The sequence below is a fragment of the Actinosynnema sp. NPDC023794 genome (assembly GCF_040639675.1).
In the GTDB taxonomy this organism is placed as follows: Bacteria; Actinomycetota; Actinomycetes; order Mycobacteriales; family Pseudonocardiaceae; genus Actinosynnema; species Actinosynnema luteola.
Genome location: NZ_JBFAFR010000021.1, coordinates 1 through 57,671, shown reverse-complemented (window position 1 = coordinate 57,671; position 57,671 = coordinate 1). Strand labels below are relative to the sequence as shown.

The window sequence follows — 57,671 nt, the reverse complement described above, 5'->3', positions numbered from 1 at the left end:
CCTGGCCGACGCGGTCTACGGGATCCCCTACCCACCCGACTCGCCCCGGTTCATGCAGGGCGACCTGGCGTCCCTGCTCGTGCGGGGACGTCGGGTCGCCGAACGGTGGCCGCACCTGGTGGTGGCGTTGCTGGACGGCGACCGGCCCGTGGCGCGGGGGATCGTGGTCGGTTACCGGGCGGACCGCGACTCGCGGCCCCGGTTCCCCGACGGCGGGTGGGACCAGGTGGCGGTGTGGGCGGCCGAGGACGTGATGGACGGCGTCGAGGCCGACACCGCGTGTGCGCTGGAGATCACCGTGGACCCCGGCTACGTGGGTCGCGGGCTGTCCGGCGCGGTGTTGGCGGCGATGCGCTCGGCGGTCGCGGCGGCGGGGTTGACCAGGCTCCTGGTGCCGCTCAGGCCGCCGGACAAGGCGATGGCGCCGGAGGTGCCGATGGACGAGTACGCGGCGCGGACCCGTGCCGACGGGTTGCCGGAGGACCGGTGGCTGCGGACCCACGTGCGGGCCGGGGGACGGGTCGAGGGCGTCGCGTGGTGCTCGTCGACCGTGCAGGCGACGCTTGCGCGGTGGCGGGAGTGGACCGGGCTGCCGTTCGACCGGGACGGGCCGGTGGTCGTGCCCGGCGCGCTCGCCCCGGTGTTCGTGTCGACGTCGCAGAACGTGGCCGTGTACGTCGAGCCGAACATCTGGGTGTCCCACCGGGCCTGAAACCGGAGTGCGAGCGGTCGGCGCGGTGGTGTGTGATTCGGGGCATGGCGATCGAGTTGGGAAGGCCGGGGGTCGACGGGCTCGGCGAGGCGGTCGACGCGCTGCGGGAGTGGCAGCACGACGGCGCGCCGATGCAGCTGCACCCCGGCGACCTGGGCTGGTTCTGGCGGTACGGCGCGGAGGCGACGGCGGCGGCCGTCCGGACCTGGAGCAGGGACGGGCGGATCCTCGCGGTCGGGCTGCTGGACGAGCCCGACCTGTTGCGGATGACCATCGCGCCGGACGCCCACCAGGACGAGGAGCTGGCCCGGCGGGTGGTCGAGGACGTGACCGCGCCGGAGCGCGGGGTGCTGGTCCCGGGCAAGGTGTACGTCGAAGCGCCGAAGGGCGTGCTGCTGCAGGACCTGCTGGCCGAGGCCGGCTGGGACACCGACGACCCGTGGACGCCCCTGCGCCGTGACCTGGCGGAGCCGGTGGAGGACCCGGGCGTGCGGGTCGAGGTGATCGGGCCGGAGGGGGCGCACGTGCGGGCGGCCGTGCAGCGGGCGTCGTTCGGCAGTTCCACGTTCACCGAAGAGCGCTGGCACGCGATGGCCGCCGGAACGCCTTACGCCGACGCCCGGTGCCTGCTCGCGTACGACGGGGACAACGCGGTGGCGGCCGTGACCGTGTGGTCGGCCGGTGCCGGCAGGCCGGGGCTGATCGAGCCGATGGGCGTGCACTCGGACCACCGCGGCCACGGCTACGGCAAGGCGATCACGGTCGCCGCCGCGGCGGCGCTCCGCGAGCTGGGCTCGTCGAGCGTGCTGGTCTGCACCCCGAGCTCCAACGTCGGCGCGGTCGCCACCTACCGGTCCGCGGGCTTCCAGGCGCTCCCCGAGGTGAGGGACCGGCGCCGGGACGCTTAAGCGGCCTGCCAGGTGACGCCTTCGGGGCGGTTGGCGGTGGCCAGGAACTCCTTCAGCGCGGTCGCCAGGACGTCCACCGGGACACCCGCGCCGGCCGGGTAGTCGACGTACTCCGAGCGGTACTCGGGGGAGGCCGGGTCGCCGGCCAGGGTCGAGTAGTCGTGCTCCGGGTCGGCGTAGGTGAGGTAGCCGTAGCCCTGGTGGATGGCGGCGGCCACGTCGTGGTCCGGGATCTTGGTGGTGCCGGGCGCGCCGAGCAGGCCCTCGGTGTCGGTGATCAGCTCGCGGTCCTGGTGCTCGATCACGGCGGGGCCCGCGCCGGGTTCCGCCAGGCGGGTCAGGAGGGTGTCGACGTCCTCCGGCGTGCCGACGGTCATCTCGTCGGCGGCGTCGGCGTCCTGCTCTTTCACGATCGGCCACACAGCCGTGAAGCTCATGGCCGGCATCATCGCAGTGGACGCGCTGAGTGACCACCGGAGGGGTCCGTTGGGCCGTTGGGGTGGAGTAGGTTTATCGCACTGGTTTTGCGCTCAACCGGTGCGAGAACCTTTCCGCCATGTCCGCGCTCGGGCGATCCCCTGAAGCGACCGCGCCTCGTCCTGACGGCGAGCGGCAGCGGTTCTTGCGTCGCGTCTGTGCCGTGACCGGCTCACGGCAGATCTCGTGGAGCGTCCTCAAGCCCGCCCAGGCCGACCGGCAACCCGGACACTCGTAGCGAGGAACGCCACCCAGGCGGAACCGGGCACGGTGAGGGTGCCGGTGTCCGGCGACTTGCTGTCCCTGATCCCGACGACGGTCGGGGAGTGCGCCACCTCGACGCAATCCGAGTTGCCGCCGCTGAACGTGGATTTACGCCAAGGTCCGAAGTTCAGCTCAGACGCTCCCATTCGCTGTGCTCCTCCTTGATGTACTTCCGCAGCAGGGCCAGCGACTCCGGCGCGCTCAGTGCGGTGCCGCACAAGTGCTGGAACGCCAGCCTATACCGCTCCACCTCGGCTTCTTCCTCCAAGAAGAGTGTGCCGGTGAGGTGGTCGATCGCGACCGTGCCGTAGCCGTCATCGAAGCGGAAGCAAGAGAAAGGCACACCCATCGCGATGTGCTCACCCGCACGAGTGGGGATGATCTGGAACTGGATGTTCGGCAGAGCCGCCAACTCCAGCAGGCGGGAGAGCTGGGCGAGGTGGACGTCGCTGCCGCCGACCGCTCGCAGGATCGCCTCCTCGGTGATCACCGCCCAGACGTCGAGGCTGCCGTCGAGTACACGGTCCTGGCGTTTGACGCGCAGCTCGACACGCTGCTCGAGGATGATGTCGGCCATACCGGGATTGGCCGCGCGGATCACCGTGCGGGCGTAGTCCTCGGTCTGGAGCAGACCCGGCACCAGGTCGATCTGGTAGTTCGACACGCTGACCGCATCGGTCTCCAGCTCCACGAAGTCGATGTTCTCGGGATTGGCCGACTCGTCGTAGACCTGGTACCAGCCACGGGTCTTGGCGGTCCGGGCCAGGTTGACCATGCTCTCGACGGTGGCCCGGCCCGCGCCGTACAGCTCGCAGAGCATCCGCACCTCGTCGGGCTTCGCGCCCAACTGGCAGATCTCGATCTTGGTGATCTTGGGCTGCTTGCACCCGAGGTGGTTGGCGGCCTCCTCGAGCGACGTGCCCGAGTTGACCCGGAGCTGGCGGAGGCGGCGAGCCAGGCGACGCTGCCTGGGAGTCATCGGAGTCCCTCGATCGAGCGAAGATTGGAATTTGATTCCAGTCATGCTTGCATCCGGATCAGGGTGCGAGCAACCTAGCAGAACCTTTTTCCGCACGATCGAGGAGGGGTGTTGTGGCTGATCAAGTGGCCGTGGCCCATATCCGGGGTGACACGCCGCTGCGCGCGTGGGTGGACGACGAGACCGGGACCGTGTGCCTCTCCGCCGGCCCGCCGCCGGGCCAAGTCGTGCTCGGCCTCACCGCGAACGGCGCGGACCGGCTACTGGACGCCGTCCGGCGCGAGCTGGAGATCCTCGAACCGACCGGCTACGAGTGCGACGACTGCCTCGACACCGGTCAGCGGTGGACCCCCGTCGCACGTGGCGCGGTCCGCCTCAGCGGTTGTCACTGCGCGGCCGTCGCTGCTCCGCCTGTCACCGCTCCGCGGCACGCCGATAAGCCGTCAGCGTCTTCTCGGCCGTCCGCCGCCACGTGAACTCCGCCGCGTGCGTTCGCCGTGCCGCCTGGTCGGCGGGCGTGGGCGGGGCCTCGACGGCGTCGACCATGGCCGTGGCCAACGCCTCCACGTCACCCACCGGCACGTGCGTCGCGTGCCCGCCGGCGACCTCGCGCAACGCCGCGACGTCCGTGCACACCACGGGCACGTTGCACGCCAACGCCTCCAGCACGGGCAGCCCGAAGCCCTCGTCGCGCGACGGCAGCACCAACGCCGCCGCACCCGCCACGACGCTCCTCAGGTCGACGTCGTTCAGGTACCCGGTCCGCAGCACCCGGTCGTCGGAGCTGACCACGTGCGGCCCGGCCAGCACCAACGGCGGCAACGACGGCCGGGCGGCGTGCGCGGTCAGCAACGTCCCCAGGCCCTTGCGCGGCCCACCGGCGCCCACGAACAGCAGGTACTCCGACGGCAACCCCAGCCGGGCGCGCAGCGCGGGCGACGGCGGACGGGCCGCGAACCACGCCGGGTCGACGCCCAGCGGCGTCACCACGATCTTCGACTCGGGCACGCCGAGCCGTTCCATCACCACCTCGGCCACCGCACGGGTCGGCGTGCACACCACGTCTGCCCGCGTGGCCGACTTGTGCACCAGTTCGGGCAACCGGCGGTCCGAGGGCGGCAGGTCGCCGGGCGTGTCCAGGAACGCCAGGTCGTGGATGGTCGTCACGCCACCCGCCCGCAGCGCCGGCGGCAGGACGAAGTTCGTCGCGTGCATGACGTCCGTAGGCCCGGCCAGGAACTCCACCGGCGGGAACGGCATCCGCAGCCAGAACTGCCGCAGCAGCCGCGCCGACACCGGCAGCCCGCGTGCCACCACGTCGTGCGGCAGCACGGTCCGCAGCGCGCGCCACCCGCGCAACGTGAACGCGACCGCGCGCACGTCGACCTCGTCCAGCATCGACGCCAGCTCCTCGGCCAACGCCGCGGTGTAGCGACCGATCCCGGTCCGCTGCCCGAGCAGCGGGGTGCCGTCGATCAGCACCCGCAACGGCCTAGCCACGGCCGCGCAACTTCTTCAGCACCCGGCCGGTCGCCCTGCGGGCCACCTCGCCGGCGCCGCCGGCGGTCATGTACTCCTTGACCAGCGCGACGTCCCGCTGCACCTTCTCCAGCCGCCCGAGCGCCCGGTTGGGCACCATGAACGACGTGCCGGTCAGCCGGTCGGCGGCGGGCCGCGGGTTGCGGCAGAACTCGGTCAGCGGCGCGAGCACGTTCTCCCAGGTGTACCGCTCCCGCACGGCGGCGATCCGCTCCGCGCACCCGGCGGCGAAAGCGGTGTCGTACATGACCTTCTCCAACGCGTCGGCCAACGCGTCCGGGTCCTCCGACGGCACCACCACGCCCAGGTCCTCGCGGCGCACCAGGTCGGCGAACGAGTCGCCGTCCGTGGTCACGATCGGCAGCCCCGCCCACAGGTAGTCCAGCACCCGCGTGCGGAACGCGAACGTCGTCTCCACGTGCTCGTAGTGCGTGGTCACGCCGGCGTTCGCGTCGAGCAGCCAGTTCTGCCGGTCGTGGTAGGGCACCCAGGTCTCGTTGAAGAACACGTGCGAGCCCACGAGGTCCAGCCGCCCGGCCAACGCGCGGGTCTGCCCGGCGATGTCCATGTCCGGCACCTCGGGGTTGGGGTGCTTCATGCCCAGGAACACCAGCCGCGCGTCCGACCGGCGCGTCCGCAGCCGGTCCATCGCGTGCAGCAGGGTCAGCGGGTCGAACCAGCTGTAGACGCCGCCCGCCCACAGCACGACCTTGTCCGACTCGCCGATGCCCAACGTCGAGCGCAGCCCCGGCCCGGTGCGCTGCGGCGGCTTGCCCGGCAGCCCGAACGGCGCCTCGGCCAGCAGCGAGCGCACGGTGGGGTCGTCGTCGTACAGGGCGGGGGTGAGCCGGCCGATCGCGGTCAGGTGGCCGAGCCAGAAGTGCCGCTGCCGCTCGGAGGCGCACAGGAAGAAGTCGCCGCGCCGCAGCTGGTTGTCGATGATCCTGGTGACGCCGACCAGGTCGAGCGAGCGCTGCTCGTCGGTCGAGTCCTTGCCCTGCTCCAGCAGCTCCAGGTGCATCGGGTCGTAGATGTCGCAGACGACGATCTTGGTGTTGCCCGGCTCCTTGAGGAAGCCGACGTTCTCCAGCACGTGACCCTGGAGCACGACGATGTCGGCCCACTTGGCGTGCTCGACCAGCTCGCGCGGCACGGCGCGGCTCACCGGGAACGACGACTCGGGCGGGTCGCACAGCGCGTTGATCGTGACCAGTCGGACCTCGTGCTCGGCGGAGAGCACGTCGGCCATGTTCCAGGCCCGGATCGCGGGGCCGGCCATCCGGTCGGAGAGCGCGTCGCCGGTGACCACCAGCACCCGGCGAGGCCGGCCGAACACCTCCTCCAGCCCGAACACCTCGACCAGCACGTCGTGCGCGGCCAGGTAGCGGGGCAGCGGGTAGGCGGGCTCCATCGCCTTGCGCATCAGCGGCACCAGGTCGGTGTCCGTGACCCGGCGCGCGGCCTGCTCGGCCTTGCGCGACTCGGCCAGCGACGGCAGCAGCTCCACGAACTGGTCGATCGCCAGGAACCCGGCCAGCGCCTGCCGCGACACGGGCACCGGCGCGCGGTCGTTCGCCGGGTTCTCGGGACGGCGGGTGATCTCCAGCTGCGTGGCGTCCAGCTCGCCGCGAGCGGTGGCCCGGCGGACCACCAGGGCCAGCGCGGCGGGGAGCACCTTGGCCAGCGTCTCGTCGGAGAAGTTCTTGTAGAGCGCGGCGAGGGCGTTGCGCTCCAACAGGTACAGCTCACGGCTGGTGTCCACCGTGGACATCGAGGCGTGGTGCTTGTGGTAGGTCAGGGACGTGGGCACGTAGCGGACGCGCCAGCCGCGCAGGTTCATCCGCCAGCCGAGGTCGACGTCCTCGTAGAACATGAAGAACCGCTCGTCGAACCCGCCCAGCTCGCGGAACACGGCGGTCCGCGCCACGAGCGCCGAGCCGGTGCCGAAGAGCACGTCGCGCGGTGTGTCGTGGGAGCCGTCGTCGGGCAGGCCGGCGTGCCGCTTGTAGCCCATGCCGAACCACGTGAGGCCGCCGTCCACGAAGTCGATCTCGCGGCCGTCCCAGTCGAGCACCTTGCTCGCCACCGCGCCGACGGTCGGCTCGGCGCGCAGCACCCGCACGGCCTCGCGCAGCCAGCGCGGGTCGGGGCGGGCGTCGTTGTTGAGGAACGCGACCACCGAGCCGCGGGCGGCCCGCACGCCGAGGTTGCAGCCGCCCGCGAAGCCGAGGTTGGCCGGCGCCTCGACGACCTCCGCGGTCGGCGAGGCGGCCCGGATGCGGTCCGCGCTGCCGTCGCCCGAGGCGTTGTCGACCACGATGACCTGGAGTTTCTCCGCCGGGTAGTCGAGGTCGCCGAACAGCGCGCGCAGGCAGGTGACGGTGTCGTCCGCGCCGCGGTAGTTGACGACGACCACCGACACGTCAGGCAGGGTTCCGTGCTCCACGGGCTAACTCTGCCTCATCACGCTCCGCAGCGTTCGGTCAAGGTGTCCTACGCCTCGGCGTCGGGCTCGGCGGGCTCCCGGTCGGGCTTCGACTCGTTGTCCTCGGGCGGGGCCTCGGTGGGCAGGTTGTCGCGGTGCCACTCGACGGTGATCTTGACGTGGGCCTCGGCGGAGGACTTGGCGATGGCCAGCGCGGCGCTGGAGCTGACCTTCAGGCCGATCTCCACGGCCACCTTGTCCGGTCGCGGCGACGGCATGCCGCCGATCTTCGCGGCCACCGACCTGGCCACCTTCCTGGCCCGCTCGATGCCGTGCTCCAGCGTCTCCTCGGCGCGCTCGACCGGGTTCCAGCGACCCGCGCGCACCGGGCCGTCGTACTCCTCGTCCAGCTCGAACGGCACCAGGTCGCCGTCCTCCGTGCGCACCTCGACGTACTCGGCCACTGTGCTCCTCATTCCGGGCTTCCCTAACGACCCGCCCACTCCCGCCACACCGCGTGCCGGGCCACTCTCGCACGTCGGCCGATCCGCCACCGCTGGATCAGCGTGATCGGCGCCCTCCCCAGCACTTCCAGCAGCACGCGCAGGCGCAGCGGCACGTGGAAGTTGGCCGCGGCGGGCCGGTCGCGGCGGACCGGCAGCAGGGCGGTGATGGCCGCGAACCTGGCCAGTTCCCGCAGGGCCGTGCCCGCGGGCGCGCAGCGCAGGAGCATCAGCAGCCGGTTGCGCTCGTTCCAGCGGTGGAACGGGCGGGAGCCGGGGTCGCTGCTCGCGCCGTGCCGGTGGCGGACGCGGGCCGGGCCGACGGACAGCACCCGGTGCCCGGCGAGCCGGAGCCGCCACGCCGTGTCGGTGTCCTCGTAGTAGCAGAAGAACCCGGCCGGGACGCCGCCCGCGCGCTCCAGCGCGTCCCGCCGCAGCAGCGCCGCGCCGCCGCAGAAGCCGAACACCTCGCGACCGGCCAGGACCAGGTCGGCGCCGTGCCCGTCGGAGGTGAGCCGGACGCCGACCGACTGGGTCGAGCCGTCGGCCAGCAGCATGGACGGTGTCGCGGCGGCGGCGTCGGGCGTGGCGTCCAGGGCGTCCTCGAGGGCGGCGAGCCAGCCGTCGTCGGGCGCCGCGTCGTCGTTGAGCCAGGCCACGTACTCGGTGGTGATCCTCGGCAACGCCGCCGCGATACCACCCGCGTAACCGCGGTTCACGGGCAGGCGCAGGGTCTCCGGGCGGCTCGGGTGCGCGGCGACGAGGTCGGCGGTGCCGTCGTCGGAGGCGTTGTCGACGACGAGTGTCCTGTGTGGACGCTGACGGGCGAGGGCGTCGAGGCAGGCGGTGATGTGCTCGCGGCCACGCCACGTCACCACGACCACCGTCGTGCTGGGGATCGGCACGGCGTGAGACGGTACGCGACGTGCCCGACCTCGTTGTGCTGACCGAGCAGTTGCTGGCGCCGGTGCCCGGCGGCACCGGCCGGTACACGCGCGAGCTGGCCGCCGCGCTGGCCGCCACCGCGCCCGCCGGGTGGACCGTGACGGGGGTGGTGAGCAGGCACGCGGACCCGTCGGCCGCCGTGATCCCCGGTGTGCGGGGTCCGCGCGTGCTGCCGTTGCCCCGACGTGCGCTGATCGCGGCCTGGGAGCGGGGTGTGCCGTACTGGCCGGGCGGTGACTCGGTGCACGCGTTCACGCCGTTCGCGCCGCCGCGCGGGCGGGTGGTGGTGACCGTGCACGACACCGTGCCGTGGACGCACCCGTCGACCTTGACGCCGCGCGGGGTGGCGTGGCACCAGCGCGTGATCAGCCGCGCGGTGGCCCGTGCGGGCGCGATCGTGGTGCCGACGTCGGTCGTCGCGGAGGAGCTGCGGAGGTACGCGCCGGGACCGGCGCCCGTCCACGTGGTGGGCAACGGGGTGACGGAGTTCCCGCCGGAGGAGCCGGTGGACGTGCCGCCCCGTTACGTGCTGGCGATCGGCACCATCGAGCCGCGCAAGGGCTTCGACCTGCTGGTGACCGCGACCGCCGAGCTGGGCGTGCCGCTGGTGGTGGTCGGGCCGCAGGGGTGGGGCGGGGTGGACCTGCGTGCGCCGCACGTCCACCTGCTGGGACGGTTGACCGACGCCCGGCTGGCGTTCGTGCTGCGGCGGGCGGCGGTGCTGGCCGCGCCGAGCCTGGCCGAGGGGTTCGGGCTGCCGGTGGTGGAGGCGATGGCGGCCGGCGTGCCGGTGGTCCACTCGGACGCGCCCGCGCTGGTCGAGGTGGCAGGCGGCGCCGGGGTGGCCGTGCCGCGCGGCGACGGTGCGGCGCTCGTCACAGCACTTCGTGCGGTGCTGTCGGATCCTGGTGCGGCCGAACGCCTGATCGCCGCGGGTCTGCGGCGGGCCGAGGCGTTCACCTGGGAAAACGCCGCGCGGTCTGTGTGGGTGATCCACCTCGGGATGTTTCGTCGTTGAATCGTTTGCGCCATTCCCGGTCAACCTGTCGGCCGTCCGCCGTACCCTTCACCGCGTGTCACCCGTCGAACCCAGCGTGCTGATCGACGCCACCGCCGTCCCAGCCGACCGAGGTGGCGTCGGGCGGTACGTGGACTCCCTGGTGGCCGCGCTGGACGCGGACGGCGCACGGCTCAGCGTGGTGTGCCAACCCCGTGACGCGGCGCTCTACACGTCACTGGCGCCCGACTCGCGGGTCATCCCGGCGGCGGACGCGGTGGCGACCCGGACCGCGCGGCTGACGTGGGAGCAGACGACCCTGCCGAGGCTGGCGAACCGGCTCGGCGTGGCGGTCGTGCACTCGCCGCACTACACCGTGCCGCTGGCGAACCGGGCGGCGTCCGTGGTGACGCTGCACGACGCGACCTTCTTCACCGACCCGGTGCTGCACTCGTCGGTCAAGGCCCGCTTCTTCCGGGCCTGGACCAGGGCGTCGCTGCGGCGGGCCGCGCTGTGCGTCGTGCCGTCTCGGGCGACCGCCGACGAGCTGGCCCGGGTGGCGGGCGCGGACCGGCGGTTGCTGCACATCGCCCAGCACGGCGTGGAGAACGAGCGGTTCCACCCGCCGACGCCCGAGCAGGTGGCCTCGGTCCGCCGGATGCTGTCGCTGGGCGACGCGCCCTACGTGGCGTTCTTGGGCGCCCTGGAGCCGCGGAAGAACGTCCCGGCGCTGATCCGCGGTTTCGCGCAGGCGTGCCGCGACCGGCCGAACCCGCCCGCGCTCGTGCTCGCCGGCCAGCCCGGCTGGGACAGCCAGGTCGAACGGGCGCTGGACGCCGTGCCGCACCGGGTCCGCGTGATCCGGGCCGGTTACCTGCCGTTCTCGTCGCTGGCCGGTTTCCTGGGCGGCGCGGAGCTGGTGGCGTACCCGTCGCTCGGCGAGGGGTTCGGGCTGCCCGTGCTGGAGGCGATGGCCTGCGGCGCGGCCGTGCTGACGACGCGGCGGCTGAGCCTGCCCGAGGTGGGCGGCGACGCGGTGGCGTACTGCGGGGTCGGCGCGGGTGACATCGCGGCGGCCCTCGGCGAGCTGCTGGACGACCCGGCCCGGCGCGCCGAGCTGGCGGCGGCGGCGGTCGTGCGGGCGAAGGACTTCTCCTGGTCCACGTCGGCGGCCCGGCACCGGTTGGCCTACGAGCGCGCGGCGCGCACGCACCGGCAGCGTTGATCCCGGTTCTCCCGATTTCGTCTGTCCACTTGCGCCATGGATACCCCCCATGGGTATAGTTCCCGCATGAAGGCATCCTGGTCAATGGCGGTATCGGCGACACTGCACTGCCTCACCGGCTGTGCCATCGGCGAAGTGCTCGGCATGGTCATCGGCACCGCGATCGGCTTGCCCAACTGGGGCACCGTCGTGCTGGCCGTGGCGTTGGCGTTCTTCTTCGGCTACGCGCTGACGCTGCGCGGCGTGCTGAAGACCGGTCTCGGCTTCGGCGCGGCGCTGAAGGTGGCGCTGGCCGCGGACACCGTGTCCATCGCGGTCATGGAGGTCGTCGACAACGCGATCATGCTGGTGGTGCCGGGCGCGATGGAGGCCGGCGTCTCCAGCCTGCTGTTCTGGGGCGCGCTGGCGTTCTCGTTGGCGGTGGCGTTCGTGCTGACCGTGCCGGTGAACCGGTGGCTCATCTCGCGCGGAAAGGGGCACGCCGTCGTGCACCACGCCCACCACCACTAGGGTGGCCGGCGTGACGCGTTACGGAGATGAGCTGGCGGTGGTGACCGTCACCTACTCGCCCGGTGAGACCCTGGACACCTTCCTGTCCACGTTGTCCGCGGCGACCACGCGACCGGTGTCGGTGGTGCTGGCGGACAACGGGTCCACCGACGGTGTGCCCGAACGCGCCGCCGCCGAGCACCCGCACGTGACCCTCGTGCCGACCGGGGGCAACCTCGGCTACGGCGCCGGCGCGAACCGGGGCGTCGCGTCGCTGCCGTCGTCGGTCGGGTGGGTGGTGATCGCCAACCCGGACCTGTCGTGGGGCGTCGGCAGCCTGGACGAGCTGCTGGAGGCCGCCAAGCGGTGGCCCCGCGGCGGCGCGTTCGGCCCGCTGATCCGGGAGCCGTCCGGCGCGGTGTACCCGTCGGCGCGGCTGCTGCCGTCGTTGGGGCGAGGGCTGGGTCACGCGTTGTTCGCGGTCGTGTGGCCGTCGAACCCGTGGTCGCGGGAGTACCGGCAGGCGGCGGCGACGCCGGAGGAGCGGACGGCAGGCTGGCTGTCCGGCTCGTGCCTGCTGCTGCGGCGGGAGGCGTTCGACTCGGTCGACGGTTTCGACCCCCGGTACTTCATGTACTTCGAGGACGTGGACCTCGGCGACCGCCTCGGCCGTGCGGGCTGGCTGAACGTGTACGTGCCGGAGGCGGAGGTCGTGCACATCGGCGGCCACTCGACCCAGCGCGCGTCGAAGCGCATGCTCGCCGCCCACCACTCCAGCGCGTACCGCTACCTGGCCGACCGCCACCGCGGCCCGCTGTGGGCGCCGCTGATGCTGGCCGTGCGCGCGGGCCTGTCGTTGCGGCTTCGCCTGATGACGCGCTGATCGCACCTTGCCGCGGGCCGTTCCCGTGGATGATGTCCCGGTGCGCCGCTCTCTCTCCTACAGCGACGCGGTGAAGCTGCTCGGCGGCGACACCGGTCTCGTGAAGTTCCTGGACCTGGCCTCGGCGGCGGCCGTGCTGCTCACGGGTGGGATAGACCTGCTGGACGCCCGCACGGAGGTCGTGCGGGTGAGCAAGCAGGTGCTGTCCTCCGTGCGCGAGCGGGTGGCCGGCCTGCACCGCGTCGACCGGACCCGATTACTGGAAGCCGCGCACAGCATCCTCGTGGTCACCTCGTTCTTCGAGGCCCTGGACGGGTTGAGGATGCCGTTCAAGATCAACATCAGCGCGAGCGAGCAGCTGGTCCTCGCCGGCGGCCGGCCCGTGCCAGAGCCCAAGGCCCGCGTCGTCAGCGCGCTGCTGGACACGACGATCCCCCTGCCGAGCGCCGAACAGCCCCCCGACGCCGTCACCGCCGACCTGTCGGCCTTCTACATGAACACGACCTCGAGGCTCATCGACTTCATCGCGGGCTTCGAGGCCTGGGGTGACCTCCCCCTGATCAGACGCGACGAATTCTTCGTGAGGGCACAGGAGCTGCCGCGCCAGGCCGTGGCCCTCTACCAGGCGCGATACCGGCAACTGGCGGTCGATTGCCCCGAGTTCGCGGTGTGGGCCTCCGGCATCGAGCACGCGGCGACCCGGGCCGAGGTCCGCACCGCTCTGGAGGACATGCGAGGGCTGTTGGCGCAGCTCGCGGGCGCCCAGCCGCCGGACGAACGCCGCACCGGCCTGGCCCGGAGCTGCCGCGCCGAGCTGGACCGGCCGATCGTCGACGGCGAGGTCCCGTCCGGGCTGGTGCTGCCGACGTTGGCCCAGGCGTACGTGTCGCCGCGCTTCAAGGTCGCCGAAGCCGGCACGGCCGACGACGTCAGCGCGGACGCCTGGTGGTCCGACGAGCCGGTCCGCACCGACCTGGACGACTACCTGGCCGGCTACTTCACCTCGTCGCAGGCGACCGCCGCGCCGCTGGTCGTGCTGGGGCAACCGGGCGCGGGCAAGTCGTTGCTGACCAAGGTGCTCGCCGCGCAGTTGCCGGCCGAGGACTTCCTGCCGATCCGGGTCGTGCTGCGGGACGTGCCGGCCGACGCGACGTTGCAGGACCAGGTCGAGGACGCCATCACGCGGGCCACGGGCGAGCGGCTGACCTGGCCCGACCTGGCCCGCGCGGCGGCGCCCGCCGTTCCGGTGGTGCTCCTGGACGGCTTCGACGAGCTGCTCCAGGCCACGGGTACGAGCAGGTCGGACTACCTGGCGCGGGTCCGCGACTTCCAGCGCCGTGAGTCGGACCAGGGACGTGCGGTGATCGTCGTGGTGACCAGCCGGATCGCGGTCGCGAACCGCGCGCGGTTCGCCGGCTCCACCATGGTGCTGAAGCTGGAGCCGTTCGGCGAGGACCAGGTCCGCCGCTGGCTGGACGTGTGGAACACCGTCAACCCGGGCGCGGTGCTGTCGCCCGAGGTCGCGCTGCGGTTCGCGGACCTCGCCGGCCAGCCGTTGCTGCTGTTCATGCTGGCGCTCTACAACGCCGACGGGAACGCCCTGCACACCGAAGGGGCGGAACTCGCCAAGGCCCGCCTGTACGAGCGGTTGTTGACCAGGTTCGCCCGGCGCGAGGTCGCCAAGAGCCTGCACGGCGCGTTGGACGACCAGGTCGACCAGGCCGTGGAGGAGGAGCTGGTCAGGCTGTCGGTGGTCGCCTTCGCGATGTTCAACCGCGGCGTGCAGTGGGTCGACGAGACCGAGTTGGACGACGACCTGAACGCCCTGCTGCACACCGGGGCGCGAGGCGTGCGGGACAAGCTCCGGCTCAGCTCGGCCCAGCTGGCGGTCGGCCGGTTCTTCTTCGTCCACGCCGCCCGCGCCGCGCACGACGGCCAGGTCTCGCGGACCTACGAGTTCCTGCACGCGACGTTCGGCGAGTACCTGGTGGCCCGCCTGGTCCACCGGGTGTCGCTGGACCTGCTCGCCCGGGAGCGCGCGGCCAAGTCGCGTTACGGGCGTCAGGAACCCGGCACGGGTTGGCTCGAACCCGTGCTGTCCTTCGCGCCCCTCACCACCCGCGCGCCCGTGGTCTCGTTCTTGCGCGAGCTGTTCGACGGCACCCCGGAAGCCGACCGCGCGGCGCTGCACGGGCTGTTCACCGACCTGGTCGGCACGGCCCAGCACCGGCAACCGGGCGTCGACCACCCCGACTACCTGCCGCGCACCCACGCGATTGCCCACCGCATCGCGGCGTACACGGCGAACCTCGTAGTCCTGGCCGTCGTCGTCCGCGGACGGTTGGCGGACTTCGACCGGGACGAGTGGCAGGCGCTGGCGCTGCTGTGGCAGTCGCAACTCGACGGGGAGGAATGGGCCAGGCTGATCGGGGTGCTGGACGTCGAGCGCCTGCGCGTGGACGGCGAGTCGACCATCGCGGTGGGCCTGTCGGGGGGCTGGTTCGACTCGCAAATCGACATGGGGTGGTTGACGGGTCTCGACCCCGACATGCGTGGCGCCCACCTGCCGCCCTTGCTCGACGAATTGCAGCGGTGGGAGGACTTCCGCCCGACCTGGTCCGGTGGACATGCGCTGCACAACCTCGAACCACTCATAGCCACGATGGATCGCGCGCTGAATTCGCTGGTGCCGCACGAAGGCGAATTCCACACCTTCGCGCGACTGCTGCTTACCGTGCTCACCTCCGAAGACCCGTCCGAGCGGGTCGCCGCCTACACGACCGCCTTGTCGTCGCTCGACGACCGGAAGTTCCTGCTCGAACCGGGCTACTGGACGCTGCTCTTCACCACCCTGGCCAGGGACGAGGCGGCCACGGTCCCGTTGCTCGACCTGGCGACCCTGTACGGGGCGAGGACCAAGGCGGAGCCGGCGGCGTTGATCGCCTGCGCGTTGCGGCTGATGCGGATGACCGGGACGGCTCGCCGCCGCGCGGTCGACCTGATCGCGTACGTGTTGTCCGCCGCCGAGGTGCTCGACCTGCGACTGGTCGCCGAAGTGCTGATCTGCTTCACCGACATGGGCCTGGACACCCGGTTGCTGAACGTGTTGCGCGACGTCCGGGAACTGTTCGGGGAGGCCCAGGTCGAGGCGATCGCGCGGTTCGACCGGCAGCTGGCCGCCCGGCTGGAGCGGGCGTTGGCGTCGATCGGTCCGGACGATCACATGGCGCGGTAGTCGCGGGGCGAGAAGCGGGGGCCCCGGCGTGGCTTGGTGACCCCGGAGGCGAGGATGTAGCGGACGGCGCGGTGGCGTTGAGGCGCGTACGGGGCGAGGAGTTCGGCCATGCCGTCGTCGTCCACCGCCTCGCCGACCAGCGCCCAGCCGACGATCCCGGCCAGGTGGTAGTCGCCGAAGCTGACCGCGTCCGGGTCGCCCCAGGCCCGTTGCGCGACCTCCGCCGCCGTCCAGACGCCGATGCCGGGGACCTTCCGGAGCAGGTTGCGACCTTCCTCGCCGCCCAGCTCGGACGCGCGCTCCAGCCGGTGCGCCACCTGGGCCGCCGCGATCAGGGCACGGCGACGTCCGCCGTCGACCCCCGCCTTGTGCCACTCCCAGTCGGTGATGCCCAAGATCGCCCTTGGCGTCGGCGGCACCTGGAGGCCGGTCGTGCCGGGCGCGGGCGTGCCGAATCGCCGGGCCAGCTCGCGGTACGACCGGAACGCCTCGATGCCCGTGACCTTCTGCTCCAGGATCGAGGGCAGCAGCGCGTCCCACACGCGGCCCGTCGTGCCGAGCCTGATGCCCGGACGTCGCCGCCGCGTCTCCGCGACCAACGGGTGGTGGCATTCGAACGCGGAGTCGTCGTCACCGGCTCCCAGCAACGCCGGCAGGCCGTCCAGCAGCCACTCCGCACCCTCGCCCCACGCGTCCGCCTCCACCACGTCGGTGACGCGGACGCGCAGGGTTCCCGGCCCGGTCGGGGTGTTGGCGGCCAGCCACACCCCGTCGGCGCCGACGCGGAACGTGGGGTCGCCCGCGCCCCGCCGCAACGGCATCAGCAGCGCGCCGACGTCCAGCGGGAACGTCGGCGTCCACGTCCTACTCGGCATCACGGGCCATCACACCTCGGCTACACATCGGCGGAGAACCGCACCCCGCCCTCCGGCAGCACGACACCCGGCCACACGCGGGCGCCGTTGATCAGCTCGCACCGCGCGCCGACGACCGCGTCGTCACCGATCACCGCGTCCGACACCACCGCACCGGCCTGCACCAGCGAGTTCGCACCCAGGACGCTGCGCTCCACGCGCGCGCCCTCGCCGACCACCGCGCCGTCGAACAGCACCGAGCCGTCCACCACCGCGCCGGCCGCGACCGTGCAGTTCGCGCCGATCGTCGCGCCGCCCGTGACCACCGCGCTGCCGTCGACCACCGCGCCGTCGAGGATGACCGCGTCACCCCGCAACGTCAGCGCGGCGGTCGGCGCGATGCCGCGCACCAGGTCCGCCGAACCCTGCACGAACGCGGCCGGCGTGCCGAGGTCCAGCCAGTACGACGCGTCCACGTACCCCTGCACGCGCGCGCCCGCCGCCAGGAGCCCCGGGAACGTCTCGCGCTCCACCGACACCGGCCGACCTGCGGGGATGTCCTCGATCACCTCGCGCCGGAACACGTAGCAGCCCGCGTTGATCTGGTTCGTCGGCGGGTTCTCCGTCTTCTCCAGGAACGCCGTGACGCGGCCGTCGTCGTCCGTCGGGACGCAGCCGAACCGGCGCGGGTCGTCCACCCGGACCAGGTGCAGCGTGGCGTCGGCCTCGGCCTTGCGGTGCGTGTCGACCACGGCGCGCAGGTCGACGCCCGACAGGATGTCGCCGTTGAACACCATCACGTCACGTTCGCGCAGCTTGTGGGCGACGTTGCGGATCGCGCCGGCCGTGTCCAGCGGCACGTCCTCGACCACGTACTCCAGCTCGAGGCCGAGCGCCGCGCCGTCACCGAAGTGCTCCTGGAAGACCTCGGCCTTGTAGGACGTGCCCAGCACGACGTGCGTCATGCCGGCTTCCCGGATCCGCGACAGCAAGTGGGTGAGGAACGGCACCCCGGCGGTCGGCAGCATGGGCTTGGGCGCGGACAGGGTCAGTGGTCGGAGTCGGGTTCCCTTGCCCCCGACCAGAACCACTGCCTCGGCGCCTTGCAGCTCCGACATGCCGTTTTTCCTCCTCCGCTTACTTCCACCTGTAGTTTGCGAATACTCTGGCATGAGCACTCCGGAGGCACGGGCGGTGGTCCGTGTCGACGAGCGTCACCGATCGGCACCGCCGGCGTTCCCCCAGCCGGCCCAAGGCACACGCAGGAGAGATCCGGATGGACCCCCGCGCTCGGGCCGACGCGGCGCTGGCCCGTGCTCGTGCACGTGGCCGCCACGTCGTGACGCCGGACAACATGACGTCTCCGATGGACTCGTCGGCGACCCAGCAGATCCCGCGAGCCGTGGTCAACGCGGTCGACCCGCGTGGCGACGACCCGGACTCGACCATGGTCCTGGCCGCGCACGTCGCCGCAGGTCAGCCCGCCCCGCCGCCCCCGGCGGCACCCGAGCCGGAACCGGAGCAGCGCGTTGCCCCGGGCCCGGTCCCGACCGTCCAACAGGTCCCGACCGCCCGCCCGTCGCTGTCCCAACGCCTCTCGGGCGGCCAACCGCACCACCCCCCAGGCCTCTCCCAACGCCTGAACGGCGACACCTGACCCCCGCGAGAGTCCTACGCTCAGCCCTCGGGAGTCCTACGTTCGCGTGCCCTGAGTTCAACGCTCAGCCATACCGGTCGGTCGGCCGAATGGTGAACTCAGGTGTTCTGAACGTAGGACTCTCGGCCGCTGAACGCAGGTCTCTCGCAGGGTCAGAGGTGGGGGTGGGCGGCGGTGATCATGGGGTGCAGGTCGTCCACGTCCGGTGGCAGGGCGGTCAGCGGCCACCAGCGCAGGTCCAGCGATTCCGAGCTGCGGGTCGGTTCGGCGGACGCCGGGGCGCGGACCAGGAAGCGGACGTCGAAGTGACGGGTCGGCTTGCCCAGTGAGCACGTGATCGGGTGCACGTCCAGGTGGATCGGCGCCGGCGAGATGCGCAGGCCCGTGATGCCCGACTCCTCCGTCGCCTCACGCAGCGCCGCACCGGCCAACGTCGTGTCCGACGCCTCGCAGTGCCCGCCCAACTGCAGCCAACGACCCACGCGCGGGTGCAGGGTGAGCAACGTCGCATCCCCGGAGGACGACACCACCAGGGCCGACGCCGTGATGTGCCCCGGCTCGCACGAACGCGAGCACGCGTCCTCCCGAGCCGCCAGGAACCCCAGGTAAGCCTGCCGCAGCGACTCCTGCGCCCGGTCGGCGGGACGCCAAGCGCCCAACGTCGCCACCGCGTCCCCGTGCAGAGCGGAGCTCACAGGTCCAGGTACCTCTCGCCCGGATCCGGCAGCCCGCGCGGCGTCAGCTCCGTCTCCGGGTGCCCGACCGCCACCGCGCCCAAAGGCTCCCAGTCGCCCGGCAGCCCCAGCACGTCACGCACCACGTCCGCGCAGAAGATCGTGGACGACACCCAGCACGACCCGAGCCCTTCGGCGGCCAACGCCACCAGCAGCCCCTGCACCGCCGCGCCACCCGCGACCGTGAACATCGTCCGCTCCGCCGCCGCACGCCGCTCGTCCGGATACGAGTGCGCCCCCGACCGCACCAGGAACGGCACGACGATCTCCGGCGCGCTCCGCAGGAAGTCACCCCGCCCGACCCGCGCCGCGACCCGCTCCTCCGACCACCCGTCGGCACGGAGGTCCGCCCGCCACCGGTCGGCCATCGCGTCCAGCAGCACGTCCCGCCGAGCGGTCAGCCGCACGAACCGCACGGGCTGAGTGTGGTGCGGCGCGGGCGCGGTCAACGCCGCCGCCACGGCCCGCCGCACGGCGTCCACCGACACCGGAGCCGACGAGAACGACCGCACCGAACGGCGCAGCAGCACCGCCTCCGCCCGTCCCTGCGCCACCGCCTCGTCCGTGCCCAGCCAGAACATGTCGTCCGCCACCGGTCGGATCAGCTCGCGCGCCGTCGACCCGTCGTCCGAGAACGGCAACCCGCGCACGACCGCCACCGGCACCGCGCCGAGCTTGCCCTTCACCAGGTCGGCCGCCGCCGCGACCTCGTCGGCCACCGCGACCTCGGTCACCACGAGGGGGTTCCCGTAGCTGTCGACCGAACCCCCGTACCGGTGCAGCACCGCCAGCCCGGACGACCCGATCGCCGCGTCCGTCTGGCCGACCCGCCACGCCCGGCCCATCGTGTCGGTCACCACGACCGCCACCGACACGCCCAACCGCGCCGCCAACTCACCCCGCAACGCCGCCGCGGACCCGTCCGGGTCGACCGGCAGCAACGCGATCTCGTCGCCGTTCACGTTCGACGCGTCCACGCCGGACGCCGCCTGCACGACCCCGAGCTTGTTCTCGGTGATCAACGTCCGCCCGCGCCGCGCCAGCACGCGCACCGACTCGGCCTCGACCCACTCCCGCCGCACGGCGTCGCGCGCCTCGGGATCGGCCGGCACGGACACCAGTCGACCCTCCACTTTGGACAACACCTTGGACGTCACGACGACGATGTCGCCGTCCGCCAACCACGGCGCGGCCGACGCGATGGCGGACGCCAGGTCGTCACCGGGCCGGAACTCCGGCAGCCCCGCCACCGGCAACACCGTGATCGGCGCGGACGCCGCGTGGTCAGCCAACGTCGACCCCGGCCAGTTCCAGCGCCGCCCGCGCCATCGCCGCCGTCGCGTCCACATCGGACATCAACAGCGGCACCGCGCGCACCGCGACACCCGGCACGTCGCACCGGTCGCCGGTGTGCACGAGCCAACCGTCCAGCACGCCCTTGTCCGTGGTCCGGCGCGACCCGTAGTACCGGCCGACGGCCTCGGCGGAGGTCTCCACCCCGATCGCCGACAGGCACGCGTCCGCCATCCCGCGCAGCGGCTTGCCGCCGATGATCGGCGACAGCCCCACCACACCGGCCTCGGTCTTGCGCAACGCGTCGCGCATGCCCGGCACGCCGAGGATGGTGTTCACGCTCACCACCGGGTTGGACGGCGCGATCAGCACCGCGTCGGCGTCGCGCACGGCGTCCAGCACGCCGGGGGCGGGCGTCGCCGTCTCCACCCCGACCGACGCGAACGACCGCGCGGGCAGCTGGGCCCGGTGCTTGACCCACCACTCCTGGAAGTGGATCGCCTGCTCGTTCTCGTCCGCGGTCACCACGACGTGGGTCTCGACCCGGTCGTCCGACATCGGCAGCAGCCGCACGCCCGGCTGCCAGCGGTGGCACAACGCCTCCGTCACGGCCGACAGCGGGTAGCCCGCGCGCAGCATCCGGGTGCGCACCAGGTGCGTCGCGATGTCCCGGTCGCCGAGCCCGAACCACGTCGGGTCGGCGCCGTAGGCGGCCAACTCCTCCTTGGCCGACCACGTCTCGTTCGCACGTCCCCAGCCGCGCTCCTTGTCGATGCCGTCACCGAGGGTGTACATGCAGGTGTCCAGGTCGGGACAGATCCGCAACCCGTGCATCCACACGTCGTCACCCGTGTTCACCACGGCGGTGATCTCGTGCTCCGGGCCGGCCAGCAGGCTCTTCAGCCCGACCAGGAACCGCGCCCCGCCAACCCCGCCAACCAGTACGACGACCTTCACGAGTCGTCATCCTCCCACCGCTCGTCACCGCCAGAACAGGAAGGTGCCCTGCCCGCGCGCGGCCAGCCACCGGTCGCCGCCGATCATCTCGAACACCGAGTACCCGGCCTCGAAGAACAACCGGCCGATGGTCGGGAACCCGATCAGCACCGCGAAGAGCACGAACGGCGCCCACATCCGCGCCTTCGCGCCGAACTGCCGAGCCGAGTAGGACATGTACGGCTCGATCGCGCCCCAGCCGTCCAGCCCCGGGATCGGCAGGATGTTGAGCACGAACGCGAGGATCTGCACGGCCGCCAGGTACGACAGGGCGGCGGCCAAACCCGCGGGCGGCGTGAAAAGGATCACCGACAGCGACAGCAGCACCCCGAGCACCAGGTTGCTCAGCGGTCCGGCCAACGACACCATCGACTCCACGCGCTTGTCGCGCAGCGCGTGGTGGTTGATCCACACCGCGCCGCCGGGCAGCGGGATCCCGCCGAACGCCAGCAGCACCAGCGGCAGCACGATGCTGAACACCGGGTCGGTGTAGCGGCGGATGTCGAGCGTCAGGTAGCCCTTGGCCCGCACGGCGTAGTCGCCGCCGCGGTAGGCCACGATCGCGTGGCCGAACTCGTGCAGGCACAGCGAAACCGCCCAGCCGCCCAGCACGAACAGCACCGTGCCCGCGGTCACCGCGGCCGTGGAGTCGTCGAACAGGGTCAGCACGGCGCCTGCCACCGTCACCGCGAGCAGGCTGAGGAACAGTGGACTCGGACGCACCGCTGATCGCTTCACGCTTCCAGTGTGGCCTCTCCGGACCGGTGGCTCACAGCCCGTCCGGTAGGCCATCCGCGCAGCCGTTATCGCTCGGCGCACCGCCTCAATCACCGTCAGTGCTGCTAGTCAAGGCTTTTCGCGCCATCTGCGGGAATATCCCCCGTCCTGTGGACTCCGCTTGACCGCGTGTTGTGACACAGGTGTAATCACATCGGTGTCATTCGTCGTTGTGGGGACGGCGAGTGGTGTCCGCCAACCGGGGAGAGCGGAAGGCGAGGAGGCGGACTATGCAGGAATTCGACGGGGGTCGCATCGTGGACGGGGACGTCCCGGCACCGGAGCCGGTCGTACTCGACCTGTTCGACGCGGCCGATGAGCAGGACTGGCAGGAGCGCGCCCTGTGCGCGCAGACCGACCCCGAGGCGTTCTTCCCGGAGAAGGGCGGCTCGACCAGGGAGGCCAAGCGGATCTGCCTCGGTTGTGAGGTGCGCTCCGAATGCCTGGAGTACGCCTTGCAGCACGACGAGCGCTTCGGCATTTGGGGCGGGCTGTCCGAGCGTGAGCGGAGGAAGCTCAAAAAGCGCGCGGTGTGATCGAGGCGCACGGGTGATCGCTTGCGGGTTCGCTCTGGCTTACCGTGGTCGTCCCACGGCGTAGTCGGAGCGACCTAGGAGCGGCACTTGACGAGCGGGGCCACTCCGCGGCTGCGCACCGCGCCCGTGCTGGCGGTGCTGGTGTGCCACGACGGCGACCGGTGGCTGGGCACGGCGCTGTCGTCGCTGCGCCGCCAGCAGCCGCGTCCGCGGCACGTGATCGCGGTCGACACGGGTTCCCTGGACGGCACCGCGAAGCTGCTCGCCGAAGCAGCCGAAGGTCCCGATCGGGTGATCGACGGCGTGCTGACGCTGCCCCGCGGCACCGGGTTCGGGGAGGCCGTGCGGGCCGCCCTCGAGCACGCCGTGCAGCGGTGGGGCGATCCGGGCGCGTGGCTGTGGTTGCTGCACGACGACTGCGCGCCGGAACCGGACTGCCTGTCCGCGTTGCTGACCGCGGCCGAGGTGTCGCCGTCGGCGGCCGTGCTCGGTCCGCTGAGCCTGGACTGGGCCGACCCGCGGCTGGTGGTGGAAGCGGGGCTGTCGACCGACGCGTCCGGCCACCGGCAGACCGGCATGGGTCGGGTCGAGTTGGCCGGGTCGTTCCAGCAGAGCACCGAGGCGTTGGCGGTGCCGTCGGCGGGGTCGCTGATCCGCCGCACGGCGTGGGAAGAGCTCGGCGGCTACGACCGCACGATGCCGTTGCTGCGCGACGACATCGACTTCGGCTGGCGCGCCAACCTCGCCGGGCACCTCGTGCTGTCCGTCCCGGTGGCGCGGATGCGGCACGCGCGTGCGGCGGGACGTGGCGCCCGGCGGTTGGACGCGGCGGCCGGCCGGCCCGGACCGTTGTTGCGCGGCGTGGACCGTGCGCACGGGCTGCGCACGTTCCTGGTCAACTGCGGCACGGTGTCGTTCGTCCTGGGGCTGCCGCGGATCGCGGTGCTCGCGTTCCTGCGCGCCCTGGGCTTCTTGGTGCTGCGCCGCTTTTCCGACGCGCGCGCGGAGCTGGGCGCGCTGCGGTACCTGCTGAGCGGACGGGCCCGGCTGCTGGCCGGGCGTGCCGAGCGGACGGCGCACGGGGTGGTGCGCGGGCTGTTCACCAGCCGGATCACGCGGTCGCGCAACGCGATCCGGGCCGCGTCCGCCGCGTTGGTCCGGCGGCGCGTCGAGGCGGACCTCGCGTTGGGCCGGCTGCCCGAGGACGACTCGAGGCCGGGCGCGTGGTCGCTTCCGTCCGAAGTGGAGCGTCCGGTGGTCGGCCCGGCGGCGCTGCCGGCCGGTGTGCTGTCACGGCGCCGGCCCGTGCGGGCGACCGGTGGGTTGCGCCGGCCCGCGGTGGCGGTGCCGGTCGAGGCGTCCCCGCCGTCCGGGCGGCGGCCCTCGCCGCGCCCGCGCCCGTCGCCGTCGCCGCGCGGGTCGGCCTCGCCGGGCGTCGTGTTCGTGGAGGTGGACCGGGCGCGGGTGCTGTGGTCGTTGGTGCTCGGACCACCGTTGTTGCTGGTCGTGGGGTTGGCGGTGTTCGGCGTCCTGGCGAACGCGGCGCGGATCGGGCTCGACCTGAGCGGCGGTCGGCTGCTGCCGGTCGGCGACCTGGAGAGCACCTGGTCGTCGTACCTGGCGGCGTGGCACCCGGTGGCGGGTGGGACGACCGCGCCCGCGTCGGCGGCGTTGGCCGTGCTCGGGACGGTCGGCGTGCTGGTCGGGTCGCCCGCGTCCCTGGTGGCGTTGTTGTTCATCGGCGACGCGCCGTTGGCCGGGCTGGTGGCGTACGTGGCGTCACGGCGGATGCCGGTGCGGCGGCCCGTGCGCGCGCTGGTGGCGGCGGCGTACGCGTTGCTGCCGGCGGCGACGGCGGCGGTGAGCCAAGGGCGGCTGGACGTCGTCGTGGTGCACGTGCTCGCGCCGGTGGTGTTCGCCGGTGTGGCGTCCGTGCTGCGGGGTGGTGCGGGCGCGTCGTGGCTGCCGGTGGCGTCGGGGACGGCGTTGGCGTTGGCGGCGTTGGGCGCGTTCTCGCCGTTCGTGCACGCGCTGGTGGCGTTGGCGGCGCTGGTGGGGTTCGTGGTGGTGCCCGGGCGGCACGGCGACGGTCGGCGGCGGGTGGCGTCGCTGTTCATGGTGGTGCTGCTGCCGATGGCGTTGCTGCTGCCGTGGCCGGCGGTGGTGCTGCAGAACCCGACCGTCGTGCTGCACGGGGTCGGCGCGTTCGTGGAGTCGCCCGCCGTGGGGCTGGTGGACCTGCTGTCGCTGCGGCCGGGCGGGACGGGCGCGGTGCCGTTCGCCGGGTTGCTGGTGGTCGGGTTCGCGCTGGTGGCGGCGGTGCTGCGGCCGTCGCGGTCGATGCTGGCGGGGTTCGCGGTGGTGGTGCTGGGTGGGTTCGCGGTGATCGTGCTGCGGACCGTGCCGGTGGCGCCGCTGCCCGGCGGTGACGCTTCGCACGGGTGGACCGGCGGGCCGTTGGTGCTGGTCGGGTGGGGGTTGCTGTGGGTGGTGCTGTCGGCGTTCCGGCGGGACGTCGGCACGGTGCCGGTGCGGCGGGTCGTGTCGGTGGTCGGCGTGCTGTCGTTGGTGGTGCTGGCGTGCGCGGGGTTCGCGGGGCTGAGGTCGGGTGCGTTGACGGCGGACGGCGCGCGGTTGCCGTCGACGTTGGCGCAGGAGCTGCCGCGGACCGGGCGGTCGGTGCTCGTGCTGGGGACGCCGACGCGGCTGGTGGCCGGGCGGCTGCCGGCGTTCGGCGACGACGATCTCGTGCCCGTGCCGGCGGCTGTGGCGCGGCTGGAGCGGTGGTCGCGTGACCTGACCGGTGGGTCGCCGGCGGCGGCGCGGGTGGCGTTGGCGCAGGCGGCGGCGGCGGGCGTGGCGTTCGTGGTCGCGCCGGACCTGGGCACGGCGCAGCGGGTGCGTGACGGCGTCGGCGATCTGGTGGCCGTGACGCCGGCGATGTCGGACGGGCGGCCGGTGCTGCGGGTGCAGCTGGCGGCGGGCAACGCCGTGCTGCTGTCCCCGGAGCTGGCGCGGCGGGCACGGACGGGCGGGAACCCGCCGGTGGAGCTGGGCGCGCCCGGTATCGCCCCGGTCGAGGCCGCGCCGCCTGACGTGGGCGTTCAGGTGTCCGAAGGGCCGGAGGGGCGGCTGCTCGTGCTGGCGGCGGAGGAGGAGCCGGGCTGGCGGGCGTGGGTGGACGGCCGTGAGGTGACGATCGTGCGGGCGTGGGGGCACCTGGTCGGCGTGACGGTGCCCACCACGGGCTCGGAGGTCCGCGTGGAGGCGTCCTCGACCCTGCGCGAGCTCCTGCTGATGCTCCAGGCCGCCGCCGCCCTCTTCACGGTCCTGACCGCCATCCCCTCCCGCCGCCGCCCCTGACCGTGGAACTCGGTGGTCCTGAACGTTCGACACGCGGTACCTGAACGTTCGACACGCGTGTGTCGAACGTTCAGGACCACCGTGTCGAACGTTCGGGTACCCCGAGTTCTGCGGTCGGGTCAGTCGCCGTCGATGACGTCCGGGTCCAGGCCCAGGTAGTTGGCCACCTGCTCCACCAGCACGTCGTGCACCAGGTCGGACAGGTCGGCGCCGTCCTTGGCGCGCGCCTCCAGCGGGCGCCGGTAGAGCACGATCCGGGCCCGGCGGTCGGCCCCGGCCGGCACGAGGCGGGCCAGCGGCACGTTGCCGTCCTCGACCACGTCGCCGTTGTCGTCCGACTGGATGTCCGGCACGTCGTCCACCGCGACGTCCAGCTGCGTGAGCTCCGTCCGCCACCGCGCCTCGATCGGCTCCAACGCCTCCAGCACCAGCGCGTCGAACCGCTCCGCCCGGCTGCGGGCCGCCGGCAACGTGGCCGGGTAGAGCGGACCGCGCAGCCCCCGACCGTGCCGGTCGCGGTTGCGTCGCCGCGGAGCGCCCTGCCGCCGTGAACCCCGAGCCATCACCACGAGGTAGAGGGTAGTTGTCCACCCGTGGACCCCGTACAGCCGGACCTCCGCGACCAGGCAACTTGACGCGGCACGGCACCACCGCCAACGCCGCGCCGGAGGTAATCCAACACACGCCGCGCGGGACGCGATATCGTCCCCGCCGTGCGGAGCGTGAGACGGTGCTCGCGAACCGGGTGCGCGAACCCGGCAGTCGCCACGCTCACGTACGCCTATGCGGACTCCACCGCGGTGGTAGGACCCCTGGCGACGTACTCCGAACCGCACTCCTACGACCTCTGCGAAGAACACGCCCTGCGCCTCACCGCGCCGCGTGGCTGGGAGGTCGTCCGGCACCAGGGCGAGTTCCGCGCCCCCGAACCCACCGTGGACGACCTGACCGCGTTGGCCGAGGCCGTCCGGGAAGCGGGCCGGGCCACACCGCAGGTCGAGCTGCCCGAACTGCCCGCCGGCACGATCCGGCGAGGTCACCTGCGCGTTCTGCCTGATCCAAACGAAGACTGAACGAAGACTCATCGACCGGACACGACGCTCAGGCGCGCGCCGGTAGGCTTCCCAAGGCAGTGTCAAGAGCCAACTTGGGAGTGTGGTCGTGCGCGATCTGTCCGGCATCGTCAAGGCTTACGACATCCGCGGTGTCGTCGGTGAGCAGCTCGACGCCGACGTCGTGCGCGACTTCGGCGCGGCGTTCGCCCGCCTGGTCGGTGGCCCGACCGTGGTGATCGGGCACGACATGCGCGACTCCTCGCCGGGCCTCGCCGCGGCGTTCGCCGAGGGCGTCACCGCGCAGGGCGTCGACGTGGTCAACATCGGTCTGGCCAGCACCGACATGCTGTACTTCGCCTCCGGCAAGCTCGACCTGCCCGGCGCCATGTTCACCGCCAGCCACAACCCGGCCAAGTACAACGGCATCAAGCTGTGCCGCGCGGGCGCCGCGCCGGTCGGCCAGGACAGCGGCCTCGGTCAGATCCGCCAGGACGCCGAGCAGGGCGTGCCGGACGCCGAGGGCGTCGCGAAGGGCGCCGTCACCGAGCAGGACATGCTCGCCGACTACGCCGCCTACCTGCGGGAACTGGTCGACCTGAGCGGCAGCCGGCCGTTGAAGGTCGTGGTGGACGCGGGCAACGGCATGGGCGGCCACACGGTGCCGAAGGTGTTCGAGGGCCTGCCGATCGAGATCGTGCCGATGTACTTCGAGCTGGACGGCGACTTCCCGAACCACGAGGCCAACCCGCTGGACCCGAAGAACATCGTGGACCTGCAGGAACGCGTCCGGGAAGAGGGTGCTGACGCGGGTGTGGCATTCGACGGCGACGCGGACCGGTGCTTCGTGGTCGACGAGCGCGGCGAGCCGGTGTCGCCGTCCGCCATCACCGCCCTGGTCGCGGTGCGCGAGCTGGCCAAGGACCCGGGCGGCACGATCATCCACAACCTGATCACCTCGCACGGTGTGCCGGAGATCGTCCGCGAGCACGGCGGCGTGCCGGTGCGCACCCGCGTGGGCCACTCGTTCATCAAGGAGGAGATGGCCAGGACCGGCGCCATCTTCGGCGGCGAGCACTCCGCCCACTACTACTTCCGCGACTTCTGGCGCGCCGACACGGGCATGCTGGCCGCGCTGCACGTGCTGGCCGCGCTGGGCGAGCAGGATGGCCCGCTGTCCGCCCTGACCAGCGACTACGCGCGTTACGCGGCGTCCGGCGAGATCAACTCCACGGTGGACGACCAGCAGGGCAGGCTGGCCGCGATCAAGGCCGAGTTCGGCGGGCGCGAGGGCGTCGGGCTCGACGAGCTGGACGGCCTCACGGTGACCCTGCCGGACGGCTCCTGGTTCAACCTCCGTGCGTCCAACACCGAGCCGCTGCTCCGGCTCAACGTCGAAGCCGCCGACGCGGCCTCCGTCGCGGCGTTGCGCGACGAGGTCCTGGCGATCGTGAGGGGATGAGCGCCGTGGCCGTCCAACTGGACCCGCAGTTGCTGGAGATCCTGGCCTGCCCGTGCCCCGAGCACGCGCCGCTGAAGGCCGGCACCGCGTCCGACCCGCTCGCGGACTACCTGACCTGCACCTCGTGCGGCCGGTCGTTCCCGGTCCGGGACGGCATCCCGGTGCTGCTGCTGGACGAGGCTGTCGAGCCGACGGCCGGGTGAGTTCGGGTGCTTGACGACAGCCTCCTCGACGACCAGTCCCGGCTCACCGACGCCGACCGGGAAGGTCTGCTGCGCGCCGCCGCACGGGCGGGCGCGCAGGTCCGCGCCACCGCCGAGGCGGCCGACGAGCTCGGCGTCGAGCGGACGTTCCAGGAGCGCCCGCGCGCGTTGGTGCTGGTCACGCGCCCAGGCGTCGGCCAGGCCATCGCCGGGGTGGTGGCCGCGCTGCTGGGCACGCGCTGCCCCGTGCCGGTCGTGGTCGCCGACGACGTGCCGACGTGGGTCGGCGCGCTGGACGTGGTCCTCGCGCACACCGAGGACCCCGGTGACGTGCGGATGGCCGAGTCGGTCGACCGGGCGGCCCGGCGCGGCGCGCGGGTGCTGCTGACCGCCGAGCCGGACGGCCCGGTGGCCGCGTCCGCCGCGCAGCACGCGCTGCTCGTCCCGCCGCGGGTGCCGGTGCCGCAGGGCTTCGGCTTCGCCCGGGGTTTCGCCGCGTGGGTGGTGGCGCTGAAGTCGTTGGGGCTGCTCGACGTGGACGTGCAGGCCATCGCGGACGAGCTGGACCGCGAGGCCGAGCGGTGCCACCCGATGCACGAGTCGTTCGTCAACCCGGCCAAGACGCTCGCGCTGCGGATCGCCGACCGCACACCCCTGCTGTGGGGCCTGGACGACCTGGCCACGGCGGTGGCGGCGCACGGCGCGGGCGTGCTCGCGACGTACGCGGGCGTCGTGAGCGACGTGGCCGGCTATCCTCAGGCCCTGACCCGGTCGGTGCTGCACCGCCGGGCCGTGCGCGGCACGTCGGGGGCGGACCTGTTCGCCGATCCGGACGACGAGCACGACGGCCTGGTCCGCGTGCTGCTGGTGGCCGTGCGCCGGGGCCCGCAGGCCGACTTCGCCCGGCGGGTCGCGATGGAGACCTTGTCCGGAGCCGACGTGCTCGAACCGGCCGAGGAGGTGAGCGGCGGCGAGGCCCTGTGCGCCGCGCTGCTCGCCCTGCGGTTCGAGCTGGCCGCGCTGTACCTGGGGCTGGCGGCGGGAACGCTGGGCGGACCCGGGCTGTACGCGCCGGCCGTGTGAGGGGATGACTGTGGATCTGCTGCACAACGCGGTGCGCGCGTACGCGTGGGGGTCACGCACCGCCATCGCCGAGATGCTCGGGAGGGAGGTGCCGACGCCGCACCCCGAGGCCGAGCTGTGGATGGGCGCCCATCCCGGGGACCCGTCGCGGGTGGTGGGACCGGACGGCGAGGCGCGGTCGCTGCTCGACCTGCTCGCCGACGACCCGGACGGGCAGCTCGGCACCCGCCACGCCGACCGCTGGGGCAGCAGGCTGCCGTTCCTGCTCAAGGTGCTGGCCGCGGACGAGCCGCTGAGCCTGCAAGCGCACCCGTCCGCCGAGCAGGCGGCGAACGGCTTCGCCGCCGAGGACGCGGCGGGCGTGCCGATGGACTCGCCGATCCGCAACTACAAGGACCCGTCGGCGAAGCCCGAGCTGATCTGCGCGTTGACCGAGTTCCACGCGCTGGCGGGGTTCCGCGAGCCCGCGCGCACGGTCGCGCTGCTGCGGTCGTTGGACGCGCCGGACTTCGCGCCGTACGCCGAGCTGCTGGCCGCCCAGCCGGACGCCGACGGCCTGCGCGCCATGTTCACCACCCTCATCACGCTGCCGCAGACCGCGCTGGACATGCTCCTGCCGCAGGTGCTGGACGCGTGCGTGCTGCACGTCAAGGAGCACGGCGAGTTCGACCTGGAGTGCCGCACGATCCTGGAGCTGGGCGAGGCGTACCCCGGTGACGCGGGTGTGCTGGCCGCGCTGCTGCTCAACCGGCTCGTGCTGCGGCCCGGTGAGGCGATCTACCTGCCCGCCGGCAACCTGCACGCGTACCTGCACGGCACCGGCGTGGAGATCCTGGCGAACTCCGACAACGTGCTGCGCTGCGGTTTGACGCCCAAGCACGTGGACGTGCCCGAGCTGATGCGCGTGCTGGACTTCGGGTGCGGCGACATGCCCGTGCAGACCGGGTGGGAGACGGCGCCGGGGCTGTGGTCGTACCGGACGCCGTGCCCGGAGTTCGAGCTGTCGCGGATCGAGGTCGGGCCGTCGGTCGAGGTCCGGGTGGACCACAGCGGGCCGCAGATCCTGCTCTGCACCCGTGGCCGGGCGCGGTTGACCTGCGGCGACGAGACCTTGGAGCTGGTGCGCGGCGAGTCCGTGTGGCTGCCCGCGCGTGACCCGGCGGTCGTGGTCACCGCGGGTGTGGACACCCAGCTTTTCCGGGCGACGCCCGGTGTTGAGTAGGGTCACACCGACAAATCGGACTTGGGCGCAAAGGGAGCAACCGTGTCAGCAGGGGGCGGGACCAAGGCGATCATCGCCGCACTGGTGGCCAATGCGGGGATCGCGGTGGCCAAGTTCGTCGGCTTCCTGATCACCGGGTCGTCATCGATGCTCGCCGAGTCGGTGCACTCGGTGGCGGACACGTCCAACCAGGGCCTGTTGCTGCTCGGGCAGAAGACCGCGCGGCGCAAGGCGACCCTGAACCACCCGTTCGGGTTCGGTCGGGACCGGTACTTCTACTCGTTCATCGTCGCGTTGATGCTGTTCAGCCTCGGCTCGGTGTTCGCCCTGTACGAGGGCATCCACAAGCTGGAGTCGCACGAGGAGCTGAGCAGCCCGATCGTCGCCGTGATCATCCTGGTCGTGGCGATCGGCCTGGAGACCTACAGCTTCCGCACGGCGATCGTGGAGTCGAAGGCGATCAAGGGGAACGCCACGTGGTGGCAGTTCATCCGGCAGTCGAAGGTGCCGGAGCTGCCGGTCGTGCTGCTGGAGGACGCGGGCGCGCTGTTCGGCCTGGTCCTGGCGCTGATGGGCGTCGGTATGTCGACCTTGACCGGTGACCCGGTGTGGGACGCCATCGGCACGATCTGCATCGGTGTGCTGCTGGGCGTGATCGCGGTCATCCTGATCGTGGAGATGAAGTCGCTGCTGATCGGCGAGGGCGCGGCGCCGGCGGAGCTGGACGTGATCACGGGCGAACTGGCGTCCGGTCAGGTGCAGCGCGTCATCCACATCAAGACCCAGTACATCGGGCCGGACGAGCTGCTCGTGGCGGCGAAGATCGCGCTGAACCCGGGCCTGTCGATCACCGAGGTGGCCGAGGCCATCGACGCCGCGGAGCAGCGGGTCCGGGCCAAGGTCCCGGCGGCCAGGCTGATCTACCTGGAGCCCGACCTGGACCGTTCGCTGACGAGCAAGTCATAACCCCTCGGCGAGCAACCGCTCGCCGTTCGGGAGCTGCCCGGTGTGGGCGAGGGCGACGAGCTGCTGCGCGCAGTGCTCGTCGCCCTTTCTCGTCTGGTCCAGCAGCTCGTCGTACCGGCCGCGGGCGGCGAGGACCGCCGCCAGCTCCCGTCCGGCGGTGTCGAGCCCGGCGTCGGCGAGTCTTCGCAGCGCCGCGATGTTCCCCGCGTGGGCCAGCCGCTTCGGAATCCACTCCTGCGCCCAGGGTTTCCCCTTCGCCAGGTCCAGCACTTCCTGCCAGTGGCCTTCCTCGGCCAGGAGGTCGGCCAACAGGACTTGTCGCCCGGACGCGCGGCGTTCGTCGGTATCGGGCAGGACGTAGCGCAGGAATCGGATGGCTTCCGCCCGTCGACCGCTCGACACCAGCGCTTTCACGGTCGTGTCCAGGGCCGGCAACAACCGACCTGCCTCTGCGGCGACCGCTTCGGCGTGGTCGCCGGCGAGGACCGCCAGGAGCTGGACGGCCGCCGTTTCGCCGGTCGCCGCGAGTCGGCGCAGCTGGCGGAGGTTGCCGGCGGCGGCCAGCCGGCCCGCCAACCAGGGGCCCGACCAGGTCGTTCGCTCGTCGCGCACGACCTCCAGCGCCTCCTCCCAGTGCCCGGTGTCGGCCAGGAGATCGGCCAGCCGTTCACGGACCCGCCAGCTGTCGGGCAGTCGGCGCAGCACCGCGAGCGCGTCCTCGGTCGCGCCGGTGTCCGCCAGGTGATCGGCCAGCAGGAGGCTCGCCCAGGTGCCCCGGCGTTCGAACAGCTCCAGGAACACACGGCGCTGCGGGAGCCACGGTCGTTGGAGCACCTCGACCACTTCACGGGCGTGGATCCGGGCAGGGTCGCGGTCCAGGAGTTCGCTGACCTCGGTCACCCGGCCGTGTGCGATCAGGACGTCCATCAGGCGCAGCGCCGCGATGGTCGAGCCGGTGGCGGCGGCTCGCCGGTAGAGCGGGTCGGCGTGGCGGTAGCGCAGGCGGTGGTAGGCGCTGCGGGACAGGCGGAACTGGTCCTCCGGGTCTTCGGCGTGGGCCAGGAGGGCGTCCCAGAGGGTGTCGGGGGTCAGGGCGCGGCGGCGGGTCGACCTGCCGTGCTGGTCCAGGTAGTCGTGGAGGTGGTAGCCGTCCGGTGGGCCGACTCCCGGGCTTCGGCGCTTCGGGATGAGGGCGGCGACGCCCAGGTGGGTGTTCGTGGCGGTCTGGAGGCCGGTCTCGAACCACGTCTCCGGTGCGTCGACGCGGTCGTCCTCGGACAGGTAGCCCGGTGCGGCGGCGGCCAACAGCGCGGTGGGGAGCAGGGCGTGGTGGCCGAGCCTCCGCGCGTCGAGGGCGGCGGTGAGGATGGCGGTCGCGTAGCGGTCTTGCGGGGTGTCGGGGTGGTCGTAGCGCTCGACCACAGCCGGGCCGCCCGCGATGGCCTGGACGACCTCGCCGTCGTGCGCGGTGGCCAGGGCTTTGCGCAGGCGGGGATCGGGTGGGGCGGTGGCCATCTGCGCCGCGGTGAACCGCTTGGCGACCCGGATGCGGGTCACGCGGTGCTGGAGGAGGTTGCGCGCCTGGGGTTGGTCCGGACCCGTCAGGGCGGACCAGTACTGCGGCCACAGCGTGCCCAGCACGACGAACGGGCCGGGAAGTTCGAGGAGCGTGCGCAGCGCGGCGGCGGCCTGTTCGCCCTGGGTGCCGAGCAGGTGGTTCTGGGTCTCGTTGAGCCACAGCACCGTGCCGGGCTCGACGCCGGTCGCGAGCACGTGCAGCAGGTCGTCGGCGGTGCGCGGGTAGAGCAACGGCCACGTGGGCAGCTCGTCGACGACCGCCTCGTACAGCGCGCGGGTCTTGCCGGTGGACGACTCGCCCGTCAGCACCGCCAGCACGGTCTGCCGCGGGGACAGCAGGTCGGCCAACGCGCGGTCGTGCTCGCGGGACACGTACGCCGGGAGGTCCGGCAGGTGGGTCGTGCCGACGGTGACGGCCCGGTGCACGTCGAGGTCGAACGGGTGCCACTCGGTGATGGGGCGGGCGGGCGAAGGGGCGGCGTGCCGCGCGTGCACGTGCACGCCGCCCTCGATCGCACCGGCCTGGACGACCGTGGCCGCCTGGCCCGACATCTCGATGCGCACCGGTTCCGGCACGCCTGGTGACGTTACGGAATCTCGTCGTGCTTCACCACGGGCACGGCGGTGGCGCCCTTGCGGCCCAGCAGCGAGTGCCGCCGGCTGTACGCGAAGTACACGACGACGCCCAGCGCCATCCACACCAGGAACCGCACCCAGGTCAACGCGGTCAGGTTCAGCATCAGCCACAGGCACGCCAGGATCGCCAGCACCGGCACCACCGGCACCAGCGGCACGCGGAAGCCGCGCGGCAGGTCCGGCCGGGTCTTGCGCAGCACCAGCACACCCGCCGAGACCAGGATGAACGCGAACAGCGTGCCCACGTTCACCATCTCCTCCAGCTTGCCCGCCGGGAAGAAGCCCGCCGCGACGGCGACCAGCACACCGATGATCACGGTGATCCGGAACGGCGTGCCGTGCTTGCCCGTGCGCGCCAGGCCGCGCGGCAGCAGGCCGTCGCGCGACATCGCGAACAGCACCCGCGACTGCCCGAGCATCAGGACCATCACCACCGTGGTCAGACCGGCCAGCGCGCCCACCGAGATGACCGTGGCCGCCCAGTCGACGCCGTTGGCCGAGAACGCCGTCGCCAACGTCGCCCGCGTGCCGTCGGGCTGGGTCTTGAGCTGGTCGTACGGCAGCATGCCGGTGATCACCAGCGACACCGCCACGTACAGCACGGTCACGATCGCCAGCGACCCGAGGATGCCGCGCGGCACGGCGCGCTGCGGGTCGCGGGTCTCCTCGGCGGTGGTCGCGACCACGTCGAAGCCGATGAACGCGAAGAACACCAGCGAGGCGGCGGCCAACAGCCCCAGCACGCCGTACGTGCTGCCCTCGAAGCCCGTGAGCAGCGAGAACAGCGACTGCTCCAGCCCGGACGCGCCTGCGCCGCCGGTCTCGGCGGGCGGGATGTACGGGGTGTAGTTCGCCGCCTTGACGTACCCGAAGCCCAGCACGATCACCAGCAGCACGACGGCCACCTTCACCGCCGTGATCACCCAGCTGACCCGCGACGACAGCTTCGTGCCGGTCACCAGCAACGCCGTCAGCACGGCGATCAGCAGCAGCGAGCCCCAGTCGACGTCGACACCGCCGACCGACGCGGTGGTCTTCACCGTCACGCCGAGCTGCCCCAGCACCGTCTGCAGGTACACCGACCAGCCCTTGGCCACGGCCGCCGCGCCGACCGCGAACTCCAGCACCAGGTCCCAGCCGATGATCCACGCCATGAACTCGCCGAAGGTCGCGTACGAGAACGTGTACGCGCTGCCGGCCACCGGCACGGTCGAGGCGAACTCCGCGTAGCACAACGCGGCCAGCGCGCACGCCACCGCCGCCAGCACGAACGCCAACGACACCGACGGCCCCGCGAGGTTGCCCGCGGTGGACGCGGTGAGGGTGAAGATGCCCGCGCCGATCACGACCGCGACGCCGAAGACCGTCAGGTCCCACGCGGTGAGGTCCTTGCGGAGTCTGGTGTCCGGCTCGTCGGTGTCCGCGATCGACTGCTCGACCGACTTCGTCCGCCACAGCCCGTTGCCCGGCACGGTGGTCCCTCCTGTGCTTGGTCGCCTGCTCCGACGCGGTCCTCGCGCCCTGGTCGGTGTTGGTGCGTTCAGAGTAGAGGTGGGTACCGACAAATGGCGGCACCGGTAGTTTTCGCGCATGACAGTGCTCTGCCTGGACGTCGGCTCGACGTGGACCAAGGGCGCCCTCGTGTCGCACGCCGGCGAGTTGCTCGGCACCGCACAGCACACGACTACCCCGCCGGAGGTGCTTCAAGGCATCGACGCCGTCACACGTGCCCTGGGCCCGGCCGAGCACACCCTCGCCTGCTCCTCGGCGGGCGGCGGGCTGCGGCTCGCGGTCGTCGGGCAGGAACGGCTGGTCAGCGCCGAGGCCGGGTACCGGGTGGCGCTGTCGGCGGGCGCGAAGGTCGTGCACGTCTCGGCCGGTCCGCTCGACGGCGCGGGCGTGCGGGCGTTGCGCGCGGCCCGGCCCGACCTGGTCCTCCTGGTCGGCGGCACCGACGGCGGCGACGCGTCGGTGCTCCTGCACAACGCGGGCAAGCTGAGCCGGGTCGCGTGCCCGATCGTGCTCGCCGGCAACGTCGAGGCCCAGCCGGAGGCCGCCGGGCTGCTCGCCGCGCGGACCGTGGTGCGGACCGCGAACGTGCTGCCGGACGTGGGCGAGCTCGCGCCGGGACCGGCGCGTGCGGCGATCCGCGAGGTGTTCCTCCGGCACGTGATCGGCGGCAAGGGCCTGTCCCGGGGTCGGAGGTTCGGCGGGCTCGTGCGCGCCGTCACCCCGGACGCCGTGCTGCGGGGCGTGTCCCGGCTGGCCGTGCAGGACCGCGAAGGCGCGGTGCTCGTCGTGGACGTCGGCGGCGCCACCACGGACGTCTACTCCGCGGTGTCCACTGTGGAAGGTCCGGAGCGGACGGTGGCGCTGCCGCCCGACCGCCGCACCGTCGAGGGCGACCTGGGCATGCGCTGGTCCGCACCCGGCGTGGTGGCCGAGGCGCTCGCGGAGAAGCTGATCGACAAGGGCGAGGCCGTCGTGCTGCGACCGGAAGCCGCCGCACGGGCCGCCGACGTGAGCTGGTTGCCGGACGACCCGACCGCGGACCTCCGGCTGGCCGCGCTCGCCGCCGTGCTGGCCGTCCGCCGCCACCTCAGGCTCGTCGACGGTCGACTGGGACCGCGGGGGGCGGGCCTGCTGGTGCTGTCCGGCGGTGTCTTCCGGCACGCCGAGTCGACCGACGGCGTCGAACGCGTGCTGCGCGCCGACCCCGTCCTGCGCCCGATCCTGCGCACGGCCGCCGTCGCGGTCGACCGCGACTACGTGCTGGCCCCGGCGGGCCTGCTCGCCGGGACCGGCCGCACGGCGGCGGCCGACCGCCTGCTCACGTCGGTTCGGTCAACGGCGAGCTGATCGGCGCCCGCCGCGCGGTCGGCAGCACGGGGGGGCGACGGCGGGTCCGTCGTCTCCAGGCCCGCCGCGATGGCGATCGCCCGGTCCCACTCGGGGTCGGACGTGTAGTCGGCGTGCCGGTTCACGCCCGGCGCCCACCGGCGACCCGGGAACGGACCGCGCTGCGGGTCCGGCAGCCAGTGGTCGCCGCCGAGCACCAGCGCGCCCGTCGGACCGCGCTGCGCCGGCGGCAACGCGCCCGACGTGCCGTCCGGCCGGAACCCCGCGCCGAGCAGCATCCCGTCGAACACCTGCCGGTCCCACGTCATCACCGCGCCGCCCAACGCGTCCGTGCCGCGGCACAGCGCGCGCCACCGCCCGGCCAGCCCGCCGGCCAGCGTCTCCAGCGAGCTGTGCGGCACCACCGCCGGGAACGCCCGCGGGTACGCCCACTGCAGCTGCGACCCCGCCGTGACCAAGCCCACCCGTTCCGCCTCGGCCGGCGGCAGCTCCTCCAGCAGCCGTGCCGCCGCGACCGCCGCGAGCAGGCTGCCCTGGCTGTGCCCGGCGAGCACCACCCGCGTGCCGGGGTCGGCCAGGTGCTCCCGCACCCGCGCCACCAGCTCGGGCACCACCTTCAACGCGTAGCACGGCGGCACCACGGGGTGCGCCTCGCGCGGCCAGAACGCCGCCAGGTCCGCCAGCACGCCGACCTGCCGGGCCTTGTCCGGCCGCCGTGCCGCCAGGTACACCGCCCGGAGCAGCGACAACGCCAGCACGGCCAGCACGACCACGCCGAGCGCGACGACCGGCCGCGCCCACGTGGGCGGGTCGACCTCGCGCAGCCGCAGGAACGCCGCCGGCACCGCGCCGACCGCCAACACCGACGACATGATCAGCACCACGTGGTGGCTGTGCCGTCGTTGCCAGCGCGCCCACCACCACGCCCGCGCAGCGCGCTTCGCATCCCGTGCGCGCCCCGCGTGCAACAAGGACGCCTCGCGCGCCCACTCCTTGTCCCTCCGAAGGGAGCTCCACCGCATCATCCCGGTGGCCGCCGCCATCGCCACCCCGGCCAGGAACGCCAGCACCCCGGCCACGCCCCACAGCAGCGCGATGTAGTCGTACCCGCGTGGCAGGTGGCCGTACCCGAGCACTCGCCGCGCGGTGAGCGCCACACCCGCGCCGAACCCGCCGCCGAGCAGCGCGGCCACCGCCACCACCGGCGCGGCCATCCACCCGCCCGCCCACGGCCGCAGCTCGCGCGGCTGCGCCGACCACGTGCGCCGGGCCAGCAGCGCGGCGGGCACCAGCAGCAACGCGATCAGCACGCACACCAGCGCCACCATCGCCGCCACCATCTGCACGGCCAGGTCCGCGCCGGGCAGCCGCACCGGCAGCCGGTCCAGCAACGCCACCGCGACCGGCAACGACAGCCACGCCACGGTGTGCAGCACGCGCCGCGGCCCGCGCCCCAACGCCGCCCGCAGCCACCGGCCGCCCCGGTGCGGCGCGCCGCCGGTCGGGTCGTCCAGCAGCATCGCGCCCAGCGCCGCCACCCCGACCAGGGCCACCCCGAGCGCCCAGCACACCGCGATCGCGACGCCGTGCCGACCGGGCGCGAGCAGCGGACCGGCCGGACCGCCCAACGCGATCACCACGGCCGTGCCCAGGCCCGCGACCACGTGCAGCACCCGCAACGCGGGCGTGTCCGGATCGGTGGCCACGTGCGCGCCGGGCAGCCCGGACCGCACGCCCTCGGCCGCCGGCACCTCCTTGCGCTCGACCCGCCAGTCCACGCTCGACATCCGGTGCAGCACCAGCACGGCCAGCGCGATCGGCGCCAGGCCCACGACCGCGCGCACCCACGGCGTCGTGCTCAGCCACGAAGGGCCCCACAGGCACGTGGCGCCCGGCGCGAGGCACTGCGCGGCCACCAGGTCGAGGCTGATCACCCCCAGCTGCGCGATCAGCAGCACGGTCAGCAGCAGCGCGGCCAACCGGAGCAACGCGCGCAGCGCGACGCCCAGCAGGTGAGCGGGCACGGAGCCGGTCGGCGTCGGCGGCAGCATCCAGTGCGCCACGTTCGCCAGCGAGAACGGGAACAGCAGCGCCCAGGTCGCCTTGGCCCAGCCGCCGGAGGTCATCGCGCCCCAGACGTAGCCCTCGACCACCCGCGTGACCGGGCGTCCGGCGGCCTGCAACACCGGGCCGGGCGCCGGTCTGCGGAGCCGGTCGGCCGGGCGGACGACGCGGCCGAGCCCGTCGCCCGCCACGTCCACCGCCGCCACCGCGTCGACCAGCGACTGCGGGGTGGTGCCCTGGACACCGTGCACCCGCAGTTCGACCACCCGCGTGTCGGGGCCGGGAATCAGCACAGATCCTCCCGCGAACATCACCTGAGCCTCGCCATACTGGTCCATTGGCGCGCAGATGCCGCCGACCGCCGTGGCCCGGCGTGGCGGGCGGTAGGGTCGGCTCGTCCTACCCGAAGATGGAGGAACCCGCGATGACCGCCGAGAGGCTCCAGACCCGCAACGGCATCGACTTCGCCGTGGCGGACCTCTCCCTGGCCGAGTTCGGCCGCAAAGAGATCCGGCTGGCCGAGCACGAGATGCCCGGCCTGATGGCGTTGCGCCGCGAGTACTCGGAGGTCTACCCGCTCAAGGGCGCGCGGATCTCCGGCTCACTGCACATGACCGTGCAGACGGCCGTCCTGATCGAGACCCTGGTCGCCCTGGGCGCCGAGGTGCGCTGGGCGTCGTGCAACATCTTCTCCACGCAGGACCACGCCGCCGCCGCGGTCGTGGTCGGCCCCCACGGCACCGAGGAGGAGCCCAAGGGCATCCCGTGCTTCGCCTGGAAGGGCGAGACGCTGGAGGAGTACTGGTGGACCGCCGAGTCCATGCTGACCTGGCCGGACGGCGGCGGCCCGAACATGATCCTGGACGACGGCGGCGACGCCACGATGCTCGTCCACAAGGGCCTGCAGTACGAGAAGGCCGGCGTCGTGCCGCAGCCCGAGGCGGACGACCCGGAGGAGTGGAAGATCTTCCTGGGCACGCTGCGCGCCTCGTTGGCGGCGGACAGCGGCAAGTGGACCAAGATCGCCGAGGGCATCCGCGGCGTCACCGAGGAGACCACCACCGGCGTCATGCGGCTGTACCAGCTGGCCGCCGCCGGTGAGCTGCTGTTCCCGGCGATCAACGTCAACGACGCGGTGACCAAGTCGAAGTTCGACAACCGGTACGGCATCCGGCACTCGCTGATCGACGGCATCAACCGCGGCACCGACGTGCTCATGGGCGGCAAGGTGGCCGTGATCTGCGGTTACGGTGACGTCGGCAAGGGCGCGGCGGAGTCGCTGCGCGGCCAGGGCGCCCGGATCATCGTGACCGAGATCGACCCGATCTGCGCGCTGCAGGCGGCGATGGACGGCTACGAGGTCGCGACGCTGGAGGACGCGATCGGCCGCGCCGACATCGTCATCACCACGACCGGCAACAAGGACGTCGTGCGCATCGAGCACATGGCGGCCATGAAGCACCAGGCGATCGTGGGCAACATCGGCCACTTCGACAACGAGATCGACATGGCCGGCCTCGCCCGCTTCCCCGGCATCCGGCGGATCAACATCAAGCCGCAGGTCGACGAGTGGGTGTTCCCGGACGGCCACTCGATCCTGGTGCTGTCGGAGGGCCGCCTGCTCAACCTGGGCAACGCCACCGGCCACCCCAGCTTCGTGATGTCCAACTCGTTCTCCAACCAGGTGATCGCGCAGGTCGAGCTGTTCACCAAGCACCAGGAGTACGACAAGGAGGTGTACCGCCTGCCGAAGGTGCTGGACGAGAAGGTCGCCCGCATCCACCTCGAGGCGCTCGGTGGCAAGCTCACCAAGCTGACCAAGGACCAGGCGGAGTACATCGACGTCGACGTCGAGGGCCCCTACAAGCCCGAGCACTACCGGTACTGAGTCTGATTGCCGCTGCTCCGCAGACGGCGGCTCGGTCGCCGGGAAGTCGCGAACGACCGACGCGACCTCGCGGGGTGGTCAACCTGGGTCACCCAGCCGCCTCCGGCGGTTGGCGCGAACGGCCGGGGCCCTCGGGGCCCCGGCCGTTCTCACGTCCACTCGACGCTGATCCCCGCCACGCCGGGGCCGACGTCCTCGAAGTACGCGCTGGCGAAACCGCCGAGCCCGCACACCAGCTCCTCCAGGTCCACCGGCACGGCCTCGGCGTCGACCCGGAACTGCTTGGTGCACCGGGCGGGCAGGGCGCGGCGGTTGAACGCCAGTTGCAGCAGGTACCCGCGGCACGGTGCGCGGAACGCCCGCCGGTGGCCGGGTGTCGGCCCGCCCGTGTCGTCCACCACTGTGAAGCTGAACACGTGCTCCTCGCCCTCGGCGAGCCTGCGGTCGAACAGCAGCTCGAACGCCAGCCCGCGGGTGGCCAGCTGCCGGCGCAGCCGACCGAGCCGGCACCCCTCGCCGGGCCGCACGAGCGCGTTGTCGATCAAGCACCCCTCGTCGCCCTGGTGCACGGCCAGGTACCGGTCCGGTCCGGCCTTCGTCGCCCGCACCACCAGCCGGGTGCTGATCGACCGCTGCTCCCGTTCCGGCCCGACCAGCACGGTGTCGTGCACGGACAGCACCTCGATGTCGGTGTTCGCGCCGACGTCGCTGACGGCCTCGAACTCCGACAGCACCGGCACCGGCGACACCCAGCCGCTGGGGCGGGTCAGCCGGGGCTGCGGCCGGTTGCCGACGAGCGCCACCAAGGACTCCGGGGGCAGCTTCAGGACGGTCTCCAACGCGCGCACGGTGGCGATGGCGCGTGGCACCTCGGGGTGCCGCAGACCGCGCTGCCAGTAGCTGAGCGTCGACTGTCCGACCTGGACGCCCAGCTGCTCCAGGTGCGCCCGCAGGCGGGCCAGGGACAGGCCGCGGTGCGCGATGGCGTCGTGCAGCGCCCGGTGGAACGGGCCGTACCGCAGGGTTTCGGCGAGACCGCCGGGCAGGCTCTCGGGCGGGTGGGCGGCCTGCTGCTCAACCGGTCTGGCGTGCCCGGAATCCGCGGTCACCGCGGCACCACCCTTTCGCGCAACCGGAAATGGGGTTCACCGTAGTCACTCAATCTGGTGACGCAAAGGATCTCCGATCACCCGACTGGGCGATGTCATGCGGCCGATCGTGAACGGACGGTGCCCCTTAGGGTGTTCCCGTGGGCAAACTCGTCGTGATCGAGGGCTTGGACGGCGCGGGCAAGCGCACCCTGGCCAAGGCGTTGACCGACGCGCTGGGCGCGCGTGGCGCGAAGGTCGCCACGGGGGCGTTCCCGCGTTACGACGAGGACGTGCACGCCGACCTGGTGCGCGACGCGTTGCACGGCAGGCTGGGCGACCTGACGGATTCGGTGTACGGCATGTCGGTCCTCTACGCGCTGGACCGGCGCGGGGCGGCCGACCGGATCCGGGCCGACCTCGACCAGTACGACGTGGTGCTGCTCGACCGGTACGTCGCGTCCAACGCGGCCTACGGCGCGGCCCGGCTGCACCAGGGCGCGGACGGCGAGTTCGTCGAGTGGCTGCGGTCGCTGGAGGTGGACCGCTTCGGGTTGCCGATCCCGGATCTGCACCTGCTCTTGCGCGTGCCCGCGGGCGTGGCGGCGGACCGGGCCGCCCACCGCGAGGTGGAAGAGGCCAGGGGGCGCGACCTGTACGAATCGGACGGTGGGCTGCAAGCGCGCTGCGCCGCCGTGTACGACGGGCTGGCCGCGGCCTCGTGGCTGTCACCGTGGGAGGTGCTGGACGGCACCGCTGACCTGCGCGTCGAGGCGATCCTCGATCGATGGTTCACCCATTAGTGTACCGAAGTAACAAAACGTCACCACCCCGCCGATGAGTCGCAGAGGATTCGCGTTTCGGCGGGACGAGGTGGGCACGTGGATCGGCGGCAGAGACTGGCTACGGAGTGGACGCGCACGACGACCAGCAGCGATGACCGCTGGGCGGTGCGTGGACTCCCGGCCACTAGTGGGACGATGTTGAGTATGAAGGCACGCGTGCTCGTCGTGGACGACGACCCCGCTCTGGCGGAGATGCTGACCATCGTGCTGCGGGGCGAGGGCTTCGACACCGCTGTGGTGGCCGACGGCGCCCGCGCGCTGCCAGCGCTGCGCGAGTTGAAGCCCGACCTGGTCCTGCTGGACCTGATGCTGCCCGGCATGAACGGCATCGACGTCTGCAAGGCGATCAGGTCCGAGTCGGGCGTACCGATCGTGATGCTGACCGCGAAGAGTGACACGGTGGACGTGGTGCTCGGCCTCGAGTCGGGCGCGGACGACTACGTGGTCAAGCCGTTCAAGCCGAAGGAGCTGGTGGCGCGCATCCGCGCCCGCCTGCGCCGCACCGAGGCGGAGCCCGCCGAGGTGCTCCAGATCGGCGACCTGACCATCGACGTGCCCGGGCACGAGGTGCTGCGCGAGGGCAAGCCGATCCAGCTCACGCCGCTGGAGTTCGACCTGCTCGTGGCGCTGGCCCGCAAGCCGCGCCAGGTGTTCACCCGCGAGGTGCTGCTGGAGCAGGTGTGGGGCTACCGGCACGCCGCGGACACCCGGCTGGTGAACGTCCACGTGCAGCGGCTGCGCTCCAAGGTCGAGCGCGACCCGGAGCACCCCGAGGTGGTGCTGACCGTGCGCGGCGTCGGGTACAAGGCCGGACCTCCGTGATCGGAACGCACTGGAGATGACTCAGCGCTGGTTCGACCCCGCGGTGCGCGAAGTGCGCCGCGGGGTCGAACGCGCTCGCAGGCAGGCGATCACGTTCGGCGAGCTGTGGCGGCGCTCGTTGCAGCTGCGCGTCGTGGTGAGCACGCTCGCGCTGTCGTCGGCCGTGGTGTTCGTGCTGGGCATGGTGCTCCAGGTGCAGATCACCGGCCAGCTGCTGGAGACCAAGATCGAGGCGGCGGTCCGGCAGACCGAGGCGAGCGCGGCGGCGATCCAGCCCGACCTGGCGGGCCTCAACCCCGGCCCCGACAGCGTGAAGACCCGGTTCACCACCGCCCTGAACAAGATCAACACTTCGGGGGTCGACCTCGACCCCACCAGTTCCGGCGCGGGCGCGTTCGAGCCGGTGCTCCGCGACCCCGTCGGCACCGGCTCCGACGGCCTGCCGGTCGCCGTCGGCGAGTACGAGGACGTGCCGGACGGGCTGTTCAAGATGCTCGAACGCGGCAGCGCCGGCTACCAGATCACCACCGTGGAACGGGAGACCGGACCCACCACGCTGCTGGTCGTGGGCAAACCCGTGAACAGCTCCGCCCGCGCCATGCACCTGTACCTGCTGTTCCCGCTGACCAGCGAACAGGCCACCGCGGACGTCGTGCAGAGCACGCTCGTGGTCGGCGGCGTGGTGCTGCTCCTGCTGCTCGCGCTCATCGCGAACCTGGTCACCCGGCAGGTGGTCAGACCCGTGCGGCAGGCCGCCGAGATCGCCGAGCGGTTCGCCGACGGCAGCCTCGACCAGCGGATGCCCGTGGTCGGCGAGGACGACGTGGCGCGGCTGGCCGAGTCGTACAACGAGATGGCCGCCAGCATCCAGCGGCAGATCCACCAGCTGGAGGAGTTCGGCCAGCTGCAACGCCGGTTCACCTCCGACGTCTCGCACGAGCTGCGCACGCCGTTGACGACCGTGCGGATGGCCGCGGACGTGCTGCACGCCTCACGCGAGCAGTTCCCCGGCGGCCTGGCCCGGTCGACCGAGCTGCTGGTCGACGAGCTGGACCGGTTCGAGTCGCTGCTCGGCGACCTGCTGGAGATCAGCAGGCTCGACGCGGGCGTCGAGGAGCTGGCCGCCGAGCTGGTCGACATCCGCGTGCTGGCCAGGCGCGCCCACGACGCGGTGCGCGCCATCGCCAACAGCAGCGGCACCACGATCGTGATGGACCTGCCCGACCACGAGGTCACCGCCGAGCTGGACTCCCGCCGCGTCGAGCGGATCCTGCGCAACCTGCTGGCCAACGCCATCGACCACGGCGAGGGCCTGCCGGTCGAGCTGACGCTGCGCGGTGACGGCGAGGCGGTCGCGGTGACCGTCCGGGACCGCGGCGTGGGCCTGCGCCCCGGCGAGGCGGACCTGGTGTTCAACCGGTTCTGGCGCGCCGACCCGTCCCGCAACCGCCGCACCGGCGGCACCGGCCTCGGCCTGTCGATCAGCCTGGAGGACGCGCGGCTGCACGGCGGCCGGTTGGAGGCGTGGGGCGAACGCGGCCACGGCGCGGTGTTCCGGCTCACCATCCCGTGCCGGCTCGGCCAGGAGCTGACGTCCAGCCCGCTGCCGCTCGAACCGCCCGACCTGCCGCCCGTGGTCGAGCCGGAGCCGGGCGAGCCCGAGCCGGTGGAGGAGGTCGAGCTGACCGAGGAGGAGATCACGTGGCAGCCCGCGCAACCGGTCACCGGCGAACGCGAGGAGGTCCGGTGAGGCTCCTCGCGGTGCTCCTGGCCGTCCTCGTGGCCGCGGGCTGCGCCGCGATCCCCACCGAGACGTCCCCGATCGCGGTGAACCCGTCGGTGGGCAACGCCAGCGAGGCCGCCGCGCCCGAGCCGGTCGAGGACATCGACCCGTTGACGCTGGTCCGGGAGTTCGTCAACGCCTCGGCCAACCCCGAGGGCGACTACGCGGCGGCCAAGGCGTACCTGACCGAGGACGCGAAGAAGGCGTGGAACACCAAGGGCACGCCGACGATCATCGACACCACGTTCAACACCGTGCCGACGCCGGGCGTGACGGCGGACGACAAGCACCGCACCGTGCTGCTCCAGGGGCGCAACGTGGGGCGGTTGCAGCTGGAGGACAACTCGTTCATCCAGCTCATCGGCCCCCTCGACACGCCGATCGGCATCGAGCGCGACGCCGAGGACCAGTGGCGCATCTCCGCGCCGCCGGACGGCGTCTACGTGCCGCTGGGCGGGTTCCAGCAGAACTACCGGCGCGTCACGCTCTTCTTCTACAACGCCGACTTCAGCGTGCTCGTGCCCGACCCGCGGTGGGTGGTGATCGCGCCGTCGACGTCGATCCCGAGCCGGGTGACGAGCCTGCTGCTCAAGGGGCCCGCGGTGGGCATGCGGGGCGCGTTGACCACGGCCATCCCGAACGGCGCCGCGCAGCGCAAGAACACCTCCGAGGCCGACGACGGCGCCCTGGAGGTCGACCTGACCAAGGTCGGCGACATCACGCTCCAGACCGGCAAGCAGATCGTGGCGCAGGTGGTGAGGTCGCTCGCGGGCGTGTCCAGCAGCCGGATCCGGGTGCTGGTCGAGGGCCAGCCGATCAGCCCCGACCAGCTCGAGTGGCGGCCCGCCGACGTGCAGACCGGTGAGGAGCTGGCCACGCCGAACGCCGGCCTGAACGGGATGCTGGTCGGCAACGGCCGGGTCAAGCAGATCAACGGCGACGCGGTGCCCGGACCCGCCGGCGCGGGCGACTACCAGGTGCTGAGCGCGGCGCAGTCGCTGGACGGCAGCCGGCTGGCCGCGGTGAGCCGGGTGCCGGGCGACGCCGTGCGGTTGCGGGTCGGGCCGGTGCAGGAGCCGTTGGCGGAGGTCGACCTGCGCGCGTCGACCATGACCAGACCGACGTGGCTGCTCAGCGGGCGTCAGGGCGAGCCTGCCATCGAGGTGTGGACGGTCGCCGACGGCGCGAACGTGGTGCGCGTGATCAAGACCGACAGCGGGTGGACGGCGAACGCGGTCAACGCCTCCGAGCTGAACGAGCTGGGGCGCATCACCGAACTGCGGCTCTCCCGCGACGGCACGCGGGTGGCGGCCGTGGTGGACGGCAAGCTCGTGGTGGCGGCGGTGGTGCGCGGCCAGGAGTCGGCGGTGTCGCTGCGGTCGCCGCGCCACCTGCAACCGTCCCAGCTGGGCGCCAGCGCGTTGGGCCTGGACTGGCTGGCGCAGGACGTGCTGGTGGTGAGCACGTCGCTGGTCGCCTGGCCGATCGCGAAGGTCAACATCGACGGGGTGCGGGTCGAGCGGTACAACACGTCGAACCTGACCGTCCCGGTGGCCTCCGTCACCGCCGCGCCCGGTCGCAACGTGCTGGCGGTGGACCAGAGCGGGCTGTGGAGCGCGAACGACGTGGGCGACGTGTGGCGTGCGTCGACGACGAAGGTGGAGCCCGGCACCCAGGCCTTCTACCCGGGCTGAGCGGTGTCGGATCGCCGCTGCTCCGCAGACGGCGGCTCGGTCACCCGGCGCGACCTCGCGGACCATCGCGAGGTTCACCCGATCGAGAACGTCGCGCACCTCGGCGGAGGGGCCTGTTCTGTCGGTGGTCGCCGGCATCGTCGAGGCCGTGCTGATCAACCTGCTGTTCCCGCCCCGTTGCCCCGGCTGCGGTGTGTGGGGCGTGCGGCTCTGCGCCCGCTGCCTGGCCCTCTTCGGGGTGCCGAAGCGCGTGCCCGGCGCCGGTCCGCCGGTGTTCGCGCTGGCCGGGTACGCGGGCGCGGCGCGTGAGCTGGTGCTCGCGTTCAAGGAGCGCGGGCGCCGTGAGCTGGCGGCCGTGTTCGGCGCGTTGGTGGCCGCCGCCGTGCCCGGGCTGCCCGGCGTCGGGCCCGAGCCGTGGCTCGTGCCCGCCCCGTCGCGCGCGTCGGCCGCCCGTGCCCGCGGCGGTTCCCACGTGCTGAGAATGGCACGCGCGTCCGGCTTTTCCACGGCGCCCGCGCTCGCGTTCACGAGAGGCGTCCGCGATTCGGTGCGGCTCGACGCGGCGTCGCGGGAGGCGAATCTGGCGGGACGCGTCCGGCTCGTCCCGGATCGCCTGCCACCACCGGGCACATCGGTCGTCCTGCTGGATGACGTCGTGACGACCGGATCGACAGCACGCGCCTGCGTTTCGGTGTTGAAAGCGGCCGGATTGCGGGTACCCGCTGTCCTCACGCTGACCACCGCACGCAGAACCCACCCACACGGGTGAATCCAGCCGGGAACCTCCCGGGACGCTCGGCCGTTGGCCGGTTATGACGCCCGCGCAGAGGCCGTTCGACGTAACCACTCTGCGGGCGGGCGCCTGTGCCGGCCTCGGCCGTTCGGGTGAGCGGTCGTCGGTGTGGCGTTGGAGCGCGCCCGCGTGGCGTGCTGCCGACAGCGGTTTTTCGTCGCTCTGCGTCACGACAAGAAAATCTTGGAGTTCCCCCGCCCCAGGGGCTGTCGCAGCGGCGAATACCGGGCTAACGTGCACCGCTATCAGCGTTCCCGGCACGCGGGGAGGAGGCGAACAGCCCATGACCCTGGCGCCGGTGGGGTGCTGAGGGGCCACCCTCAGCGACATAGTCCGCGAACATGATCGCGAATCCGGCGCCCAACGATCCGAAGCCATTGCTCGCAGCAAAGCGAGGGAGGTCGTGTATGGACATCGTCGTTAAGGGCCGCAACGTCGAGGTGCCCGATCACTACAGGGTTCACGTCGCCGAAAAGCTGGCCAGGCTTGAGCGTTACGACCGCAAGGTCATCCGCTTCGACGTGGAGCTTTTCCACGAGCCGAACCGAAGGCAGTCGAAGAACTGCCAGCGCGTCGAGATCACCGGCAAGGGACGCGGTCCGGTGGTCCGTTCCGAAGCATGTGCGGGCGACTTCTACGCCGCCCTGGACTCCGCGGTGAGCAAGCTCGAGAACCGGTTGCGCCGCTCGCACGACCGCAGGCGCGTGCACCACGGGCGACGTGCCCCGGCATCGGTCGCCGAGGCGACCAGCGGACTCGGGGAGTCCCTGCCGCTGCGCACCGACAGCGACGGCGGCCAGGCGCAAGGCATGTGGCTTGGCCACACCGCCGTGTTGGAAGCGGCCGAACCGGAACCCACGCGCGAGGGCATGGCGGAAGTGCCCGCGCAGCGCTGGGAAGACGGCATCGAGGACAACCTGCCCGGCCAGATCGTGCGCGAGAAAGAGCACACGGCCAAGCCGATGACCGTCGACCAGGCCCTCTACGAGATGGAACTGGTCGGCCACGACTTCTACCTGTTCTCCGACGCCGACAGCGGCCGTCCGAGCGTCGTCTACCGCCGGAAGGGGTTCGACTACGGCGTGATCAGGTTGGCCTGAGCGCCACCTGACCACGGTCCCCTCACTCGACTTCGCGCGGTCCCCGGCGTCTGCTGTGCGCCGGGGACCGCCGTGCGCGCACCGCATTTCGGTGATCGAGAACCGTGATCGTCGGAAAATGTGTCACGAACGACAGGCGTGACCTCGCGAACCGATCACCGCCGAACACGTGCGCGCCCGCCGGCGTCCCGTGGGCCGGTGGCGTGGGAATTGTCTCTGAATCGAGTGAATGGCCTGATCCGGGCGTGTGAATCGGGGCGAGACCGGCCGCCTTGCGTCCGTCCGGGTGGTGGCTGAGTCGCCCTCGTCACGGAACGCGATGTCAGGCCCTCCGGAGTTCGTCGGCCGGCCGTCTCCGGAGCGTCTCGCGAGGCCTCCGAGACGGCTTCCTACCTGTGTCTGTGCACACACCTTCACGACTTGCCTACGATGGTCGGTGGTGAAGGCTCGCCATGGCCGTGGTGAGCCCCGGTGGAAGGCGCCCGTCCCCCCGGGCGCGTCGCGATGAGGTAATGAGGTCGACCCGGATGGTGCTGTCCCGACTGCTCCGCGCTGGCGAGGGCAAGATGCTCAAGCGCCTGCGCAACATCGCAGCGCACATCAACAACCTCGAAGACGACGTCGTCGACCTCTCCGATGCGGAGCTGCGCGCGAAAACCGAGGAGTTCCGCAAGCGCTACGCCGACGGCGAGTCCCTGGACGAGCTGCTGCCGGAGGCCTTCGCGGTCGTCCGCGAGGGCGCCAAGCGCACCCTGGGCCAACGCCACTTCGACGTCCAGCTGATGGGTGGCGCGGCGCTGCACCTCGGCCAGATCGCCGAGATGCGCACCGGTGAGGGCAAGACGCTGACCTCCGTGCTGCCCGCCTACCTGAACGCGATCGCGGGCGAGGGCGTGCACGTCGTCACGACCAACGACTACCTGGCCAAGCGTGACGCGGAGTGGATGGGCCGCATCCACCGGTTCCTCGGCCTGACCGTCGGCGCGATCCTGTCGGAGATGACGCCCGAGCAGCGCCGGGTCGCCTACAACGCCGACATCACCTACGGCACGAACAACGAGTTCGGCTTCGACTACCTGCGCGACAACATGGCCTGGAGCCGTGACGAGATGGTCCAGCGCGGCCACTTCTTCGCGCTGGTCGACGAGGTCGACTCGATCCTCATCGACGAGGCCCGCACGCCGCTGATCATCTCCGGCCCGGCCGACCAGTCCTCGCGCTGGTACGTCGAGTTCGCGCGGCTGGCCACGAAGATGCGCCGCGACACCCACTACGAGGTGGACGAGCGCAAGCGCACGATCGGCGTCACCGAGGCGGGCGTGCAGTACGTCGAGGACCAGCTGGGCATCGACAACCTGTACGACTCGACCAACACCCCGCTGGTCGGCTACTTCCAGAACGCGATCAAGGCCAAGGAGCTCTTCGCCAAGGACAAGGACTACATCGTCCGCAACGGCGAGGTCATGATCGTCGACGAGTTCACCGGCCGCGTGCTGTCCGGTCGCCGTTACAACGAGGGCATGCACCAGGCGATCGAGGCCAAGGAAGGCGTCGAGATCAAGGCGGAGAACCAGACGCTCGCCACGATCACCCTCCAGAACTACTTCCGCCTGTACGAGAAGCTGGGCGGCATGACCGGTACCGCCGAGACCGAGGCGGCCGAGTTCCACCAGACCTACAAGCTCGGCGTCGTGCCCATCCCGACGAACCGCCCGATGCAGCGCTCCGACCAGGCCGACCTCGTCTACAAGACCGAAGAGTCCAAGTTCGACGCCGTCGCCGACGACATCGCCGAGCGGCACGAGAAGGGCCAGCCGGTGCTGGTCGGCACGACGAGCGTCGAGCGCTCGGAGTACCTGTCGAAGCTGCTGGTCAAGCGGGGCATCCCGCACGAGGTGCTCAACGCGAAGCACCACGACCGCGAGGCGTTGATCATCGCGAAGGCCGGCCGCAAGGGCGCCGTCACCGTCGCCACGAACATGGCCGGTCGAGGCACGGACATCGTGCTGGGCGGCAACCCGGACATCATCGCCGACCACGAGCTGCGCGAACGCGGCCTCGACCCGGTGGAGAACCCGGAGGAGTACGAGGCCGCCTGGGCGAAGCTGATCGAGGAGGTCACCTCCGAGGTCAAGGCCGAGTCCGAGGAGGTCCGCGCGGCGGGCGGCCTGTACGTGCTCGGCACCGAGCGGCACGAGTCGCGGCGCATCGACAACCAGCTGCGCGGTCGTTCCGGCCGCCAGGGCGACCCCGGCGAGTCGCGGTTCTACCTGTCGTTGAAGGACGAGCTGATGCGCCGCTTCAACGCGGCGATGGTCGAGACGGTCATGACCCGGCTGAAGGTGCCGGACGACGTGCCGATCGAGCACAAGATGGTCACCCGGGCCATCCGCAGCGCGCAGACGCAGGTCGAGCAGCAGAACTTCGAGATCCGCAAGAACGTCCTCAAGTACGACGAGGTCATGAACGAGCAGCGCAAGGTGATCTACGCCGAGCGCCGCCGCGTGCTCGACGGCGAGGACCTGCGCGAGCAGGTCGAGCACATGATCACCAGCGTGGTCGGCGACTACGTCGACGGCGCGACGGCCGACGGCTACGCCGAGGACTGGGACCTCGACCAGCTCTGGACGGCGCTCAAGACGCTGTACCCGATCACCCTCGACGCGAAGAAGGTGATCGAGGACGACGAGGACGTCACCCGCGAGTCGCTGAAGGCGAAGCTGCAGGCCGACGCCCTGGCGGCGTACGAGGCGCGTGAGGCGGACATCGACGGCCGGGTCGGCCCGGGCGCCATGCGTGAGCTGGAGCGCCGCGTCCTGCTCTCCGTCCTGGACCGCAAGTGGCGCGAGCACCTGTACGAGATGGACTACCTGAAGGAGGGCATCGGCCTGCGGGCGATGGCCCAGCGCGACCCGCTGATCGAGTACCAGCGGGAAGGCTTCGACATGTTCAACGGCATGCTCGAGGCGCTGAAGGAGGAGACCGTCGGCTTCCTCTTCAACCTCCAGGTGGAAGCCGCCGAGCCGGAGCCGGCCGCCGAGCCGCCCGTCCAGGTCTCGATCGCCAACGGCGGTCCCCTGGCCGGCAGCCGGGCGAGGGCCCGCGCCGCCGCCGCTGCCGCCGCCCAGCAGCAGGCGGACGCCAACCAGGCCCCCGCGGGTCCGGCCCTGGCGCAACTCCAGAGCGGCAACGCCATCCCGCCCGCCCTGCGCGGCAAGGGCCTGGACGGCCGGGCCCAGCAGGGCCTGACCTACACGGGCCCGTCCGAGAGCGGCGACGCCGAAACCACCGGCAACACCTCCCGCCAGCCCGGCCAGCAATCGGGCGGCACCCGCAAAGAACGCCGCGCCGCCGCCCGCGCGCAAGCCAAGGGCCAGCGCAAGACCCCCCGCGAGTAACCAGCCCTGAACCGCCGAAAGCGGGCCCCGACCACCATCGGCGGCCCGCTTTCCGCATCCCGCCCCGCCCACCTCCTCGCCCCACCCGTCGGCCCTGCCGTGCCTCCGCCGGCAATCCACTCTGCGTCGCGAACCCGCCGCGCCGACCACGTCGCACCGGGCCGCTGCGCTGATCGGCTTGGTCGGCTTGGTCGGCTGGTGGTCGGCTTGGTCGGCCACGATCCGTCGGATCGGCCCGGCCAGTGCAACTTGCGGCGGGATTCCGGTGTGTGCGATTCCTGCCGGGGGCTGCTTCGGGGGATTGCGGCCGGGCTTTGGGGTGTGGCCTGTTCGCTGGGTGGGGGCATGGGCGGTGGGCATGGGCAGGTGGTGGGTGGTCGAGGCGTTCCGCTGGTTTTCAACCGAGGTGCGGTAACAGTGTTTCCGTACATTTTTGGGCGAAGGTCACTCGATCGTGTGAGGGATGAGCAGTCAGCGGGGCCCGGTGGGCGCGGCCCCGCTGAAGGCGGGCGGCTAGGGGAGAAGGTGGAATTCGGTGCAGTGCCAGCGTGATCCTTGCCGTTCCACTCGGGCGGCGAATGCTCGGACCTTTGTCGGCATGTGCAGGGTGCCCGCCAGTTCCGCCGCGTCCGGCGACACGTGGCACAACCGGTAGCGGCCGAGGCGGGTTCGGGTTGGGGTGGCGGCTTCGGTCACGGTGGTCAGGGCGCGAGGGGCGAAGGTGGCCGAGAGTTGCCGCGGTGGTCGCCTGCCGCTCAGCGCCTCTACCAAGGGGAACAGGAAGTGGCGGGCATCGAGGGGTGCGATGGCCGCAGTCGGTGGCGTAGGGGTGTCTGTGGGCCCGGCGGAGGTGTCCTGGGCGGCGGTGGGCTTCGTCGACGACAGGGTGCGGAGTTGAGGTGGCATGCTGAACCGAGGGCGGACGGCCGGGGTTTCGTACCAAGATCACCCGATGGAGGCACGGTGCGGGGACTGGTTCTCGACTTCGGCGGCGTCCTGACGGACCTCGGTGACGACCACACGGCCACCGAACCGCCCCTCCTCACCGTCACGCGCCAAGTCCGCCACCAGGGCATCCTCACCGCGATGCTCTCCAACGCCGACTTCCTGTGGCGCCCGCCGGCCGGCTGGGAAGACCTGTTCGACGTCGTCATCACCTCCGGCGACGTCGGCCTGGCCAAGCCCGACCGCCGCATCTACCTGCTCGCCGCCGAACGGCTCGGCCTGCCCGCCGCCGAGTGCGTCTTCGTCGACGACCTCGCGGTCAACGTCCGGGGCGCCGCGGCGGCCGGAATGGTCGGGGTGCACCACCAGTCCGTGCGATCCACGCTCGAGGAACTGGAAACGCTGCTCCAAGTCCCCCTGCGGGGTTAACCGGTCACGAACGGCCACGGAGGATCCACCTGGCCGGTGAATTGCCGCTCACTCGGCTTCCCTTCGTACGTTCGGAACGTTACGGCGAATGTCGCACCGTCAACAGCCGTGAATGGCCATGAACAGCGCGACGAGTGCTCCGGTCCCGCATCCGATGCCGTACGAGGGGCGTGGGTGCGGGACGCCGAGGGCTGGTCGGGACGGCCCGACGGGTACCGCGTCGGGTGGCTGCGGTGAGCCACCGATCAGCCGGGTTGGGCAGCGCGGGTGTCTGAGCGGCCCTCCGGCACCCGCGCTGCGCCTGGAACCGGAGAAGTCCCGGGACAGGGCCCGAAGGCAGCCCCGAGATCACCCGCGCCGGCGGACGACCTCGAAGCACAGCACGGCCGCCGCGCTGGCCACGTTCAACGACTCCACCCCCGCCGCCATCGGGATCGACAACCACCCGGTCACGTGCGGGCGCACGTCGTCCGAGATGCCCGCCGTCTCACTGCCCAGCACGAACGCCGCCCGCGCCGGCAGGTCAGCCGCGTACACCGACGACCGGGCCTGCGCGTCCAAGGCGAAGATCGGGTACCCGGCGCCCCTCAACGCCACCGCCGCCTCCGCCGCCGTCGCGCACCGCAGCACCGGCGCGCGGAACGCCACCCCCGCCGAAGCCTTGACCACCATCGGGTCGATCGACGCGACACCCCGCCGCGGCACGACGATGCCGTCCACCCCCGCCGCGGTCGCCGTGCGCAGGATCATGCCGACGTTCGCCGGCGTGGTGATCCCGTCGAGCACCAGCACGAACCTCGGCCCGTCGCGCAACCCGAGCTCCAGCGGACGCATCCGCGGCGCGACGACGTCCGCCAGCACGCCCTGGTCCTGCTTGCCGTTCCCGGCCAGCACCTTGACCCGCTGCGCGGAAGCCCGCTGCACCGAGACGCCCCGCCGCCCCGCCGCGTCCAGGATCTCCCGGGCGGCCGGACCGCGGGCCGTGTCGGCGAGCACGACCTTGTCGACCTCGAGCCGCGGGTCGTCCAGGGCCTCCAGCACGGGCTTGCGGCCGTACACGGTGACGAACTTGTCCTTGGGTGACACATCCACGGAGCAAGTGTCCACTACCCATTTGGGGCTTGCTTCTGCGCTGTCAATCATGATGATCGTCACATGACATCGCGCGACGAGGCGCACCGTCTGCTGGCCAGCGGCCGGGAGGCGGACGTCTACCTGCGTCCCGACGGCCTGCTGCTCAAGCGCAGCCGCTCGGGCCGCGACCTGGAGCCCGAAGCCGAGCTGATGCGCTACCTGCGCCGGCACGGCATACCGGTGCCGAGGGTGGCGGACGCCTCGGAGACGGACCTGGTCATGGAGTACGTCCCCGGTCCGCGCATGTCGCAGGAGCTGGACGCCAGCCCGTGGCGGGCGGGCGCGCTGGGCCGTGAGCTGGCCGAACTGCACCGCAAGCTGGACCAGGTGCCCGCGCCGACGTTCCTGCCGGGCGACGGCGACCTGCTGCACCTCGACCTGCACCCCGGCAACGTCGTGATGGGCCCCGAGGGTGCGGTCGTGGTCGACTGGGGCAGCGCGAGCAAGGGCGACCGCAAGGTCGACGTCGCGCTGAGCTGGCTGGCGATGGCGGTGGCGCCGTTGCGGCCGTTCAAGCGGCTCGTCCGGTCGCGGATGGTGCGCGGGTTCCTGGCCGGGGTCGACGGCTCGGTGCGGGTCGAGGCCAGGCGAGCCATGCCGGCCGCCGCGGCGATCAGGCTGGCCCGGCACGAGCGCGACGAAGCCGAGGTCAGCGCCGTTCGCAGGCTGGTGCGCGACTGCACCGACTAGCCTGGACCGCATGCCCGACCGCCTGTCCGCGCTGGACGCCTCGTTCCTGTACCTGGAGGACTCCACGACGCCGATGCACGTCGGTGGGGTGGCGGTGTTCCGGCGCCCGCGCACGGGCTTCGACTACGACCGGCTGGTCGACCTGATCGAGCAGCGGCTGTCGCTCGTGCCCCGGTACCGGCACAAGGTCGTGCACGTGCCCGGACGGCTCGCGCGGCCGGTGTGGGTGGACGACGCGGACTTCGACGTCACCTACCACGTGCGGCGGTCGGCGTTGCCGAAACCGGGCAGCGACCAGCAGTTGCACGACCTGGTGGCGCGGCTGATGTCCCGCCCGCTGGACCAGACCCGGCCGTTGTGGGAGGTCTACCTGGTCGAGGGCCTGGCCCGGAACCGGATCGCGGTGATCACCAAGACGCACCAGGCGATGGTGGACGGCATCGGTGCGCCGGAGATCGGGCAGGTGATGCTCGACCCCTCCGCCACGCCCCGGCCGCCGGTGGAGTCGCTGTGGATGCCGTCGCCGGAGCCGAGCGGGTTGCAGCTGGTGGCCGACGCGGTCGCCGAGGCCGTGCAGCGGCCCGGCGAGGTGGTGGAGAACGTCCGCTCGGCGGCGATGGACACGGTGGCGACGGTGCGCAAGGTCGCCGGCGTGTTCGGCGGCTTGGCCTCCGCGGTGCGGACCGCCGCGTCGCCCGCGCCCGGCAGCCCGTTGAACGTGCGGATCTCGCCGCAGCGGCGGTTCGCGGTGGCGCGCACCGGGCTGGACGTGTTCCGCGCCATCCGGCGGGCGCACGGCGGCACGGTGAACGACGGCGTGCTGGCGGTGCTGTCCGGTGCGCTGCGGAACTGGCTGCTGTCGCGCGGCGAGGTCGTGACGGCGGGGACCACCATCCGGGCCATGGCGCCGATGTCGGTGCGCGACGACGAGACGCAGGTGTCGGCGTACCTGGTCGACCTGCCGGTGGGCGAGCCGAACCCGGTCGTGCGGCTGCACCACGTGTCGCACGCGATGCGCGCGCACCAGGAGTCGGGGCAGTCGGTGGCGGCGCAGACGTTGGTGCGGTTCTCGGGCTTCGCGCCGCCCACGTTGCACGCGCTGGGCGCGCGGGCGGCGTCGTCGTTCTCGCGGCGGCTGTTCAACGTGGTGGTGACGAACGTGCCCGGTCCCCAGGTGCCGCTGTACGCGGCGGGGGCGAAGATGATCGAGATGTTCCCGGTCGTGCCGTTGGCGAAGAACCAGGCGTTGTCGATCGGTGTGACGTCTTATGACGGTGGCGTGTACTTCGGCCTGAACGCCGATCGCGACGCGATGTCCGATGTGGACGTGCTGGCGGCGATGGTCGAGGAGTCGGTGGAGGAACTGATGGGAACGGTGTCCACATGAGGGTGTACCTCCCGGCGACCGTCGCGATGTTGCGCGACCTGGTGGAGAACGGCGAGTTCGTGCCCGTGGGCGGGACGGGGTTCGCCCTGACGCCCGCGTTGCGCGAGTCGTACGCGACCGGTGACACGGAGGAGCTCGAGTACTCGGCGATGCTCGACGCCGCTCGCGGTTCGCTGCGGCTGATCGCGGGTGACGAGAAGGCCGTGCCGAGGCGCGCGGTGGTGTCGGCGGACGTGCCGGACGTGAAGCTGCGGCCGGACCTGGACTTCTCGGTGGTGAAGCTGTCGGGCCCGGTGCCGATGAAGCTGATCGCCGCGATCCACCTGGACACGCTGGAGGCGGAGGACGACGTGCGCGCGGCGGCCGACGTGATCGACGCGGCGGACCTCGGTGATCCGGACGCGGAGTTCGCGCTGGGCGGGGCGGAGGACCACGAGCTGGCCTGGTACGCGCCCCAGGAGCTGCCGTTCCTGCTGGAGCTGATGTAGCTGCGGTCGTCCACGCCGAACGGGAGCCGGACGCCCAGACCTCGATCTGGACGTCCGGCTCCCGTGTGGTTCGAACCCCGGGTCAGCGCTGCAGGGTCAGCAGGCCCGGCCGGTAGGGCAGGAGGCCGTAGTCCACGCCGTCGGAGCGGGGGTCACGGCCTTGGTAGAGCAGTTGCAGGTTGCAGGGGTCGATGGTCTTGGTCTGGTCGGCGCTGGTGCGGACCAGGTCGCCGTGGCTGATGTCGTTGGTCCAGGTGGCGCCGCTGTTGGC

50 protein-coding genes (1 of these 50 running past the window's edge) are annotated in these 57,671 nt (G+C 72.3%); 29 read left to right on the top strand and 21 right to left on the bottom strand.

Features of this window, described 5'->3' with window-relative positions; genetic code table 11:
* Both AB0H12_RS31860 and AB0H12_RS31855 read left to right on the top strand, forming a co-directional pair.
* Positions 1–712 carry the 3' portion of a hypothetical protein gene (locus AB0H12_RS31860; protein WP_499628018.1) on the top strand. The gene continues 32 nt to the left of window position 1, outside the view, so the window shows 712 of its 744 coding nt (coding positions 33–744); its start codon lies beyond the left edge, outside the window; it ends in the stop codon at positions 710–712.
* Positions 713–756: 44 nt separating this feature from the next.
* Positions 757–1,620 (top strand): GNAT family N-acetyltransferase, encoded by an 864-nt coding sequence (locus AB0H12_RS31855; protein ID WP_499628016.1) that lies wholly within the window; start codon positions 757–759, stop codon positions 1,618–1,620.
* Here the strand turns inward: AB0H12_RS31855 and AB0H12_RS31850 are convergent.
* The 7 genes from AB0H12_RS31850 to AB0H12_RS31820 form a co-directional block, all read right to left on the bottom strand.
* Complete coding sequence (locus AB0H12_RS31850) at positions 1,617–2,057, bottom strand: Imm1 family immunity protein (RefSeq protein ID WP_499628015.1); 441 nt, start codon at positions 2,055–2,057, stop codon at positions 1,617–1,619. The two genes, AB0H12_RS31855 and AB0H12_RS31850, sit on opposite strands and share 4 nt — an antisense overlap.
* Before the next feature lie 237 nt (positions 2,058–2,294).
* On the bottom strand, positions 2,295–2,507 hold the full coding sequence (locus AB0H12_RS31845) for a DUF397 domain-containing protein (RefSeq protein ID WP_499628013.1): 213 nt from the start codon (positions 2,505–2,507) through the stop codon (positions 2,295–2,297).
* Positions 2,489–3,385 carry a DUF5753 domain-containing protein gene (locus AB0H12_RS31840; protein WP_499628011.1) on the bottom strand — a complete coding sequence of 299 codons (897 nt, stop codon included), beginning with the start codon at positions 3,383–3,385 and terminating at the stop codon, positions 2,489–2,491. Before AB0H12_RS31840 ends, AB0H12_RS31845 begins: the two co-directional genes overlap by 19 nt.
* Positions 3,386–3,754: 369 nt before the next feature.
* Positions 3,755–4,840, bottom strand: a complete 1,086-nt coding sequence (locus AB0H12_RS31835; protein ID WP_499628009.1) for a glycosyltransferase family 4 protein — start codon at positions 4,838–4,840, stop codon at positions 3,755–3,757.
* Positions 4,833–7,325 (bottom strand): glycosyltransferase, encoded by a 2,493-nt coding sequence (locus tag AB0H12_RS31830; protein WP_499628008.1) that lies wholly within the window; start codon positions 7,323–7,325, stop codon positions 4,833–4,835. Before AB0H12_RS31830 ends, AB0H12_RS31835 begins: the two co-directional genes overlap by 8 nt.
* 47 nt (positions 7,326–7,372) lie before the next feature.
* Positions 7,373–7,780 (bottom strand): CU044_2847 family protein, encoded by a 408-nt coding sequence (locus AB0H12_RS31825; RefSeq protein WP_499628005.1) that lies wholly within the window; start codon positions 7,778–7,780, stop codon positions 7,373–7,375.
* Between the two features lie 11 nt (positions 7,781–7,791).
* Entirely contained in the window at positions 7,792–8,706 is a 915-nt protein-coding gene (locus AB0H12_RS31820; protein WP_499628171.1) for a glycosyltransferase family 2 protein, read from the bottom strand.
* 26 nt (positions 8,707–8,732) lie between these two features.
* Between AB0H12_RS31820 and AB0H12_RS31815 the strand changes: the two genes are divergently transcribed.
* The 5 genes from AB0H12_RS31815 to AB0H12_RS31795 all read left to right on the top strand — a co-directional run bounded on the left by AB0H12_RS31815 (position 8,733) and on the right by AB0H12_RS31795 (position 15,581).
* Positions 8,733–9,770 carry a glycosyltransferase family 4 protein gene (locus tag AB0H12_RS31815; RefSeq protein ID WP_499628002.1) on the top strand — a complete coding sequence of 346 codons (1,038 nt, stop codon included), beginning with the start codon at positions 8,733–8,735 and terminating at the stop codon, positions 9,768–9,770.
* A 76-nt stretch (positions 9,771–9,846) separates the two neighbouring features.
* A complete protein-coding gene (locus tag AB0H12_RS31810) occupies positions 9,847–10,974 on the top strand; it encodes a glycosyltransferase family 4 protein (RefSeq protein WP_499628170.1) in 1,128 nt (375 codons plus the stop codon).
* A gap of 84 nt (positions 10,975–11,058) precedes the next feature.
* On the top strand, positions 11,059–11,484 hold the full coding sequence (locus tag AB0H12_RS31805) for a DUF4396 domain-containing protein (protein ID WP_499628169.1): 426 nt from the start codon (positions 11,059–11,061) through the stop codon (positions 11,482–11,484).
* 10 nt (positions 11,485–11,494) lie between these two features.
* Complete coding sequence (locus tag AB0H12_RS31800) at positions 11,495–12,346, top strand: glycosyltransferase family 2 protein (RefSeq protein ID WP_499628000.1); 852 nt, start codon at positions 11,495–11,497, stop codon at positions 12,344–12,346.
* Positions 12,347–12,386: 40 nt separating this feature from the next.
* Positions 12,387–15,581, top strand: coding sequence for an NACHT domain-containing protein (locus AB0H12_RS31795; protein ID WP_499627998.1), 3,195 nt, complete (start codon positions 12,387–12,389; stop codon positions 15,579–15,581).
* On the opposite strand, the gene AB0H12_RS31790 is transcribed toward AB0H12_RS31795, so the two are convergent.
* Both AB0H12_RS31790 and manB read right to left on the bottom strand, forming a co-directional pair.
* Entirely contained in the window at positions 15,566–16,456 is an 891-nt protein-coding gene (locus AB0H12_RS31790; protein WP_499627996.1) for a DNA-3-methyladenine glycosylase family protein, read from the bottom strand. The genes AB0H12_RS31795 and AB0H12_RS31790 overlap by 16 nt on opposite strands.
* Positions 16,457–16,476: 20 nt before the next feature.
* Positions 16,477–17,553 (bottom strand): mannose-1-phosphate guanylyltransferase, encoded by a 1,077-nt coding sequence (manB, locus tag AB0H12_RS31785; protein WP_499627995.1) that lies wholly within the window; start codon positions 17,551–17,553, stop codon positions 16,477–16,479.
* 158 nt (positions 17,554–17,711) lie between these two features.
* Here manB and AB0H12_RS31780 point away from each other — a divergent pair, with 158 nt between their 5' ends.
* Positions 17,712–18,092 (top strand): hypothetical protein, encoded by a 381-nt coding sequence (locus AB0H12_RS31780; RefSeq protein ID WP_499627993.1) that lies wholly within the window; start codon positions 17,712–17,714, stop codon positions 18,090–18,092.
* Between the two features lie 152 nt (positions 18,093–18,244).
* Here the strand turns inward: AB0H12_RS31780 and AB0H12_RS31775 are convergent, their stop codons facing one another.
* The 4 genes from AB0H12_RS31775 to AB0H12_RS31760 are packed head-to-tail and all read right to left on the bottom strand — an operon-like array spanning position 18,245 to position 21,853.
* Positions 18,245–18,787: an NUDIX hydrolase gene (locus AB0H12_RS31775; protein WP_499627991.1), complete on the bottom strand. Its 543-nt coding sequence runs from the start codon at positions 18,785–18,787 to the stop codon at positions 18,245–18,247.
* Positions 18,784–20,118, bottom strand: coding sequence for a coenzyme F420-0:L-glutamate ligase (locus tag AB0H12_RS31770; protein ID WP_499627989.1), 1,335 nt, complete (start codon positions 20,116–20,118; stop codon positions 18,784–18,786). Before AB0H12_RS31770 ends, AB0H12_RS31775 begins: the two co-directional genes overlap by 4 nt.
* Entirely contained in the window at positions 20,111–21,076 is a 966-nt protein-coding gene (gene cofD / locus AB0H12_RS31765; protein ID WP_499627987.1) for a 2-phospho-L-lactate transferase, read from the bottom strand. The genes AB0H12_RS31770 and cofD overlap by 8 nt, the downstream gene beginning before the upstream one ends.
* Positions 21,077–21,100: 24 nt before the next feature.
* Positions 21,101–21,853 (bottom strand): site-2 protease family protein, encoded by a 753-nt coding sequence (locus AB0H12_RS31760; RefSeq protein WP_498785428.1) that lies wholly within the window; start codon positions 21,851–21,853, stop codon positions 21,101–21,103.
* A 269-nt stretch (positions 21,854–22,122) separates the two neighbouring features.
* Here AB0H12_RS31760 and AB0H12_RS31755 point away from each other — a divergent pair, with 269 nt between their 5' ends.
* Together AB0H12_RS31755 and AB0H12_RS31750 are read left to right on the top strand one after the other, a co-directional pair.
* The gene (locus tag AB0H12_RS31755; protein ID WP_053723270.1) at positions 22,123–22,428 is read left to right on the top strand and encodes a WhiB family transcriptional regulator; all 306 of its coding nucleotides are present in this window, start codon (positions 22,123–22,125) and stop codon (positions 22,426–22,428) included.
* An 87-nt stretch (positions 22,429–22,515) separates the two neighbouring features.
* Positions 22,516–25,791, top strand: coding sequence for a glycosyltransferase (locus tag AB0H12_RS31750; protein WP_499627985.1), 3,276 nt, complete (start codon positions 22,516–22,518; stop codon positions 25,789–25,791).
* Between the two features lie 119 nt (positions 25,792–25,910).
* Here the strand turns inward: AB0H12_RS31750 and AB0H12_RS31745 are convergent, their stop codons facing one another.
* Positions 25,911–26,354 carry a metallopeptidase family protein gene (locus tag AB0H12_RS31745; RefSeq protein ID WP_499628168.1) on the bottom strand — a complete coding sequence of 148 codons (444 nt, stop codon included), beginning with the start codon at positions 26,352–26,354 and terminating at the stop codon, positions 25,911–25,913.
* 150 nt (positions 26,355–26,504) lie between these two features.
* Here AB0H12_RS31745 and AB0H12_RS31740 point away from each other — a divergent pair, with 150 nt between their 5' ends.
* The 6 genes from AB0H12_RS31740 (at position 26,505) to AB0H12_RS31715 (ending at position 31,779) form a co-directional block, all read left to right on the top strand.
* Positions 26,505–26,864, top strand: a complete 360-nt coding sequence (locus AB0H12_RS31740; RefSeq protein ID WP_073885657.1) for a DUF3499 domain-containing protein — start codon at positions 26,505–26,507, stop codon at positions 26,862–26,864.
* An 88-nt stretch (positions 26,865–26,952) separates the two neighbouring features.
* Complete coding sequence (locus tag AB0H12_RS31735) at positions 26,953–28,305, top strand: phosphomannomutase/phosphoglucomutase (RefSeq protein ID WP_499627983.1); 1,353 nt, start codon at positions 26,953–26,955, stop codon at positions 28,303–28,305.
* Between the two features lie 5 nt (positions 28,306–28,310).
* A complete protein-coding gene (locus tag AB0H12_RS31730; protein WP_053723294.1) occupies positions 28,311–28,508 on the top strand; it encodes a Trm112 family protein in 198 nt (65 codons plus the stop codon).
* 6 nt (positions 28,509–28,514) lie between these two features.
* Positions 28,515–29,591 carry an SIS domain-containing protein gene (locus AB0H12_RS31725; protein ID WP_499627981.1) on the top strand — a complete coding sequence of 359 codons (1,077 nt, stop codon included), beginning with the start codon at positions 28,515–28,517 and terminating at the stop codon, positions 29,589–29,591.
* A gap of 10 nt (positions 29,592–29,601) precedes the next feature.
* Positions 29,602–30,813, top strand: a complete 1,212-nt coding sequence (manA, locus tag AB0H12_RS31720) for a mannose-6-phosphate isomerase, class I (protein WP_499628167.1) — start codon at positions 29,602–29,604, stop codon at positions 30,811–30,813.
* A gap of 42 nt (positions 30,814–30,855) precedes the next feature.
* Positions 30,856–31,779 carry a cation diffusion facilitator family transporter gene (locus AB0H12_RS31715; RefSeq protein ID WP_499627979.1) on the top strand — a complete coding sequence of 308 codons (924 nt, stop codon included), beginning with the start codon at positions 30,856–30,858 and terminating at the stop codon, positions 31,777–31,779.
* Here the strand turns inward: AB0H12_RS31715 and AB0H12_RS31710 are convergent.
* Both AB0H12_RS31710 and AB0H12_RS31705 read right to left on the bottom strand, forming a co-directional pair.
* Positions 31,774–33,933 (bottom strand): hypothetical protein, encoded by a 2,160-nt coding sequence (locus AB0H12_RS31710; protein ID WP_499627977.1) that lies wholly within the window; start codon positions 33,931–33,933, stop codon positions 31,774–31,776. The two genes, AB0H12_RS31715 and AB0H12_RS31710, sit on opposite strands and share 6 nt — an antisense overlap.
* A gap of 11 nt (positions 33,934–33,944) precedes the next feature.
* Positions 33,945–35,465, bottom strand: a complete 1,521-nt coding sequence (locus AB0H12_RS31705; protein ID WP_499627975.1) for an amino acid permease — start codon at positions 35,463–35,465, stop codon at positions 33,945–33,947.
* 118 nt (positions 35,466–35,583) lie between these two features.
* Here AB0H12_RS31705 and AB0H12_RS31700 point away from each other — a divergent pair, with 118 nt between their 5' ends.
* Complete coding sequence (locus tag AB0H12_RS31700) at positions 35,584–36,852, top strand: glutamate mutase L (protein WP_499627973.1); 1,269 nt, start codon at positions 35,584–35,586, stop codon at positions 36,850–36,852.
* Here AB0H12_RS31700 and AB0H12_RS31695 read toward each other — a convergent pair.
* Entirely contained in the window at positions 36,759–39,209 is a 2,451-nt protein-coding gene (locus tag AB0H12_RS31695) for a hypothetical protein (RefSeq protein ID WP_499627971.1), read from the bottom strand. The two genes, AB0H12_RS31700 and AB0H12_RS31695, sit on opposite strands and share 94 nt — an antisense overlap.
* 131 nt (positions 39,210–39,340) lie before the next feature.
* Between AB0H12_RS31695 and ahcY the strand changes: the two genes are divergently transcribed.
* Entirely contained in the window at positions 39,341–40,804 is a 1,464-nt protein-coding gene (ahcY, locus tag AB0H12_RS31690; protein ID WP_499627969.1) for an adenosylhomocysteinase, read from the top strand.
* Positions 40,805–40,953: 149 nt separating this feature from the next.
* Here ahcY and AB0H12_RS31685 read toward each other — a convergent pair whose 3' ends face one another.
* Positions 40,954–41,913, bottom strand: coding sequence for a hypothetical protein (locus AB0H12_RS31685; RefSeq protein ID WP_499627967.1), 960 nt, complete (start codon positions 41,911–41,913; stop codon positions 40,954–40,956).
* Positions 41,914–42,053: 140 nt separating this feature from the next.
* On the opposite strand from AB0H12_RS31685, the gene AB0H12_RS31680 reads away from it, so the two are divergent.
* The 7 genes from AB0H12_RS31680 to secA all read left to right on the top strand — a co-directional run bounded on the left by AB0H12_RS31680 (position 42,054) and on the right by secA (position 52,327).
* Positions 42,054–42,695, top strand: a complete 642-nt coding sequence (locus tag AB0H12_RS31680; protein ID WP_499627965.1) for a dTMP kinase — start codon at positions 42,054–42,056, stop codon at positions 42,693–42,695.
* Positions 42,696–42,881: 186 nt separating this feature from the next.
* Positions 42,882–43,559 (top strand): MtrAB system response regulator MtrA, encoded by a 678-nt coding sequence (gene mtrA / locus AB0H12_RS31675; RefSeq protein WP_015104936.1) that lies wholly within the window; start codon positions 42,882–42,884, stop codon positions 43,557–43,559.
* A 16-nt stretch (positions 43,560–43,575) separates the two neighbouring features.
* Positions 43,576–45,309, top strand: coding sequence for an MtrAB system histidine kinase MtrB (gene mtrB / locus AB0H12_RS31670; protein WP_499627963.1), 1,734 nt, complete (start codon positions 43,576–43,578; stop codon positions 45,307–45,309).
* Positions 45,306–47,036 carry an LpqB family beta-propeller domain-containing protein gene (locus AB0H12_RS31665; RefSeq protein ID WP_499627960.1) on the top strand — a complete coding sequence of 577 codons (1,731 nt, stop codon included), beginning with the start codon at positions 45,306–45,308 and terminating at the stop codon, positions 47,034–47,036. Before mtrB ends, AB0H12_RS31665 begins: the two co-directional genes overlap by 4 nt.
* Positions 47,037–47,160: 124 nt before the next feature.
* Positions 47,161–47,805 carry a ComF family protein gene (locus AB0H12_RS31660; RefSeq protein WP_499627958.1) on the top strand — a complete coding sequence of 215 codons (645 nt, stop codon included), beginning with the start codon at positions 47,161–47,163 and terminating at the stop codon, positions 47,803–47,805.
* A 431-nt stretch (positions 47,806–48,236) separates the two neighbouring features.
* The gene (gene hpf / locus AB0H12_RS31655; RefSeq protein ID WP_499628166.1) at positions 48,237–48,929 is read left to right on the top strand and encodes a ribosome hibernation-promoting factor, HPF/YfiA family; all 693 of its coding nucleotides are present in this window, start codon (positions 48,237–48,239) and stop codon (positions 48,927–48,929) included.
* 527 nt (positions 48,930–49,456) lie between these two features.
* The gene (gene secA / locus AB0H12_RS31650) at positions 49,457–52,327 is read left to right on the top strand and encodes a preprotein translocase subunit SecA (RefSeq protein WP_499627956.1); all 2,871 of its coding nucleotides are present in this window, start codon (positions 49,457–49,459) and stop codon (positions 52,325–52,327) included.
* Between the two features lie 513 nt (positions 52,328–52,840).
* On the opposite strand, the gene AB0H12_RS31645 is transcribed toward secA, so the two are convergent.
* A complete protein-coding gene (locus AB0H12_RS31645) occupies positions 52,841–53,233 on the bottom strand; it encodes an Rv3235 family protein (RefSeq protein WP_499627954.1) in 393 nt (130 codons plus the stop codon).
* Between the two features lie 57 nt (positions 53,234–53,290).
* Here AB0H12_RS31645 and AB0H12_RS31640 point away from each other — a divergent pair, with 57 nt between their 5' ends.
* A complete protein-coding gene (locus AB0H12_RS31640; protein WP_499627951.1) occupies positions 53,291–53,701 on the top strand; it encodes an HAD-IA family hydrolase in 411 nt (136 codons plus the stop codon).
* Between the two features lie 348 nt (positions 53,702–54,049).
* Here AB0H12_RS31640 and AB0H12_RS31635 read toward each other — a convergent pair whose 3' ends face one another.
* The gene (locus AB0H12_RS31635; RefSeq protein ID WP_499627949.1) at positions 54,050–54,844 is read right to left on the bottom strand and encodes a TrmH family RNA methyltransferase; all 795 of its coding nucleotides are present in this window, start codon (positions 54,842–54,844) and stop codon (positions 54,050–54,052) included.
* A gap of 12 nt (positions 54,845–54,856) precedes the next feature.
* Between AB0H12_RS31635 and AB0H12_RS31630 the strand changes: the two genes are divergently transcribed.
* From AB0H12_RS31630 to AB0H12_RS31620, 3 genes are read left to right on the top strand one after another with little or no spacing between them, the layout of a single operon-like run.
* Entirely contained in the window at positions 54,857–55,525 is a 669-nt protein-coding gene (locus AB0H12_RS31630; protein ID WP_499627947.1) for a phosphotransferase, read from the top strand.
* A 10-nt stretch (positions 55,526–55,535) separates the two neighbouring features.
* The gene (locus tag AB0H12_RS31625) at positions 55,536–56,912 is read left to right on the top strand and encodes a WS/DGAT/MGAT family O-acyltransferase (RefSeq protein WP_499627945.1); all 1,377 of its coding nucleotides are present in this window, start codon (positions 55,536–55,538) and stop codon (positions 56,910–56,912) included.
* Complete coding sequence (locus AB0H12_RS31620; RefSeq protein ID WP_499627944.1) at positions 56,909–57,400, top strand: DUF6912 family protein; 492 nt, start codon at positions 56,909–56,911, stop codon at positions 57,398–57,400. Before AB0H12_RS31625 ends, AB0H12_RS31620 begins: the two co-directional genes overlap by 4 nt.
* Before the next feature lie 82 nt (positions 57,401–57,482).
* Here AB0H12_RS31620 and AB0H12_RS31615 read toward each other — a convergent pair.
* Positions 57,483–57,671 (bottom strand): non-reducing end alpha-L-arabinofuranosidase family hydrolase (locus AB0H12_RS31615; RefSeq protein ID WP_499627942.1); only part of this gene is annotated, 189 nt, incomplete at its 5' end.

Bases quoted from the DNA above. Each gene is read 5' to 3' on its own strand.
- AB0H12_RS31855 (WP_499628016.1), top strand. From the start codon at position 757: ATGGCGATCGAGTTGGGAAGGCCGGGGGTCGACGGGCTCGGCGAGGCG.
- AB0H12_RS31850 (WP_499628015.1), bottom strand. From the start codon at position 2,057: ATGAGCTTCACGGCTGTGTGGCCGATCGTGAAAGAGCAGGACGCCGAC.
- AB0H12_RS31845 (WP_499628013.1), bottom strand. From the start codon at position 2,507: ATGGGAGCGTCTGAGCTGAACTTCGGACCTTGGCGTAAATCCACGTTC.
- AB0H12_RS31840 (WP_499628011.1), bottom strand. From the start codon at position 3,385: ATGACTGGAATCAAATTCCAATCTTCGCTCGATCGAGGGACTCCGATG.
- AB0H12_RS31825 (WP_499628005.1), bottom strand. From the start codon at position 7,780: ATGAGGAGCACAGTGGCCGAGTACGTCGAGGTGCGCACGGAGGACGGC.
- AB0H12_RS31805 (WP_499628169.1), top strand. From the start codon at position 11,059: ATGGCGGTATCGGCGACACTGCACTGCCTCACCGGCTGTGCCATCGGC.
- AB0H12_RS31790 (WP_499627996.1), bottom strand. From the start codon at position 16,456: ATGCCGAGTAGGACGTGGACGCCGACGTTCCCGCTGGACGTCGGCGCG.
- manB (WP_499627995.1), bottom strand. From the start codon at position 17,553: ATGTCGGAGCTGCAAGGCGCCGAGGCAGTGGTTCTGGTCGGGGGCAAG.
- AB0H12_RS31780 (WP_499627993.1), top strand. From the start codon at position 17,712: ATGGACCCCCGCGCTCGGGCCGACGCGGCGCTGGCCCGTGCTCGTGCA.
- AB0H12_RS31755 (WP_053723270.1), top strand. From the start codon at position 22,123: ATGCAGGAATTCGACGGGGGTCGCATCGTGGACGGGGACGTCCCGGCA.
- AB0H12_RS31745 (WP_499628168.1), bottom strand. From the start codon at position 26,354: ATGGCTCGGGGTTCACGGCGGCAGGGCGCTCCGCGGCGACGCAACCGC.
- AB0H12_RS31700 (WP_499627973.1), top strand. From the start codon at position 35,584: ATGACAGTGCTCTGCCTGGACGTCGGCTCGACGTGGACCAAGGGCGCC.
- ahcY (WP_499627969.1), top strand. From the start codon at position 39,341: ATGACCGCCGAGAGGCTCCAGACCCGCAACGGCATCGACTTCGCCGTG.
- mtrA (WP_015104936.1), top strand. From the start codon at position 42,882: ATGAAGGCACGCGTGCTCGTCGTGGACGACGACCCCGCTCTGGCGGAG.
- mtrB (WP_499627963.1), top strand. From the start codon at position 43,576: ATGACTCAGCGCTGGTTCGACCCCGCGGTGCGCGAAGTGCGCCGCGGG.
- hpf (WP_499628166.1), top strand. From the start codon at position 48,237: ATGGACATCGTCGTTAAGGGCCGCAACGTCGAGGTGCCCGATCACTAC.
- secA (WP_499627956.1), top strand. From the start codon at position 49,457: ATGGTGCTGTCCCGACTGCTCCGCGCTGGCGAGGGCAAGATGCTCAAG.
- AB0H12_RS31645 (WP_499627954.1), bottom strand. From the start codon at position 53,233: ATGCCACCTCAACTCCGCACCCTGTCGTCGACGAAGCCCACCGCCGCC.
- AB0H12_RS31635 (WP_499627949.1), bottom strand. From the start codon at position 54,844: ATGATTGACAGCGCAGAAGCAAGCCCCAAATGGGTAGTGGACACTTGC.
- AB0H12_RS31630 (WP_499627947.1), top strand. From the start codon at position 54,857: ATGACATCGCGCGACGAGGCGCACCGTCTGCTGGCCAGCGGCCGGGAG.
- AB0H12_RS31625 (WP_499627945.1), top strand. From the start codon at position 55,536: ATGCCCGACCGCCTGTCCGCGCTGGACGCCTCGTTCCTGTACCTGGAG.
- AB0H12_RS31620 (WP_499627944.1), top strand. From the start codon at position 56,909: ATGAGGGTGTACCTCCCGGCGACCGTCGCGATGTTGCGCGACCTGGTG.